The sequence below is a fragment of the Runella sp. MFBS21 genome, from assembly GCF_029433105.1.
Classification (GTDB): domain Bacteria; phylum Bacteroidota; class Bacteroidia; order Cytophagales; family Spirosomataceae; genus Runella.
In genome coordinates, this window is sequence record NZ_JARNTW010000016.1 from 57,672 (window position 1) to 115,342 (window position 57,671).

General features: G+C 43.0%; 42 protein-coding genes and 1 tRNA gene (2 of these 43 cut by a window edge). 17 read left to right on the forward strand and 26 right to left on the reverse strand.

Translation table 11 applies throughout. The features are described 5' to 3' along the window. The 6 genes from P1X15_RS23825 to P1X15_RS23850 all read right to left on the reverse strand — a co-directional run. Positions 1–401, reverse strand: the start of a protein-coding gene (locus tag P1X15_RS23825; RefSeq protein ID WP_277340644.1) for an MFS transporter. It extends 994 nt beyond the left edge of the window; 401 of the gene's 1,395 nt are visible here — the first part of the coding sequence; its start codon is at positions 399–401; its stop codon lies off the left edge, out of view. 89 nt (positions 402–490) lie between these two features. Next, a complete protein-coding gene (locus tag P1X15_RS23830; protein WP_013930257.1) occupies positions 491–1,354 on the reverse strand; it encodes an RNA polymerase sigma factor RpoD/SigA in 864 nt (287 codons plus the stop codon). Between the two features lie 102 nt (positions 1,355–1,456). After that, entirely contained in the window at positions 1,457–3,682 is a 2,226-nt protein-coding gene (gene pnp, locus P1X15_RS23835) for a polyribonucleotide nucleotidyltransferase (RefSeq protein ID WP_277340645.1), read from the reverse strand. 225 nt (positions 3,683–3,907) lie between these two features. Next, complete coding sequence (gene rpsO / locus P1X15_RS23840) at positions 3,908–4,177, reverse strand: 30S ribosomal protein S15 (protein ID WP_028667722.1); 270 nt, start codon at positions 4,175–4,177, stop codon at positions 3,908–3,910. 61 nt (positions 4,178–4,238) lie between these two features. Further along, complete coding sequence (locus tag P1X15_RS23845) at positions 4,239–5,747, reverse strand: LptF/LptG family permease (RefSeq protein WP_277340646.1); 1,509 nt, start codon at positions 5,745–5,747, stop codon at positions 4,239–4,241. A gap of 97 nt (positions 5,748–5,844) precedes the next feature. After that, positions 5,845–6,237, reverse strand: a complete 393-nt coding sequence (locus P1X15_RS23850; RefSeq protein WP_277340647.1) for an START-like domain-containing protein — start codon at positions 6,235–6,237, stop codon at positions 5,845–5,847. A gap of 181 nt (positions 6,238–6,418) precedes the next feature. Here P1X15_RS23850 and P1X15_RS23855 point away from each other — a divergent pair. Continuing rightward, positions 6,419–6,492: transfer RNA gene (locus P1X15_RS23855), tRNA-Met, on the forward strand. Positions 6,493–7,083: 591 nt separating this feature from the next. Here the strand turns inward: P1X15_RS23855 and P1X15_RS23860 are convergent. From P1X15_RS23860 to P1X15_RS23900, 9 genes are all read right to left on the reverse strand, one after another. Beyond that, entirely contained in the window at positions 7,084–8,466 is a 1,383-nt protein-coding gene (locus P1X15_RS23860) for an FAD-dependent oxidoreductase (RefSeq protein ID WP_277340648.1), read from the reverse strand. 12 nt (positions 8,467–8,478) lie between these two features. Then, entirely contained in the window at positions 8,479–9,768 is a 1,290-nt protein-coding gene (locus tag P1X15_RS23865) for a glycoside hydrolase family 28 protein (protein ID WP_277340649.1), read from the reverse strand. Between the two features lie 115 nt (positions 9,769–9,883). After that, entirely contained in the window at positions 9,884–11,992 is a 2,109-nt protein-coding gene (locus P1X15_RS23870; RefSeq protein ID WP_277340650.1) for a S9 family peptidase, read from the reverse strand. A gap of 208 nt (positions 11,993–12,200) precedes the next feature. Beyond that, positions 12,201–14,162: a heparinase II/III family protein gene (locus P1X15_RS23875; protein ID WP_277340651.1), complete on the reverse strand. Its 1,962-nt coding sequence runs from the start codon at positions 14,160–14,162 to the stop codon at positions 12,201–12,203. A gap of 20 nt (positions 14,163–14,182) precedes the next feature. Then, the gene (locus P1X15_RS23880) at positions 14,183–16,369 is read right to left on the reverse strand and encodes a S9 family peptidase (RefSeq protein ID WP_277340652.1); all 2,187 of its coding nucleotides are present in this window, start codon (positions 16,367–16,369) and stop codon (positions 14,183–14,185) included. 212 nt (positions 16,370–16,581) lie between these two features. Further along, a complete protein-coding gene (locus P1X15_RS23885) occupies positions 16,582–18,288 on the reverse strand; it encodes a RagB/SusD family nutrient uptake outer membrane protein (protein WP_277340653.1) in 1,707 nt (568 codons plus the stop codon). Between the two features lie 18 nt (positions 18,289–18,306). Then, positions 18,307–21,849 carry a TonB-dependent receptor gene (locus tag P1X15_RS23890; RefSeq protein ID WP_277340654.1) on the reverse strand — a complete coding sequence of 1,181 codons (3,543 nt, stop codon included), beginning with the start codon at positions 21,847–21,849 and terminating at the stop codon, positions 18,307–18,309. Beyond that, on the reverse strand, positions 21,846–22,856 hold the full coding sequence (locus P1X15_RS23895; RefSeq protein WP_277340655.1) for a FecR family protein: 1,011 nt from the start codon (positions 22,854–22,856) through the stop codon (positions 21,846–21,848). Before P1X15_RS23895 ends, P1X15_RS23890 begins: the two co-directional genes overlap by 4 nt. Positions 22,857–22,914: 58 nt before the next feature. Beyond that, a complete protein-coding gene (locus tag P1X15_RS23900) occupies positions 22,915–23,565 on the reverse strand; it encodes an RNA polymerase sigma-70 factor (RefSeq protein ID WP_277340656.1) in 651 nt (216 codons plus the stop codon). A 293-nt stretch (positions 23,566–23,858) separates the two neighbouring features. On the opposite strand from P1X15_RS23900, the gene P1X15_RS23905 reads away from it, so the two are divergent. From P1X15_RS23905 to P1X15_RS23930, 6 genes are read left to right on the forward strand one after another with little or no spacing between them, the layout of a single operon-like run. After that, positions 23,859–24,254: an AraC family transcriptional regulator gene (locus tag P1X15_RS23905; protein ID WP_277340657.1), complete on the forward strand. Its 396-nt coding sequence runs from the start codon at positions 23,859–23,861 to the stop codon at positions 24,252–24,254. A gap of 46 nt (positions 24,255–24,300) precedes the next feature. Further along, on the forward strand, positions 24,301–24,651 hold the full coding sequence (locus tag P1X15_RS23910) for a DoxX family protein (RefSeq protein ID WP_277340658.1): 351 nt from the start codon (positions 24,301–24,303) through the stop codon (positions 24,649–24,651). A gap of 47 nt (positions 24,652–24,698) precedes the next feature. Next, the gene (locus tag P1X15_RS23915; RefSeq protein ID WP_277340659.1) at positions 24,699–25,091 is read left to right on the forward strand and encodes a hypothetical protein; all 393 of its coding nucleotides are present in this window, start codon (positions 24,699–24,701) and stop codon (positions 25,089–25,091) included. 13 nt (positions 25,092–25,104) lie between these two features. Next, on the forward strand, positions 25,105–26,712 hold the full coding sequence (locus P1X15_RS23920) for a Na+/H+ antiporter (protein WP_277340660.1): 1,608 nt from the start codon (positions 25,105–25,107) through the stop codon (positions 26,710–26,712). An 11-nt stretch (positions 26,713–26,723) separates the two neighbouring features. After that, positions 26,724–27,740, forward strand: a complete 1,017-nt coding sequence (locus P1X15_RS23925; protein ID WP_277340661.1) for a bestrophin family protein — start codon at positions 26,724–26,726, stop codon at positions 27,738–27,740. A gap of 7 nt (positions 27,741–27,747) precedes the next feature. Further along, the gene (locus tag P1X15_RS23930) at positions 27,748–28,491 is read left to right on the forward strand and encodes a hypothetical protein (protein ID WP_277340662.1); all 744 of its coding nucleotides are present in this window, start codon (positions 27,748–27,750) and stop codon (positions 28,489–28,491) included. A gap of 7 nt (positions 28,492–28,498) precedes the next feature. Here the strand turns inward: P1X15_RS23930 and P1X15_RS23935 are convergent, their stop codons facing one another. From P1X15_RS23935 to P1X15_RS23970, 8 genes are all read right to left on the reverse strand, one after another. Beyond that, positions 28,499–29,389 carry an alpha/beta hydrolase gene (locus P1X15_RS23935; protein ID WP_277340663.1) on the reverse strand — a complete coding sequence of 297 codons (891 nt, stop codon included), beginning with the start codon at positions 29,387–29,389 and terminating at the stop codon, positions 28,499–28,501. Between the two features lie 78 nt (positions 29,390–29,467). After that, the gene (locus P1X15_RS23940) at positions 29,468–30,919 is read right to left on the reverse strand and encodes a sulfatase (protein WP_277340664.1); all 1,452 of its coding nucleotides are present in this window, start codon (positions 30,917–30,919) and stop codon (positions 29,468–29,470) included. Positions 30,920–30,968: 49 nt separating this feature from the next. Next, a complete protein-coding gene (locus tag P1X15_RS23945; protein WP_277340665.1) occupies positions 30,969–33,077 on the reverse strand; it encodes a pyrroloquinoline quinone-dependent dehydrogenase in 2,109 nt (702 codons plus the stop codon). Positions 33,078–33,402: 325 nt separating this feature from the next. Further along, positions 33,403–35,853 (reverse strand): outer membrane beta-barrel family protein, encoded by a 2,451-nt coding sequence (locus P1X15_RS23950; protein ID WP_277340666.1) that lies wholly within the window; start codon positions 35,851–35,853, stop codon positions 33,403–33,405. A gap of 375 nt (positions 35,854–36,228) precedes the next feature. Further along, on the reverse strand, positions 36,229–36,423 hold the full coding sequence (locus P1X15_RS23955) for a hypothetical protein (protein WP_277340667.1): 195 nt from the start codon (positions 36,421–36,423) through the stop codon (positions 36,229–36,231). Beyond that, a complete protein-coding gene (locus tag P1X15_RS23960; protein WP_277340668.1) occupies positions 36,416–37,624 on the reverse strand; it encodes a PepSY domain-containing protein in 1,209 nt (402 codons plus the stop codon). The genes P1X15_RS23955 and P1X15_RS23960 overlap by 8 nt, the downstream gene beginning before the upstream one ends. A gap of 92 nt (positions 37,625–37,716) precedes the next feature. Continuing rightward, the gene (locus P1X15_RS23965; RefSeq protein ID WP_277340669.1) at positions 37,717–38,916 is read right to left on the reverse strand and encodes a hypothetical protein; all 1,200 of its coding nucleotides are present in this window, start codon (positions 38,914–38,916) and stop codon (positions 37,717–37,719) included. Positions 38,917–38,928: 12 nt separating this feature from the next. Beyond that, the gene (locus P1X15_RS23970; protein WP_277340670.1) at positions 38,929–41,298 is read right to left on the reverse strand and encodes a carboxypeptidase-like regulatory domain-containing protein; all 2,370 of its coding nucleotides are present in this window, start codon (positions 41,296–41,298) and stop codon (positions 38,929–38,931) included. 119 nt (positions 41,299–41,417) lie between these two features. Here P1X15_RS23970 and P1X15_RS23975 point away from each other — a divergent pair, with 119 nt between their 5' ends. The 6 genes from P1X15_RS23975 to P1X15_RS24000 all read left to right on the forward strand — a co-directional run bounded on the left by P1X15_RS23975 (position 41,418) and on the right by P1X15_RS24000 (position 49,488). After that, on the forward strand, positions 41,418–42,434 hold the full coding sequence (locus P1X15_RS23975; RefSeq protein WP_277340671.1) for an AraC family transcriptional regulator: 1,017 nt from the start codon (positions 41,418–41,420) through the stop codon (positions 42,432–42,434). A gap of 179 nt (positions 42,435–42,613) precedes the next feature. Next, positions 42,614–44,056 carry an SDR family NAD(P)-dependent oxidoreductase gene (locus P1X15_RS23980; protein WP_277340672.1) on the forward strand — a complete coding sequence of 481 codons (1,443 nt, stop codon included), beginning with the start codon at positions 42,614–42,616 and terminating at the stop codon, positions 44,054–44,056. 7 nt (positions 44,057–44,063) lie between these two features. Then, positions 44,064–45,035: an alpha/beta hydrolase gene (locus tag P1X15_RS23985; RefSeq protein ID WP_277340673.1), complete on the forward strand. Its 972-nt coding sequence runs from the start codon at positions 44,064–44,066 to the stop codon at positions 45,033–45,035. Positions 45,036–45,044: 9 nt separating this feature from the next. After that, entirely contained in the window at positions 45,045–46,316 is a 1,272-nt protein-coding gene (locus P1X15_RS23990; protein ID WP_277340674.1) for a metallophosphoesterase, read from the forward strand. Between the two features lie 13 nt (positions 46,317–46,329). After that, on the forward strand, positions 46,330–47,151 hold the full coding sequence (locus P1X15_RS23995; RefSeq protein WP_277340675.1) for an AraC family transcriptional regulator: 822 nt from the start codon (positions 46,330–46,332) through the stop codon (positions 47,149–47,151). Between the two features lie 126 nt (positions 47,152–47,277). Further along, positions 47,278–49,488: a carbohydrate binding family 9 domain-containing protein gene (locus P1X15_RS24000; RefSeq protein WP_277340676.1), complete on the forward strand. Its 2,211-nt coding sequence runs from the start codon at positions 47,278–47,280 to the stop codon at positions 49,486–49,488. Between the two features lie 2 nt (positions 49,489–49,490). Here the strand turns inward: P1X15_RS24000 and P1X15_RS24005 are convergent, their stop codons facing one another. Further along, on the reverse strand, positions 49,491–50,330 hold the full coding sequence (locus tag P1X15_RS24005) for a hypothetical protein (protein WP_277340677.1): 840 nt from the start codon (positions 50,328–50,330) through the stop codon (positions 49,491–49,493). Positions 50,331–50,422: 92 nt separating this feature from the next. On the opposite strand from P1X15_RS24005, the gene P1X15_RS24010 reads away from it, so the two are divergent. The 3 genes from P1X15_RS24010 (at position 50,423) to P1X15_RS24020 (ending at position 55,377) form a co-directional block, all read left to right on the forward strand. Continuing rightward, complete coding sequence (locus P1X15_RS24010) at positions 50,423–50,725, forward strand: hypothetical protein (protein WP_277340678.1); 303 nt, start codon at positions 50,423–50,425, stop codon at positions 50,723–50,725. Positions 50,726–50,755: 30 nt separating this feature from the next. Further along, the gene (locus P1X15_RS24015) at positions 50,756–54,616 is read left to right on the forward strand and encodes an SNF2-related protein (RefSeq protein WP_277340679.1); all 3,861 of its coding nucleotides are present in this window, start codon (positions 50,756–50,758) and stop codon (positions 54,614–54,616) included. Between the two features lie 83 nt (positions 54,617–54,699). Beyond that, positions 54,700–55,377, forward strand: coding sequence for an SGNH/GDSL hydrolase family protein (locus P1X15_RS24020; RefSeq protein WP_277340680.1), 678 nt, complete (start codon positions 54,700–54,702; stop codon positions 55,375–55,377). Positions 55,378–55,463: 86 nt separating this feature from the next. On the opposite strand, the gene P1X15_RS24025 is transcribed toward P1X15_RS24020, so the two are convergent. Further along, positions 55,464–56,681 carry a pyridoxal phosphate-dependent aminotransferase gene (locus tag P1X15_RS24025; protein ID WP_277340681.1) on the reverse strand — a complete coding sequence of 406 codons (1,218 nt, stop codon included), beginning with the start codon at positions 56,679–56,681 and terminating at the stop codon, positions 55,464–55,466. 88 nt (positions 56,682–56,769) lie between these two features. Here P1X15_RS24025 and P1X15_RS24030 point away from each other — a divergent pair, with 88 nt between their 5' ends. Continuing rightward, positions 56,770–57,246: a methylated-DNA--[protein]-cysteine S-methyltransferase gene (locus tag P1X15_RS24030; protein WP_277340682.1), complete on the forward strand. Its 477-nt coding sequence runs from the start codon at positions 56,770–56,772 to the stop codon at positions 57,244–57,246. 125 nt (positions 57,247–57,371) lie between these two features. On the opposite strand, the gene P1X15_RS24035 is transcribed toward P1X15_RS24030, so the two are convergent. Then, a protein-coding gene (locus P1X15_RS24035; RefSeq protein WP_277340683.1) for a fasciclin domain-containing protein crosses the window boundary here: on the reverse strand, positions 57,372–57,671 show its 3' portion. 255 nt of this gene lie beyond the right edge of the window; the window shows 300 of its 555 coding nt (coding positions 256–555); the start codon falls outside the window, past its right edge; its stop codon occupies positions 57,372–57,374.

The following is a 57,671-nucleotide window of genomic DNA, read 5'->3' on the forward strand; positions in this document are numbered from 1 at the left end:
TTTTTGTGAAATGTCTTAATAAGTGCCAATTTCCCCACTGGTGTCATCAGGCTTCCCCCTATTCCTTGTATCACCCTTGCGATGACCAAATGGGTTAAGTTTTGAGAAAGTGAACAAAAAAATGAACCAATGCTAAAAAATAATAAGGCAAGAATAAATATCTTTTTGGTTCCAAACTTATCCGCCAAAAAACCACTCACTGGCATAAATACCGCTAAAGTAAGTACATAACTCACAATCGCATTTTGCATATGTAGGGGCGACTCGTGCAATGAATTGGCAATCGAAGGTAAAGAAGTATTAAGAATGGTAGAGTCCAACATCTGCATAAAAATAGACGTGGCCAACACTATAGGCAGGACTCTCTTCGTCATTTGTATATCATCTATGGTGTTATTCATTGGCTGAATGTATTTAGTTTTCAATTCCTTAAAAAGCAAGAAGGGGTTGTCTTTGCGAGACAACCCCTTCTTGCTTTTTACCGAAAAATCTACCCTAAATAAGTTTTGAGGGCTTTGCTACGTGAGGTATGACGCAAACGACGAATCGCTTTTTCTTTGATTTGGCGTACCCTTTCACGAGTAAGATTAAATTTTTCCCCTATTTCTTCTAGGGTCATTGGGTGCTCACCGTTTAAGCCAAAATATAAGGCAATGACATCTGATTCACGTTGAGTAAGCGTAGAAAGCGCACGCGCTACTTCTTTTCGTAGCGAATCATTGATAAGCCCTTGATCTGGTTTCTCCTCCATGTCGTTTTCGAGTACATCGAGAAGGCTATTTTCTTCACCTTGTACGAAAGGAGCATCCATGGAGACGTGACGTCCAGAGATTTTGAGAGTATCTACGACCTCATTGGCAGAAATATCAAGTACTTCGGCCAATTCCTCGGGCGAAGGCTCACGTTCAAATTTCTGCTCAAGATCCGAAAATGTCTTTGAGATTTTATTAAGAGATCCTACACGGTTGAGTGGAAGACGCACGATACGGGACTGCTCGGCCAAAGCCTGCAAGATGGATTGACGAATCCACCATACTGCGTACGAAATGAATTTAAAACCACGGGTTTCGTCAAAACGCTGTGCCGCTTTGATAAGACCTAAGTTTCCTTCATTGATTAAATCACCAAGCGACAAACCTTGGTTTTGGTATTGTTTTGCAACTGATACCACAAAACGCAAGTTTGCTTTTGTCAATCTCTCCAATGCTTGCTGATCACCTTCCCGAATTCGTTGCGCCAAAGTTACCTCCTCATCGGGGGTGAGCAAATCTACCTTACCAATTTCCTGTAAATACTTATCGAGTGATTGGCTTTCACGGTTGGTAATCTGCTTGCTGATTTTAAGCTGTCTCATTTATTTATACTTTGGTGCTGTTTACTTCTATTTGGTAACGAAAAAAGAGGACTAAAAGTTAAAAAACGCTCGGATTTTTAAGTTAAAAAACCAAAAATCTACTTACCGTGGGCGGCGGTTATCATCCTTACGGCGTTCTCCTCTATCTCCACGGTCGTTGCGGTCTCCTCTATCCTCACGAGGAGGTCGTTCTACGTAGCCTTCTGGCTTGGGCAAGAGCACTTTTCTTGACAGGCGGAATTTACCCGTTTTTTTATCGTGTTCTACCAATTTCACTTGTACTTCTTCACCTACTTGAAGTACCCCGTCCATATTTTCGAGGCGTTCCCACGTAATTTCAGAAATATGCAATAACCCGTCTTTGCCCGGCATAAACTCTACAAATGCACCAAATGGCTGAATGGTCTTCACGATTCCGGTGTACACTTCGCCTACCTCTGGAATAGCAACAATCCCTTTGATACGCTTCACAGCGATATCCATGCTTTGCCCATTGGTTGCAAATATGCTCACAAAGCCCGCATTGTCGCGCTCTTCGATGGTCACTGTAGCACCAGATACACGCTGAATCTCCTGCACAATCTTACCACCTGGCCCGATTACGGCACCGATTTGGTCTTGAGCAATCTGAATCACTACTGCACGAGGAGCATGAGGTTTGAGTTCTTCACGCGGCTCAGTGATGGCTTTCTTCATTTCACCTAAAATATGCAAACGACCACGGCGAGCTTGAGCCAATGCTTCGGTCAATACTTCATACGAAAGTCCATTGACTTTCAAGTCCATCTGACAAGCCGTGATTCCATTTTCGGTACCAGTTACCTTAAAATCCATATCACCTAAGTGATCTTCATCCCCAAGGATATCCGACAAAATGGCGTATTTACCAGCCTCATCCGTAATCAATCCCATTGCAATTCCGGCCACTGGTGCTTTTATTTTCACACCCGCATCCATAAGCGCAAGCGTACCAGCACATACAGTAGCCATTGAGGAGGAACCATTTGATTCTAATATATCAGAAACTATACGAATTGTGTATGGATTTTCTTCATCGGGAGGCAATACTTTTTTCAATGCACGATGCGCCAAGTTGCCGTGCCCTACTTCACGGCGACCAGGTCCACGGTTAGGTTTTACCTCTCCTGTAGAAAACCCTGGAAAATTGTAATGCAACAAAAAACGTCCGTATCCATAAGCCATCGCTGTATCGATGATTTGTTCGTCCATTTTAGTGCCCAAGGTCACAGTAGTGAGCGATTGGGTTTCACCGCGGGTAAAAAGCGCCGATCCGTGCGGAGCAGGTAAAAAATCTACCTCACTCTCAATCGGCCGAATCTGCTCCAAGGCTCTTCCGTCGAGGCGTTTTCTTTCATCGAGCACAAGTCTACGTGAAGCTTCCCATTCTAAGTCGTGGTAATAACGCTTTATGAGGGGAAGTTTTTCTTCGTATGTTTCTGGATTTTCTTCTTTGAATTTTTCGAGGTATTCCGTAATGACAGCCTTAAATCCCTCTTTACGAACTTGTTTGTTGGCCGAGCCTTGTTGAGCTACAGCATAAATTTTGTCATAACAGGCCTCTCTTACTTTTTGACGCAACTCTTCATCGTGCGTCACATATTCAAAAGGGCGTTTTTCGGTTTTGCCAGCCGCTGCTTCAAATTCTTTTTGCGCTGCACATTGAATCTTAATCACCTCATGGGCAGCTTTGAGGGCTTCTACCACTTCTTCTTCAGAAGCCTCGCTCATTTCACCTTCCACCATACAAATATCTTTTGCAGAGGCAGCTACAATGAGGTCGAGGGTTGCATTTTTGAGTTGAGAAGTAGGAGGATTGATGATATACTGCCCGTCTATTTTGGCTACCCTTACTTCAGAAATAGGGCCATTAAACGGAATATCTGTAATCATTAAAGCTGATGACGCTGCCAAAGCAGCTAAGGCATCTGGTAATACTTCGGCGTCGGCCGAAATCAAAAATACATTTACTTGTGTATCTGCATAAAAGTCGTCTGGAAACATCGGACGGAGTGCTCGGTCTACCAAACGGCTCACCAATACTTCGTGGTCAGAGAGCTTACCTTCTCTTTTTTGGAAGCTTCCAGGGATTCGACCCGCCGAGGCAAATTTCTCTTGGTAATCGACCGACAATGGTAGAAAATCAGTACCGGGTCTGGCTTCTGGATTGGACACAACCGTTGCCAGCAGCATCGTATTGCCCATACGTACAACTACCGAGCCGTTGGCTTGTCTGGCTAACTTTCCAGTTTCAATTGTGATAGTACGACCATCCGGAAGCGTAATGGTCTTAGTGATGATGTTAAACATGAAAGAAGAATTAATAAACCGCTTTTTGCCCCCTTTGGGCTATTGATATTATCATTTAAGTGCATAAGTCATTTATAGCTTATTGCTACTTTACTTTTAGCTCTTCCTAAATGATTTTTTGTAAAATATTTTTTGGATAAAATAAACTAGCGTAGTTCGTTCTATCAAGGAAGAAAATGACAAACAGGGAATCCAACTGTTTGGAATTCCCTGTTTGAGTATCGCTTATTTTCTGATGTTCAATTCAGCGATGATAGAGCGATAACGACTGATGTCATTTTTTTGAAGATAATTTAATAATCTTCTGCGCTTTCCTACCAATTTCAAAAGACCAAGACGGGTAGCATTGTCATGCTTGTGCTGCTTCAAATGCTCTGTCAAGTGGTTGATACGGTGGGTAAATAAAGCAATTTGTGATTCGGGTGAGCCAGTGTCGCTCTCAGACTTGCCATATTTTTGAAACAAGTCTTTTTTCACTTCCGATGTTAAATACATAATTGTAACCTCAGATTAAAAGAAAAAACATAATTATAAAAACGGCTGCAAAGATACTAAATTAATTTGAATAAATTGTTTTATCTTTTCGCCATTTTTTTAATACGGCCCCATTGTCCCATTTTTTCTTTATTTTCTCCAACCAAATCACGTAAATGTCTTTGTCGAATAGTCTAGAATCCTTCATAGCCCTATCTGCAAAGTAAAATCCAACCAGTAATAATATAGCGTTTGAAAACCAAGCTCCTATCGGTACCACTACCAAGCCATCTTTCGCCCATTTATCACCTTGTAAAGTCAATACATAAGACAAGATAAAAAATAATACCGATACCAAAACCGGAATTCCAAAGCCTCCTTTTTTGATAATAGCTCCCAAAGGTGCTCCCAATAAAAACATTACAAAGCACGAAACCGCTTGGGTATATTTATGGTGCATTTCCAAATCATACCGATACCATGCTTTGCCTTTTTCGCTAATGTAGGTTTTGTTACTTTCGGCATAAGATTTTACGTTTTGGGCTTGGTTTAGGGCAGTAGCTACAATCTGCTCCTTCTCTGAAGCACTTATAATAGGCTTTTTCTTCAACAAAGAATCCACCCACTTTCCATACTTTGGGGCTGTTTGCTTAGGTAAAGTCTCTGCTCTGAAGGCATAGCTAAAGTACTGTTTTGATTGGGTAAAAAGCCCATCCCTTGATTTTTTATACTCTTTTTTGAGCGAATCGGCTACTCTTCTCAATTCTACGGCGTCTTTCATGTATTCATGGTACTGAAACTGTGTCTCATCGGTACGTTTTAGTCCAAAAGACTCCAAACTCACCACCATTTTATAATGCCCAAAATGAGAACGGGTAAATTGACGATTATCAGCTGAGGAATAAGCACCACCCGATTGCGCACTTTCGCTGTATTGATTGCCATTATAAAGCTCAAAAACGAGGTAGGCTTTGTCATGAATGGTATACATCAATCCTGAATCCGCCAAAATCACCTCTCGGTTGCCCGCATTGTAGTCGTTGGTAGGGTGCCGATAAATGACCAGCCCCTTGAGGCTTCGTTCGTTGGGCGCTGGAAATTTTTTATCTACTTTGATATTGTAGCCTGGCAAGTCGTTATAAAAAATCCCCTCTTTGATATTGAGGGTTGCTTTGGCGGTTTTGATATCATAAAGTAAGCTATACCCTTTAAGGTTAGCCCAAGGAGCGACTTCATTATTATACCAAAAAGAAAAAAGCGTAATACACATCACTACAACCATCACAGAGCGCATAGCACGCCAAGTAGAAATCCCTGCGCTTTTGATGGCGGTCAGTTCAAAAAACTCCCCTAGATTTCCGAAGGTCATCAACGACGAAAGCAAAACTGCCAAGGGCAGTGCAATAGGGATGGTAATTAGGCTAAAATAAGTTAATAATTTAACATAATTTATGAAATCAATGTCTTTTCCTACAAGTTCGTTGAGATACTGAGAAATAAGACGCATCAAGAAAATGAAGACAACAATACACAGCGTCAACACAAACGGCCCTAAAAACGACCGTAAAACTAACTTATCAATCTTTTTCATGCATTCGACTTGGGCTGCTAATAGTCAGGCGTTAATGATTAATGAAATTTAATAAATAATTTGTTTCATCAATCAACTCATGACTTCTACCCCTTCTTCAGCTTCCGACAATTTCCTTCAGACTTTCTATTAAACCACCCCAAAGGTCTTTTAGTTCTTCAGCATCAGCATTGAGTGAATAATCCGTAATGCGTAAATAGGTAGAGCCTGTCAAATCACTAACATCTATTTTAAACTCGATGTAATTGTTGTCGCGATTACTCTCACTCGTATTAAGAAACTCAAATTTCACGCTTTTATTGAGTCGCAACGACGTTTGCTCTGCAATATGACTTTCCTTATCCCATACAAAGTCAAAGGTATGGTCAGGCCTAATATTGACTTTATCACAAAACCATTGTGACAACCCCGATGCCGTACTCACATACGGAAATAGCATCTTAGGAGAAGCTCTAAGCTCGTATTCGTCGGTGTATTTGAATTTTTGCATAGTATTTGGGTTTGGTTAATGGTTAGTATTATAGACTAGGGATAAAAACGTACAAATCAGTATCTTTACTTCATCCTTTCATCGCTCTTACGATAGCGGCAAAATAGAAACTTCCTTTTATTATTCAAAATCTGTTTGCATAATAAAATTATTTATTCTACTTTTGCACCACCAAAACGATGGCGGGGTAGCTCAGCTGGTTAGAGCGTAGGATTCATAACCCTAAGGTCGGCAGTTCGATCCTGCTCCCCGCTACACTGATTAATAGGCCGTTACGAAGACTTTTCGTAGCGGCTTTTTTATTTGCTACAACATAAGTACAAACAAAGGCTCAAGAGAATATCCCTTTTTGTCTACTTTTGCCTTGTTAAACTATCTAAAAAATTTTAGGTTTTCTTCGCTTTCATTACTACCGCCAAGCAATTATTTATGCAACTGATAGGCTATTTTATCAGGCTTAACCACTTATCTATTAAAAGTTCGGAGTCCAATTAAAGATTTTTTAGAGAATGTAAATGGCAGAATCTTGGGCTTTGGAAACAGACACTTAGAAATTGACTCCTCTCCCTATTCGTTCTTTCCTTATTTTAATCAATTTGAGAACATCTAAAATATTAATCCAGGCAAGACAAATACTCAAACTATTGTAAAACAAACACTTAACAACAAAAAGCAGTTACAACTTCTAGTCGTAACTGCTTTTTGTTGAAAATGGCGATGTACGAAATCAACTGAAGGTACAAAGACTCTCTCTTTTCTTTCTGTCACTATCTTCGATCATACGTTATCTTTTTTTAGCAATCACGTCTATTGTGACCTAATTCTCACCCAAAGTTGTATTGTTTATCACTCCACCGACCACTTTACCTCCGCCCATTTTACGTCTTGAGGTAGTATATTTTTTTGAGCAGCTAATGCCGCTACTCGCCCTGCGCCTTGTCCCATAATGGCGGCATTGCCCGTAACTCGGTAGCTCGAATGCGCCACAAAGTCGCCACTGATACATCTGCCTGCCATCATCAATCCCTGCACATCTTTGGCAATCAACGCCCGAATCGGAATATCATAGGGTTTGATGTTGGTACCTCTGTTGTAAGCTCCCGCTTCGTCTTCTTTTTTCACCGAATGAACATCCACTCCGAACGTGACTCGACAAACGGCATCTTCGAAACGTGCGCCTTTTATCAAATCCAAGCGCGAAACGGTATATAAACCATGAATACGGCGGCTTTCCCGAACCCCAATCTGAGCACCTGTAGCAACCACTTTCAGATTGGTCCACGGTCCCCCGAGTGACTGCAAACTATGAATAATCTTGTGGACTTCGGCTCGTCCTTTCAATGTGGCCTCGGTTACCTGACGAGCATCGGTTCCCAAATAACCGTATTCGTGGTTGGCCATGAGCATATGTAAATCCTCATAAATAGGAAACAAACTGGGACGTGTATAGGAAGGCTTATGACCACCTTTAATAATTGCCTCCTCTAACCGTTTTTTGGAACGTGAGCCTATTTTACTGTCTTCTTCATCTCGGATAAACTCCTTTATTTCAGCATAATGAACACCCGTAATCAGACAAAGCATACTCATGGGTTGACCTTGCCCTGCGCTATCGCCATAGTCAAAATTGCAACCCGCACGGGCAGCCAAATCGCCGTCGCCTGTACAGTCAATAAAAACTTTTCCTGCCCATGCTTCACGGCCTGATTTAGATTCGGTAACGACGTGCGTTAATCTCCCGTTTTTTTGTGACGTAGCTACAATTCGGGTAAAAAGCCGTATCGTAACCCCTGCCTGTAGGCACAATTCTTCCAATAGGATTTTCATCTGTTCGGCATCAAACGAAAACGAATTACCCGTGGGAATGGTCGCACTACCTTTGCGCTCACGAAGTTTATCTTTGATTTCAGCGACCAGCCCACCTTTGTTTTTGTTGTCGATAATCCACGTCAAACAGCCTGATGTCCAGACTCCTCCCAAACAACCATGCACTTCCAACAGCAAGGTTTTGGCCCCCGTACGCCCTGCTTCAATGGCTGCTGCTACTCCCGCAGGTCCTGCCCCACACACAATGACATCGTAGCTATCGACCACGGGTATATCGCGGGCGGGCTCACTCAAACTGCCTGCCATTACATTCGGTGCGGTCGTCTGACCCAATGCCGTCAAAGGAAGTGAGGCCGAAGCAGCCCCCGCTAATGTTGCTGATAAAAAATCTCTTCTTTGCATAACTCAAGACATTTAATCGTTCGTTTTTAGATTGACAAATTCAGCCTTGTTTCCCTTACCTATGTAATCAAATTTAATATTACGAATTTGCACAAATCCAATAGGTTTAGCAGGTACGCCCACTAACCACCACCCATAATCACGGGCAGAATGAACTTGAATATTTTCGAGTGTAATCTGGTCAAAATCAGGCGGAAAATTGCCACCCCGATAACTGTGATAATCCATTTGCATTCGAATCGCGGCCTGACGACAGCTATCAATCATGATATTTCGTACCCACAGTTTACGGACAAATCCTCCTCGGTCGAGATTAGCTTTGAGCGTAAGACCCAAGTTGGCTGTTGGAATCCTACAGTCATCGACCCAGACATTCTCGACCCCTCCCGACATCTCCGACCCGATGCAAAATCCGTTGGCAATACGCGACCGAAGGGTACATTTCCGGACCACTATATTGCGCGAACCTTTCCGACTCCAGGCATCCTGGTCGCGTCCTGCTTTGATAGAAATAGGGTCGTCGTCGGTGTTTATATCGCAATTTTCAATCAGTACGTCCTCGCACGAATCTGGGTCGATGCCATCGTCGTTGGTAGTGCCGTGATGAATGGTCAGGTTACGAATCGTGATGTTTTTGGAGAAAACAGGGTGAATCGTCCAGAAGGGGCTTTGCTGTGCCGTAAATCCTTCCAACAAAATTCCTTCACAATCGTAAAACTCCAGCAACGTAGGCCGTAATTTGTACCCTTCCCCAAATACACGTTGTGATTCTGGAACACCCGTTTCGCCCATTTTTCGCAAAATGGTTTTAGCCTTTTCCTGGTCATCGCCGTTGGGTTGTTTTTTCCAGACAAACCAGAATTTGTCGGCTTGCCCGTCGAAGATTCCCTTGCCCGTAATGGCCAGATTTTTTTGTCCATTGGCATAAACCAACGGCGAATAGTTATAACAAACGGTGCCTTCCCAACGTACTTTGACAAGAGGCAGGTAATCGGCAGGATTGGTGCCAAAACGAATAATTGCTTCCTCCGAAAGATGCAGATTGACGTTTGACAGCATCCTGATAGGGCCGTTGCAAACATACTCTCCTTTGGAAACAGTCACCCGTCCTCCGCCCGTTTTGTGGCAGGCTTCAATGGTTTGATTGACCGCCTGCTGGAAAGAGTGGCCTTGTTTAACCTGTACTTTAAATTCCTTCTTGGGAAAAATGGGTGGCTTAATGTGGGACAAAACAGCTGCTATCTGCTGATTAAACAAATCAGAATTACGGGAAAACTCCTGAGCATGTAGGGGTATAGGCACAGGAAATAATTCTGACAACCAAAATGTTACCACAAAATAAATCAATGATATATTCAAGTAAGTAAGAATAAAGATTACATGTGATTTAGCACTTATTCAAAAAACATCTCTCTTTTCAGTTATCCTGCTTAATCCACTCCAGCAAAATTTCGTTGTTAGGAGATAAACGTAGATGCTTGGCTCCAGAAGGATACCCTTTTTCCTGCTCCGACGCGGTAAGCGGTTGACCCGCCCCATTTAGCACCCCCGAAATCAATACCTGACGAGGCGAAAGAGCCGCTACCAAATCGGGCAAATCGTAGGTTGAAATGGCTCCCGAAACGACAGAAGGTATGTAGCGAGGCAAATATTGTTCATGCTCGGTCAATGAGCGATAGGTACCTAAACCATTCACCAACGCAACTCGACTCAACGAAGGTATCATCATAGCAGCATGAAGTAAATCAGGGACAAATGTCCCAACTCCAACGCCTGACATTCTGGTATTTGGTACTTTTGTCTTGATAAACTCCGTTATCAGTTGAATCTCCTCCATGCGAATAGCAACCAGACTTTTTTTGGTCAAAATCCCCATATACCACAAATTCAGCGATGTGCTGTCGATGTACGAATCTCCTCCCGACAAATAGCCATTGGCAAGTTCTCCTGCACCACTCAAATCAGGTACTACTACGTGATAACCTGCTTGAGCAAGTTGCTCGCCTTGGCCGTTCTTTTTAGCAATGTCGGCTTTGCCTTTTGAAGAAATATACAACACCGTTTTATTTGATTGGGCGTGGGGTCGAAGCCATAAAACCGGCAAATAGTAAGCACCAGGCCCTTTCACGAGGTACTTTTCAAGGTCGTAACCTTCTTTCGGAAATTTTCCCGAAAAAACAACTTCCTCCAACATAGGTGCCGTATAGCCCGTTAATAAAATGAGCTGCTGACTTAAATTCTTCGGATTGATTTTTGGTTTACTGTCATTTACCCTTTTTTGTGTCAAAGTAAACAGCGTTTCTCCTTTCAGGGACGTGTATACGTTGCCAGTAGGCGTTATTTTCAGTTCTTCTTCAGTAAATGGCACAATCTTTTCATCGATGTGTGAACCAGGGTTTTGAAGGTGTTTTTGGAAAAAAGCATAGGTTGCTTCTCGGTTTTTGGGCGTGGAAGCGTGGGGAGCATCATCTTCAACTTTATCAAGATTGACTTCTGCCCCAAAGGCTTTGAAAGACTTTTTGGCTTCGTCATACAACTCTCTCGCACCGTCAATGCTGAACATATCACGCGTAGTTGTCACCATTAAAGTAGGACGAGGAGCACGAACCTCCACTAAATCTCCCAAATCCAACCCTTTGGCCAGCATACCTGCCAGTATTTGTTCGGCATCTTGTGGGCCATTGGATTTCAGCAGCTTATCATACGTAGTTAAGTAGCATTCAGGTGCTGCAACCGCAATACGTGAATCCATAGCCGCGATATACGCACTTTGTGTCCCCCCTCCCGAACGTCCTGTAATACCAATGCGTTTGGCATCAATTTCGGGACGCGTCAACAGATAATCCACTGCCCGAATACCGTCCCAAATAAAATACATCGCGGGAGATATTCCCGCCACAAACGATTGCGCTCCAGGATACGAATGTTCTAAAGTTGGTTTGAGATTACCAAATCGTTTTGGCTCATTCGTTTTGGCATATTGAATACGTTCTCCCTGTCCAATGGGGTCAAATGCAAGTACAGCAAAGCCTTTTTGGACGTAATTGAGTATCATTTGTTGATAAACACTAGTCCGAAAAGCAGTAGCTCCGTGTCCGCTACAGAAAACAATAGCAGGGAGATTTTTACGTTCACGAGCGGGTAAAAACAAAGCCGCCGTTACAAAATAATTGGGCATAGACTCAAAATAGAACTTTTCGACGGTGATGCCATTTCGTTCTATTTTTCCCGTAATGACAGGATTGAGGGGCGTTTTTTCGGGGAACGCCCCCACCGCTTCCTGTAATTTCTGACGAACAAAAGCCTGTCTTTTTTGCCAATCCTGAGGGTTTTTTAGTGCTTGCACGGCCTTTTTTCGTTGATTCAACTGCGCAAAAGCTTGGTCACACAAATGATGGTACAACGCCATCGGTTGAGCACCATAGTACTTCCAATAAGGGAGTACGGCCAATTCATCTTGGGCTTGCGATACCGTTGTCAGGAACAGAAGAATACCCGTTAGAATAGTAAAAGACTTCAATTTCATACTTCATAATTCGTTTATAATCAAATTCTTATTCTACTTTTTTGATTGGCCACCTATCGGTTCTAAACGGCAAAAGCGGCAATTCTTTAAGTGCATTGGCCACTCGTACAACCCCTTTATTCCCTTTTAGCTTTACAGATTAAAAGTACACATTGTACGAATTAAGTCTCTCGTTTTCAGACCGTTTTTTAGCATCATAAAGGCAAACTTATTTTTTAACCTCCGTAATTTCAATGGAGTTAATTCCGTTCAGGGCGGTTGATTTCAGTTCCAAAACGATGCGATATACAACTTTCCCAATTGCTTTTTCCAGTTTCGGGTCGTCTGTCGCTTTCTTCTCCACAGTAATCATCGTTATTTTGGGGTCATACCGCATCAGGAGGTCGAAGTTATCACCGTTGAGGAGTAATTCTCCCTCCTTGGGTTGTTGACTGGGCAAGGTTGTCATGAAGTGCAGGCGAGTTTCGCCCGTTTTTGCTGCTAACTGATACGTATCCTGTATGAAAAATCGCTTTCCACGTTCCAACTGATACGCTCGCTCCCAACTTTTCACCTGTGCTTCTTTTGGGTAGGCCCCGCTGATGTCGGTCGAAAAACGAACGCCGTTTTTGGTATCGGTAAAGGTGGATTTTTGAGCCGCAAAATTGCGCCCCTGACGCTGCGCAACGCCGTTGATGAGTGGTACATTGTGGTAGTTGGACTGCATCGTCCAAATAGTATATCGTTCTTTACTGAAGGTTTCACGCGTGTAAGTTCCTACGCCCACATCTAGCAGCACTGGTATCCCATTGTAAAACAAAATGAACGACCCTACATCGTTGTGGTTGTGCTGTTCGTTGTTATGACCGCCCTTGGCCGCAAAATAAAATCCTTGGTCAGTGCCTTCCTTGTCACGGGCTACTGCCACATCCAGATTGGGCAAATAATATTGTTTTAAAAGTGGCTCTGTTTTCGGAACGTTCTGCCAGTCTTCAGGACTGAACAACGTTTCCAGATTACTTCCCAATCGTCCGCCAGTCATCCTTTCAGTTCCATTGGATTTGCCTGACAGATACGCGCCAAATTGCTGCATGACAGGCTCTTGAATTGCTTTCCCAAAGCGATAAATCAGCCCGCCATTGTGATGAAGTTTTGCCTGCGCATCGGCAAAATTGACGTAATACTCTCCCTTGCTGACATAGACGCGATAAATGTACCGACCCATGTTTCGGATGAGCTCGTTACTAAAAATGTCAATTTTCCCTTGGCTGGCTTTTTGCAATAAGGTAAGGTAACTAAACAACCGACCGCTGGCAGCACCCCAGTAGCCCGGGCCTTCGCTACAGCCGCCGTCTTCGGGATAAGAATTGATAAAATGGTCAATGGCACCCATTGTTTTGTAGATGCCATCTTCTCGTTTTTGGGGGTCGGTTTCCAATAATAAAACACAAGTCAACACATTATAACTGCACCAAGGCGTCCAGTTGTTGACCCGACCTTCTCCCCAACCCGTAATCCACCAATAATCGTTTCTTTGGTAAAACGGGTCGAGTACTTTGGCGTATAGTTCTTGTTGCAACCGCTGCGAAATGACGGGGCTGACTTTATCAAATTCAGTATGAAAGAAATACCAAATCCAAGCCAAATCAGCGGCAGTATCACCCGTTACTAAATCAATGATTGGGTTATTTTTATCGGGCAATAAAGTCGTAATGTTACCAAGGGAGCCTTCGTAGCCGTACATGTAAAAATGGGCAGGAGAACTCCATACTGTTTGTTCGCAATAGGCAAATACCCCATTAATCAAATCATCCAAAAATCGCCCTTTCCCTTCTATTAATTCTGCCAATGCCAAGGCACGTAACGCATTCAGTTTTTCCCGATTACTATTATCGGCTGCCTCCCTATTGCCCGTTCGGCTGTAGGTCAGGTATAAGGTAGCGGTGGTAAGTGGCCAACCATATCCAAGGTATTTTTCGCCTTCTTTGATTGCATTTGTTTTTACTGATTCGGGGAGTTTGGCCCATGCCTCTCGGTCAGAATAGGAAGGATAGGTGACCCATTCTTGGCCTTTCACAACAACAGAACTGACCAGTTTTCGGGAAAAGTTATCCAAAAGCAGGTTTCGTTTTTCCTGACCTACGGATATTTTCCAAAAAAGTAACAACAAAAAAGCAATCGTATATTTCATCTTTATTTATTCACCGGTTGTTATTTTATCCAATCCGAAAAAAAATCAATTAGGGGCTTCTCTTTACTGTTATTCCTATCTAAAGTTAAATTCTCTTTCTTGCCTACTTGTTGATAAATGGACTCTACAAAGTACAACTCCTTTTGAATTACATTCTGAGGCTCAGTTGACCTTTTGCTGTCTTGGGGTCTGACTATCGTCTCACCTGTATCCACATTACCCATTGCATCAGTTACATATGTCATCAACAACTTACGGGGCGCCAAACTTGCCGCCAAATCGGGGAGATCATAGGCCGTAAGTGAAGAAGGGACTGCCCCCTCTATAAAATCAAGGGTGTAATACTGATGCCTTGTTAAGGAATGATAGGAAACGTATGGATTGATGAGTGCTACCCGCGAGATAAATGGATCAAAAGCAGCGGCATGCAACAACACTGGTGAAAGTTCTCTGACTGCAACGCCCCCCACTTCTGACATACCGTTCGTTCTTAGTAGATGCACTAATTTGACCACATCTCCCGCTCTTATTCCAACCAAACTTCTGCCTATTAATACCAATCCATACCACAAATCATAGCCTAACCCTTCCATTTTGAAGTGCTGAAAATAATTACTTCCAGCCCATTGCCCCGGTCCGGTTTCGCCCGTTCCAATCAGGTCGGGAATGAGTACATGGCATCCGCCATTGACCAAAGCTAATACCTCTTCACTTTCGGCAAGTTTGGTTTTCCCTTTTGGTGAGAAATATAAAACAGCTTTACCGTTGGCTTTTGATGGAATAAAAAGCAAATACGGAATAACATAATCGCCTTCTCCCTTGATATAATACTTTTCAATCTGAAACCCTTTTTTGGGAATAACCCCCACAAAAACAGGCTTATCAGTTTGAGAGGGTGGGATATAACCGGAAAGTTTCTTAGCTTGTAGAACCACAATAGGCAAATGAACGCTTGGATTTTTTCGAGCAATCTCTAAATCGGCTACGAGTTTATCAGCGTGGCGGGCATTGAGGCTAAAAATCGTTTCTGTTTTTTGGGAAGTTGACAGTTGCCCCGTAGCCGTTACACGTATTTCGTCTGCTGTCAGGTATTCAACGGAATCTTCTTTTGAATTACCGGGATTCGTAAGGGTTTTCTGAAAAAAAGCGTACATCGCTTCACGGTTTTTACGGGTCGATGCGTGCGGAGCGATGTCTTCAACCATGCCAAAATTCTCCGATTTGCCGTACGATTTATAGATACGCGACACTTCCGTATAGGTATCGCGAGAACCCTGATGATTGAAATAATCATTCAACGTCGTAATCATTAACGTAGGTTTGGGCGCACGGGCAATGAGAAAGTCAGGCTCGTCAAACTCTTTTCCTATGATATTCGGCAAATTCTGTTCAGCATCGGGCGGGCCAAGTGCCTGTAGCAATCGGGTAAAATTAGTGATGTAACATTCAGGGGCAGTAGCCAATATTCGGTCGTCCAGTGCTCCGATGAAAGCTGTTTGAGTGCCTCCCCCCGACCGCCCCGTCATACCGATGCGAGCAGGGTCAACTTCGGGACGACTCAGAAGGTAATCCACCGCCCTGATTCCATCCCACATCATGTAGCGAGCCTGACTGCTGCCCGTTATAAACGTTTGTGGGCCCGGCATATCGTGTTCACGTGTAGGACTACCTACCTTTGACTTTCCCGTTTGTTCATCCAAATACTCTAAACGCTCTCCCTGTCCAACAGGGTCGAATGCTAGGACGATAAAACCTTTTTGAACCAGATTTAACAATACCTGTTGGTAAGGGGCAGCTTTATAGCCCGTAGGTGAATGGCCGCTGCAATACACAATGCCTGGTGCTTTACCTGTCAGGGGTTCAGGGATAAAAAGTGTAGAAGTAACATAAAATCCGGGCTGAGATTCAAACAAAATGTGTTCCACTCGGTATCCCATTTTATGAATTACCCGAAGCGTTTTGGCATTTAATGGGGTTCGCTCGGGGAATGGGCCGATGGCCTCAAGGAGTGTTTTTTTCGCCCATTGCTGTCTTTTTTTCCAGTCGTTGAGGGTATTGATTTGGGCGATGGTCTTGGTGCGTTTTTCAAGATAATTCGTAGATTGTTGGAGCAGATGTCGAAAAAGCCCATTATCATCTGAGCGCAACAAAAACCAATTTTGCAAAACATTGTATTCTTTTTGAGCCTCTGCCTTTTCTGTTGACATAAAGAAAAAAATACACCCCCATAATAAGAGTTGGCATAAAACAACAGGACGGTTTATAGATTTCATCGAGCTTGATTTATCTGTTTGATGTAAATCCAATAATATAGAGTAAGGTAATAAAAAACTGACAGTGCTATTTTAAGGGAAAGCCGGAAAAGATTTCCGGCTTTCCTAATTCACTTACTTAATTCACCTATGGATTAGAACTGCTATCACCAGCCCGGATTTTGGGTAAGTGCCGAATTCATCTCTATTTCAGTACGGGGAATGGGCCATAAGTAATCACGATCTGTAAACTTGCGGATAAAATGGGTTTCACCAAACAGATTGCGAATCACGGTACCGTCGAGCTGTGCTTTGGCAATACCCCAGCGTCGAACATCCGCAAACTGGTGCCCTTCACAGGTTAATTCTACTTTACGCTCGTGTACAATTCGATCAAACATCTGGGCTTTGGTTGTCACCTGCAACCAAGCCGCTCCACTGTTTAGACCAGGCATTCCGACGCGAGCCCGTACTTTGTTGAGTTCTGTAATGGCTTTAGCGAGTTGGCCGTCTTCGTTATAGGCTTCTGAAAGCATCAATAACACATCGGCAAAACGAATCAAAGGGAAGTTGAAAGGTGTATGTTCACGAACACTCATGGCACCGTTTTCGTTGCCTTCAGGCACAAATTTACGCCATAGGTAGGTGTACCACCCTGAATTGTTGCGACATTGCCCGAAATTTTCGCTCACCCCCGCTGCCACCACAAATTGCAATGTCCGAACGTTGTTAGCCACAAAACCAATGTGATACGAATAAGGCACAATCAATGCCGCATTTAGGCGTGGGTCTCGACCACGGTAGATTTTGCCCAATAGTGCCGTATCTGGAATCGACGTAAGCTTTCCATTGGTATGCGTTGCCCAAAAAGCTTTTCGCTTTACGGCATTGTCTTCATTAAATTTAGGAATATAATCATTCCAATTAAACTTCGATCCGTCCTTATTCTCATAGCTATCTACCAGTTCGGTGGTAGGAATACTAAAATTTCCGCCTCCAAAAGAGCCTCTAAAACCGAGATAGTAGGCAAACGGAATACCGTACTCTAAGCCCACCCCGGCAAGGGTCTGAATCGCAAAAATCATTTCATTACTTTTATGACCCGCCAGTTTAAAAATATCAGCGTATTTAGGATACAGAGCATAGCCATAATTGTTTGATTTATTGTAAACAATTTCCTCAAAATCAGCAATGGCATTTTTCCAATTCTTGGCATACAAATGTACTTTACCTCGTAGTGCATAGGCTGCTCCTTTAGTGACTCGTCCGTAGTCGGCTTGGGGCCAGGCTATAGGTAGGTCTTTAATGGCAGCCTCCAAATCTTTTAGAATAAAGGCCCGTACTTCTTCAGGCGTACTACGAGGATTTTTTAGATTATTGAAATCAGCATTCAAATCGACCGATTCGTCATATAATGGAACTCCCCCAAAATAGCTCAACAATTCGGCATAATGAAATGCTCTCAAAAACTTGGCCTCTGCCACAATAGGGTTTTTAATGGTTTCCGCAATATCCATTTGAGGCACCTGACGAATGACCTGATTGGCCCGTTGAACTTCATCGTACATCGTCCGCCAGTAATTGCTGATAAAAGTAGTTTGTTCTGTAGAAGTTCCTACCATGTAACTCAAATAGCCACTTTCTTGCCAGCCAAATGCCAAGCCGCCCATGTTATCATGTAGGCATTTTTTTCCAAAGGCATCGTCGCGCCTTAACCCGCCATAGACACCCATGATAGCCTGTTTGGCGTGTTCGGGGGTTTTCCAAAACGTTTCAGAACTGATACGGTCGTAGGGAGTAGTATCTAATTTGATACAACCGTTGAGCAGAGTCAATGGTAAGATAAAGAATAAAAATTTGGTATATTTTTTCATGTTGATTTCGGTTAATACTTAAAAATCAATACTTAAGCCGACAGTCGATTGTTTCATGGTAGGGTAGTTGAAACTATCAATCCCCGAATTCCCTCCCCGAATTTCTGGGTCAAACCCTTTGTAGTTGGTAAACGTCAGGATGTTTTCCAAACTACAATAGACCCGAATTCCTTCAATAGACATTTTTTGGGTAATGGCTTTCGGAAGTCTATATCCCAACTGCACGTTTTTGACCCGCAGATACGACTTATCTACAATCCAAAAATCACTAAGGGCTTTATTAATTGTAGCTGTTGAGGTTAGAAGCCGAGGATAAGTAGCATCGGTTCGGCCTAATACCCAACGGCCATCGGCTACCTCCTTGTTGATTAAAAATTGAGTAGCTGGGGTAGGTGTTCGCCAATCATCAAGCCAATAGTCTTTAAACCCTCCCGTGCCCTGAAGCAGACACGCAAAATCAAACCCTTTCCATTGCAGATTGAGATTGATGCCATAGATAAGGCGAGGGGAGGTACCATGACCCACTACGTATTTGTCGTCGTTGTTGATAAGGCCGTCACCATTCAAATCTTTATAAAGCAAGTCGCCCAATTGCGGTGTACCAAAAGCAGCAAAGGGATTTTGTTTCTGTCCAGCGGCATTTACAGGTGCATTGTCAATAATTTGCTGCACTACTTCCATATCAGCGGGTGTTTGTAGAATCCGATCAGTAGCCAATACAAAAAGGACATTAGCAGGCAACCCTTCCTGCAACAGGTTTTCGTTGGAAATGGTCCGTTCGTCTCCTTTGAACTTCGTGACTTTGTTGTCCACAAAAGCCATATTTCCCCCGATTTGGTATTTCAACTCTCCTACTCGGTTGCTCCATGCGAGGTTCAATTCAACTCCCTGATTACGCACACGAGCGGCGTTTTGCTGGGGCAAAGAGGCGGTTCCGCGTACGTTGGGGGCTGGCAACCCAATCAAAATGTTGCGCGTGTCTTTATTGAACAATTCCAACGAACCACTCAAACGATTGCGAAGTATGCCAAAATCAATCCCAATATTACTCACATACGTACTTTCCCACGTGATGATAGAGTTGGCGATAGCAGTTTGAGCAAAACCCGTTTGTAAGGTTCCATTCAAGATATAGTTGGAAGAATTGTAGAGTGCCTGATAATCGTAATTGCCAATGCTATTATTACCCAAAGCTCCATACGACGCCCGAAGTTTGAGATTGTCCAACCAGCCCATTCCTTTCATAAAACTCTCCTCTGTGATACGCCATCCTGCTGAAATAGAAGGAAAAAGCCCCCAGCGCGTATCCCCTGCTCTAAACCGTGATGAGCCGTCGTAGCGGAGATTTCCTTCTAGTAAGTATTTATCTTTCCAACCTAAGTTTAGGCGTCCAAAGTAAGAGTTCATAGCCCAATCAGAAGCATTTCCAGAGGCATCAGCATCGATAGTAGCAGCGTTTATAACGGTCAAAGAAGGGTCTGTCAAATCATATTTCTGAGCTTCAAACCACGATGACTTATAATATTCCTGACTGACTCCTACCATGGCATGTACATTGAAAGTATTGGCAAAGGTGTTTTGATACCGCATAATTCCGTCCATGTACTTGCGCAATGTTCGCTCACTCCGGTTCAGCACATAGGTTCTTCCAGTACCTGCCACTACAATGCTGTTGGTACGGAAACTCCAGCGGTCTAAAAATACGGGTTGTTGTTCTTTTAGATAGCCCGTTTGTTCGTAGTTGTAAGAGCCTTCAATGGTGAGTCCTTTAACGGGGTTGAAAATTCCGAAAAACCGAGTTGCCAGCCGATTCTGACTAATATCCCCTTTACGAGAATTGACGATAGCCAAAGCGTTATTCGTCACGCCGCTCCCGTCGGGGCTGTTTGAGGCTCCATACCGTCCATCAGGCGAACGATACACCATGGCAGGTGACGTGGAAGCACTCCAGCGAAAAGCATTATTATTATCAAGTGCATCAGTCCCAATATCGGTGCTTGAATTGGTACCGCTGGCCAATACGCCGAGCGTCAGATAAGGTTTTACTTTGGCTTCCAGATTTACGCGACCTGAATAGCGGCGAAAACCTGTATTTTCTAAAATACCAGGGTTGTTCAAATAGCCAAACGAACTGAAAAACTTGATTTTGTCGGTACCACCGTTTATAGATAAATTATGGTTTTGTGAAATCACGTTTTGTCCAAACAAATCACGCCAATCAGTGTTAGGGTACATCAGTGGGTTTTGACCCGCATCGTTTTTCCACATATCAATCGACGATTGCGGAAACGGCATGGCTACCCCAGGGGTAGTATTACGCACCGACTCATTATAAAGCTCCATATGAGTAACGTAATCACTGATTGTTTCCACCAAACGTGTCGCTTTTTGAGCGGCCACGTAGCCGTTATAATTAACTTTCATTGTTCCCTCTTTGCCTTTTTTGGTCGTAATCAGAATCACGCCATTGGCCGCTCGCGAACCGTAAATAGCCGCTGAGGCCGCATCTTTTAGTACCGAAATGGTTTCCACATCCTGCGGGTTGAGGTTGTTCATATTTGACTCCACCCCATCGACAATCACCAGTGGGCTGGCGTTGTTGAGTGTGCCTGCACCTCGAATCAACAAGGTGGCTCCGTCGCCCCCTGGGCGAGCATTTCCTTGGTTGACCGACAAACCAGGTGCTAATCCATACAAACTTGAGGATAAGGAAGTGATAGGACGACTTTCGGCCACTTTGGCCATGTCAATGGTGGCTACAGCTCCTGTCAGATTTACTTTTTTTTGTGTGCCATACCCTACCACCACAACCTCTTCGAGTGCTTTGGTGTCTATTTGCATTGACACATTGATTTGGGTTTGTTTCCCTACCATTATTTCTTTGGACAAATACCCCACAAACGAGAATACCAAGACTGATTTTTCATCCATCACACTGAGGGTATATTTGCCGTTGCCATCAGTACTCGTACCGCGTTGAGTTCCTTTCACAATCACACTCACTCCCGGCAACCCTTCTCCTTTTTCGTCAATGACTCTGCCCGAAATGGAAACATCAGCGACTTGTTTGGTCTGTAAAATGGCAGGGTTGGGGACTGTCATTGACGTAAGAGTCGGGATTTGCAGCTCTTTTTCGTCCCGTAACTCAAGCGAAGTTTTAGTTTCTAGCAGCAACTCATTAGCACTACTTTTCTGTTTTTTTTCTAATTTTATAGGAAAGACAACATACTGTGATTGACCGATTTTTTTATAATTGAGTCCAAAAGGTTTTAATAAATCTTCAAGCTGATGCTCAAGTTTGCGTTTTTGAGGGGGAACTACATCAACTGTGATACCTTGTATAACCGATTCCTCAAACAAAATACTGACTTTGTATGCGCGACTTAATTCATTTAACAAATCTTTGAGACGTTTAGGTGCTTGATGATTCGCCGAGAAGTCCACCTGCAACACCGACTTGTTTTCTGCAAAAGCCATTACTTGTGCTCTCCCTGTCAAGCCAAGATGACACACAAGTACTAAAAAGACATACCTGCATTTTAGGGTATAGTTGTTCTTCATAAATTTTTTGTTGAAGGGTTATGAATGATTATCTTTTGTCCGTTTTGTTCAATAGAAATAGTAAGCAGAAGTGATATTGTCTCGGCAACATCTTTGGGCGTATCAGCTTTAAAATACCCCGACAAACGACGCTGATTAAGGCTACTATCCGTCAAAACCACCTCCACCCCAAAGTGTTCTTCTATCACTTGTGCGACTTCCCAAAGAGGCGTATTATCAAAATAAAACTGGTGGTTTTTCCAAGCATTATGCGGTTGAGTACCCTGGGTTTTGAGAAGCTCAGGGTGGTTATTTTGGGTAGTGTAGGTAACTATATCACCAGGTTTCATGGCCAATTGCTTCCCTGCTTCATAGTGTACTTTTACACTCCCTTTATTGAGAACTACTTTTTTTCCTCGTTTACGTGAAAACATGACAAACTCAGTACCAAGTACCTCTACATTGAAGTCGTCGTTGGTTTGAACGATAAAACGTTTATTGTCAGAGGTATGCGAAACTACAAATTCGGCTTCTCCCTCCAATACCACCTGACGGTGGGTTTTGGCGAAACCCCAACGTGGGACAAACAAGCTCGAATTGGCATTTAAGGTTACTACCGTACCGTCCGACAGTCGAAGCGTTTGGGTTTTGGCATTGCCCGTTTGGAAATGTTCGTAACGTATGTCGCGTTGAAAAAAAACCACACTAATGCCTAGCAGTAGAAGTATAGAAGCCGCAAGAATCCATTTTTTCCAAAGCACTTTAGGTTCGTTATATTCTACTTCCAAAGAGAGAGGGCGTATTGCTGGTGGTGTAGCATCGTCCAGCAAAATTTTAAAATCTTGCAACGCCCGTTCTGTATTGGGCATATACTGAGGATGTTGGCTTTCCCACTCATTAAGCCACTGAAAAAACAACACTTCATTTTGAGGATTACCCAACCACTCTTCTATCATTTTGCGTTGCATAGTGGTGGCTCTCCCTTCAAAGAAGTCAAATAATACGCTTTTAGGAATCGACGAATTCATTTTCATCTCAAAGTTTTTTCATTAGACAAACAAAACATGAGTTACCTCACCCTACGGCTTAGTAAAACGGGAAGAGATTTACCAAAAAAATAACTAGCCATTCTCCTTTTAAACCTTGACGTAGCTTGGCCAATGCTCGACTGATGAGTCGCTCGACAGCACTGACCGAAATATCTAATTCTTCGGCTATCTCAACGTATTTTTTCCCTTCTAAGCGATTAAGTTGGAAAGCCTTACGAGATTGAGGAGGCAATTGCTGTATCAAATCATCTACCTTATTTGCCAACTCATTATAGTGTAGCTGAGCATCTGGCGGCAGGCTTTGTTCGGTAAAATGACTAGCCGATTCCAGTTCAGTCGATCGGTTCAGTTCATACTTAAGGTAGTTGTAGGCACGATAACGAACCGCCTTATAGAGGTATCCTTCGTAAGAAATCGTGATATTTTCAAAGATTTTTTTCTGCCAAAAGTTAGCAAATACCTCCGCGACGATTTCCTCTGCGATGTCTTTGGCATACACAAACCGTATGGCATGATTGCAAAGGTTGGCGTAATAACATCTAAACAAATGCTCACATCCTTTTCGAGGATCTTGCTCAAAAAGCTTTCGAAGAAACTCCTCTTGATTAATCACAGTCGTATCATCATCAGAAGAAAGTTGTATTCCGGGAACTGTCTCTTTTGGATTTGGAGTAAAAGGTCGTGTCATAACACTATCTCAAGCTATTATTGAACAACACCAAGACAAAATTGTATTATTATACCCCACACTCTAAAAATATATTTTTATTGGGTTTCACAAATTAAGTGCCTACGCAACGTTAATTGTGATTCGTCAACTGTTAATCGCACTGGCAAACATTTTGCTAATTTCCTAATTACCAACAAATTGCTAACCAACGCACAACAGCCAATAGTGCGTAAGTACTCAATGGCTAAAGCACCATTAATTTTCATATCAGATAATTTTATATTTTACACCTGCAACCTACTTCGATTATTATGAAAAATACTGAAAACGAAACCCTAAAAAGAAGTGACCAGTTAGTGACGCACTATTTCTTTTTGTTGGATTCTCACCTAAATGACCTGATCAGTGGCAAAACAAATGATATGTTTGAATTAAATGATATTGCAAACATCCTGTGCGTATCTCAGAAGCATCTCATCAAAATCATACAGAAAGCAAAAGGTAATCATCCTTGCCATTTTTATATGGAAAAAATCTTAGAACAGTCCAAACTGCTGCTCTCCGATACCGATTGGAGCATTGCCGAAATAGCTCACCGACTTACCTACGACCCTTCTAATTTTACCAAATTTTTCAAAAAATATGAAGGAAAAACACCCTCTGAATATCGAATGGAAGTAAAAAAAGCGAAAAGTTCACCATTATAAAGCCGTTTGTTATACAGATTTTTGTCCCACTTAACCATTCATTTTTATGATACTCAAAATCGTCAACTCCATTCTTATACTTGTTGCCGTTTTTATGGGCTTTAAGCAGGGCTACGCTATGTTCTCTGCAAAACCTGAAATGCTGGATATGTTTGGCAAATGGGGTTTTAATAAGTCAGGTCTGATGATAAACGGCGCTGTCACTATTATCGCGGCCTTGTTGATTTTATACCCAAAAACATTCGTTTGGGGTAATTTTTTAATGGCCGCAGGGATACTACTGATTATCTGTTTTCATCTCTTTGATAAGGATATCAAGGGCGTAGCCATAGAACTTCCCTTTCTATTTCTTAATCTAATCATTATCTATTTACAACATCCTTTGAATAAGGGGTGAAGGTAAAGCCTCCCACAGTTATTGAAATGAAATATACGTCAATCCTAATGGCACTAGTACTTAGCCTGTATAGTGCAAGCTACGCACAACCTAAAAATCAATTCCCAAAATCGACCACCATGGATTTATCAAAAATCACCAACCAAACAGTAAAACAGGCCATAGAAGCATTGCAATCGGGCGATAAAGCTTGGTACGACTTCTTTTCCGACAAAGTGGTTATGACCGATGACGGCAACAAAATGGACTTCAAAAGCTTCTTTGCCAAAGCACTAGGAAAAGAGAAGTTTCTAACAATCGACAAAGTAGAAAATGACGGAAAAGACATCTACGGAAATTTTCAAGCGGGACAATGGGGCACGTTTAAAGTTTTCTTCAAATTTCATCAAAATGCGGAAGGTAAGTTTGACCGACTTGATATAGGGCAAGCGACATATTAATTTACAACTATAAATGCATCACACTTTACTCCTCATTTTAAGTTTATTGTTTGTCATAATGCTACTAGTATTGTTGGCAAAAAAAATAAAAGTGGCCTATCCTATTTTCCTTGTTATTGCAGGGTTAGGCATAAGTTTTATTCCTCAGATACCACATTTACATCTTGATCCCGAATTAATTTTTTTGATTTTCCTCCCCCCTCTTTTGTACGAAGCAGCGTGGTATACCTCATGGAATGACTTCTGGAAATGGAAACGACCGATTGCCTTATTGGCATTCGGTTTAGTATTTTTTACTTCTACGGTCATTGCCTATGCCTCTTCTTCCTTTATTCCAGGCTTTACATTGGCTTTAGGTTTTTTATTGGGCGGAATCATATCACCGCCAGACGCGGTCGCCGCCGCTACGGTGCTTAAAGGCATGAGCGTCCCCAAAAGGGTTTTGACCATACTCGAAGGCGAAAGTTTGGTCAATGATGCTTCTTCGCTCATTGTGTTCAAATTTGCTTTGACAGCGGTTTTGACTGGTACTTTTTCGATGCAGGAAGCCACAGGGCAATTTTTCCTTGTAGCTGGCATGGGAATTGTTGTCGGGCTGGCGGGTGCCCATATCATGTACGCCGTACATCGTTTTTTGCCTACGACACCCGCCATTGATGCGGCCCTCACCGTAATGACACCTTACATCTTGTTTTTGGTAGCCGAGCAGTTTCATTTTTCGGGAGTTATGGCCGTAGTAAGCGGTGGACTGTTTATGTCATATCGCTCACATGAAGTATTCCAAACGGGCAGTACGCGGATAAATATGCTCGGAGTATGGACCACGATGATATTCGTCATGAACGCTTTGGTATTTATACTGATAGGGCTGGCGCTCCCCGAAATTATCAACGGACTAGGCAACTACTCCATTGCAGAAGGTATCAAATATGGGTTGATTATCAGTGTCATTACCATTGCGTTACGCTTCCTTTGGGTATATCCAGCGGCTCATATTCCTCGTTGGCTGAGTGCCAAAGCAAGGCAAGACCCTTCGCCTGGTTGGAAAGGCCCTTTGGTAATTAGCTGGGCTGGAATGCGCGGTGTGGTATCGTTGGCCACGGCACTTTCTATTCCTCTAGTGATGAGCAATGGTACCCCATTTCCGCATCGGAACCTCATTGTGTTCATCACGTTCGTTGTCATTTTTGTGACACTAGTGTTTCAGGGATTGACTTTACCTTTCATCATCAAAGGCATTAAACTGCAAGAAATTGATCTCATTCTCCCCGAAGAACAACAGCAGGAGGGCATTCGGCTACGACTGGATACGATTGCCTTGAAATTATTGAATGACAAATACGCTTCTTCCCTCAAAGAAAATGAATTAGTCAGTTTTCTAAAAGACAATTTAGAAAGCGAAATTAGCAGTACAAAACACCGTCTGGAATCGTTGGAATGCCGCGAAACTGACCACCAAGAAATTGAGCATTACCATAACGTCTTACTAGAAATCTACGCATTGCAGCGCAAAGAACTCTTCCAAGTTCGAAAAGAAAAGTTCTTTAGCGATGAGGAAATTCGAAAAGCCGAGTTGCAATTAGATTTGAATGAATTAAAAATAACAGGGCACAGCCACTAATCAACTTCTCCATGAATATTTCGACCCATTACAAATTAATCCATTTCTTACCGTGGTCGAGGCACCATGTGTACAAAATGCTCTTGATTAGCACCTTACCAACGTTATTGTTTTATTTTACAGGTTGGAAGTGGTTGGCTATTCCGTGGGTTCCAGTGGCTTTATTAGGAACAGCAACCGCTTTTATTTCTGGTTTTAAAAATACACAGACTTACAATCGCACCTGGGAAGCAAGGCAAATTTACGGAGCTATTATCAATTGCAGTCGTAGTTTCGGCATTATGATAAAGGATTTTGTACGTACCAAAGAGAAAGAAAAAGAAGCTGCCCTACACCAAGAACTAATGTATCGACACTTCGCTTGGCTCACAGCGTTGCGTTTTCAGTTAAGAGAAACAAAAAGTTGGGAAAACGTAAAAACCAAAAGTTATAATCGTGAGTATCTCAATTACTATAAGGTGCCCGAATGGGAAAAAACACTTGCCGAAGAACTCATCCCTTTCTTATCTGAAGATGAAAGACAGTATATACTGGCCACCAAAAACAGAGCTACACAACTACTAGCTACTCAATCGTCGCAGCTCCGAGAACTCAACGAACAAGGCTTGATAACAGACTATAACTACGTAGCTCTTGAGAGTCAGTTAAAAGAACTGTATGACCAACAAGGAAAATGCGAGCGCATCAAAAACTTCCCCTACCCAAGGCAGTTTTCGAGCATTAACTTGTACTTTACGCAAGCACTTTGCTACATCATTCCATTTGGGTTTTTAGGCGAATTTTCAAAATTAATGGAGAAATCAGGTGACTGGGTTATCTGGTTCACAATTCCATTCAGCGTATTGATAGGTTGGGTCTTCCTTGTGCTGGAGCAGGTAGGAGAAAGTACCGAAAATCCATTTGAAGGAAGTGCCAATGACATTCCGATTACTCAAATCAGCCGAAACATTGAAATCGACTTGCGGGAAATGTTAGGTGAAAAAGACCTACCTCCCGCCATTCAACCCATTAACAACATCATTTTGTAAGAAAAACATGAATAATCCGCATTTAGATACCGTAAGAAAATGGTACCCTACCGCCTTAAGCTCCATTGACACCGTCAACCGGCTTTTAGATACCATTGAGCGCCAATTAAATCTAAACCCCCATCAATTGATGCACGCCGATAGTATGTGCTGTGACGATGTAAATGCTATCCAATATCCCCCCAGAGCACTGGAAATGCTGGGCCCTTTTCACATGGGAGGATTGAATGGCTTTCCGTTTGCGGGCATTACGGGGATGAATGCCTTTGCGCACCACGTACCAGAAGACGGAGCCGTGATTATCTTCTATGCACCTCACATTGGTATTACCAAAGACGGAAAAATCGGCGAAATAGGGAGAATCGGTCAAAGTACCAACTCGGCCTGTTGTGGTGCTGCTAAAGGTGCCTTAGGGAAATTGGCAGCCGGACAAATAATCGAAGGCAACATAAGCTCACTGGACTTTCAGATGAATACCATTGAGCAGATTTTTTTACATCAGAAAAACCGTATTCTGAATGCTGAAAACCAGATTTATGAAGCGACCGAGGTGATGTACGAAGCGATTGATAACCGCATAGAAGTATTAGTAAAAGAGACTCACTATCTGTGCAAATATGTGTTGTTGGTGGGAGCTATTTTTATCAATGGCGACAAGGACATGGGTTCATTTTGCCAATACAAAAAGTTTGACTGCCTCAATCTCGAAACAGGAGCACGTAAAAGCTTGATGAAAGAGTATTACGAGTAGTTTCTATTTATGGTTTCAAATACCCGTATTTTATCAAAAATTGTTCTATACGGGTATTTATTTCTTTATAAATAAAGGAATCTTTGGGCAAAGAATTGAAAAAACCGTGCTTTTGTCCTGCAAAACGATACAACTCGCAATCATTGCCTAACGAGTGCATCTTCTGACAAAACTCTTCTACATTCGTAATCGGCACTGTAGTATCAGCTTCACCATGAAAAATAATAGTCGGCGGAACCCCCTTCTGAAGATGCGCAACGGGGGAAAGCGCTCCGGCGTTTTCAGCCAACCATTCATGCCCATACCCACCAAGAGTAGTTTTTACGACGGGATTGAACAAAACAAGAGCATTCGGTTTTTCACTTAGGCTAGTATCTTCGCTAGGTTCGTTGAAGCCACTTAAAACTGCCGCCGCCAATGCCAAATGCCCCCCCGCCGATCCCCCGAAAGCTACAATACTATCGGGCTGAATGTGAAGTCTTGCTGCATTTTTGCGCACCCAACGCATGGCCGATTTGGCATCTTGCAGCGATTGTATAGGGGTACTTTTGTGACGTGTACTTACCCGATAATCAACCGCTAAGGTCACCATGCCCCGCTCCGCTAAAACATGACACCAATCCTCAAATTGCTTGACGCTACCTCGCCGCCAACCACCCCCAAAGAAAAATATAGCCGCTGGATATGCGTTCTTTTTGAGATGAGCAGGCGGAGAGAATATACTTATACGAAGCTGGCTTTCTCCCACCTGCTTGTATATCTCTACCTGCGCCCCTGGCAATACACGTTGGGATAACTGTAGAGTATCTGATAGTTGTGCCACAACAACGTAGCTGCTTGGGAATAAAAACCCACTTAAAAGTAAACATTTCAAAAGAAGTTTCATGCGATAGTTCATTGTGTTTACAGTTTTATTGAGCCGCACTATTGCCTTTGAGGCAAGCTACTAAAAGTATCCGAAAACAATGCCTGATAGCTATTTTTTTTCGGTGTTATTAGGAATATAATTTGGATTTGGAAGAGGCATTTGTGCCTTTAGTTGCAAGCGCCAATCGGCCAGCAACTGCCGCATTTTCTGTGTTTTTTCGGGCATTTGGAGTGCCAAATTCTTTTCCTCCGAAATATCGTTCCGAAGATTAAACAATTCAAAGGTATTGGTTTCATAAAGTTCCACTAGCTTATAATCCCCTACACGTACGGCTCCTGCTGGACGCCCCATCTGGTTGGAAAAATGAGGGTAATGCCAAAAAATCGGACGCTCAGATGAGAATGCTTTTTGCGGTTCTAGGAATAAAGAACGTTGGCTAATGCCGTCAATATCAGCGGGCAATTCTGTAATCCCTGTCAATTCACATAAGGTAGGCAAGTAATCTATACTGCTGTAATACACATCGGAAGTAATGCCTTTGGGTATTTTTCCTTCCCAACTCATAATGGCCGGGACGCGAGTTCCCCCTTCATACACATGACCTTTCCATTTGCGCAATGGTTCGTTGGTAGTAGGGGCAGGCCCTAGTTCTTCCATTCCCAATCCTCCATTGTCGGAGGTAAAAACAATGAGCGTATTTTCTAAAACCCCTTGCTCTTTTAAAGCTTGAACTAGCCGCCCGACCCCGTCATCGAGACTTTCCAACATCGCCCCGTAATTAGGATTATATTTACCTTTAAATTTTTCATATTTCTGCATGTATTTACTCAGTTTGTCGGCACGCGGAATCATCATAACATGCGGCGCCGAGTATGCCATATACAGAAAAAAGGGGCGATTCGAAGCGCGAGTATCCGACGCTCGTTGGGCATTTTGTTGAATAAACTCCACACCGTAGTCGGTCAGCTTATCAGTTAAGTAGGTCGTTCCTTTGTCTTCATAATCAGTCTGGTTAGGGGCATCTTTGAGAATGCTATAATTGTAATAATCCAGTCCATTTTTACCAATCATACGGCTATAGTCAAACCCTTGATTCCATGGCCCCTGACTCTGAAGTTTTCCTGCTTCTTTGGAATGCAAATGCCATTTGCCTACCATGCCTGTGGTATATCCCTTGTTTTTTAGCAATTCCGCCAAGGTCGTTTCGTCCGAACTTAGTTCTGCCTCCCATTTCGGCGGGATAACGGACGAGGATTTATCTACTCTATTACCTGCGATATAATTCGTCAGGCGTAATCGTGCGGGATATTTACCAGTCATGATTGAGGCTCGCGTTGGCGAACACACAGGACAAGCCGCGTACGCTTGCGTAAAACGCACACCATTTTGGGCGAGTTTATCCAAATTGGGAGTTTCGTTAAACGGATTACCATAACAACTTAAATCCTTCCATCCCAAATCATCAGCCAGAATAAAAACAATGTTGAATTGCGAATTTTGCTGTGTGTATCCTAATTCAATAATGCTCACTAAGAAAACAACCAACCATACCTTTTTCATAAGATGTTCAGATTAAAGAGTATATACTTTTAAAATTAATATTTCTTTATCATGGCAGCGCAAAAGTGACGTATTTATCCCCCGATTTGGTTTTGAGTTTTCCTCCACCACAGGCAATGACGACGTACTGTTTCCCATTCACAGCATACGTACTCGGCGAGGCATAGCCCCCCGCAGGTAGCGGATGTTCCCAGAGGATTTTGCCCGTGTCTTTGTCAAGCACTCGAAACTTCTCATCGCGACTTGCTGCAATGAATATCAAGCCACTTGCTGTCACCAACGGCCCTCCATAATTGTCAGTGCCCGTAGGAACGATACCTCTTTTAGTCAGTTCGGGATACTCGCCCAGCGGTACCTGCCAGCGGTGTTTGCCCGTATTTAGGTCAATGGCCGTCAGGGTTCCCCACGGTGGTGTGCTAACGGTATACCCCTCACTATCATACCAGCGATTATAGCCTGTATGTTGGTAAGGTATAACCTCTTTCTGAGTCGTAGCTACTTGTTTATCGGTAGTATTGTTATACAAAAACGCAATAATAGAGTTGCGTTCAGCAACTGAAATATGCGAAAAAGAAGGCATCATACCTCGACCTGTCATCAATAGCTTATTTACCTGTGCTTTAGACAAACGCTTTTCTAATTGCAACAAAGAAGGATACGAACCATCGTGGTTGCCTTTGCGATCTAATCCATGACAAGCCGAGCAGTACAACCGATAAGAATTGTTGCTTTCTTTTGTATTTTTTGTTTCTTTATTTCGCCGAATCAACGTCATATGAACGGGATTTTCTTTGGCAGGAACATACAAGATTCCTTCAGGGTCAGCAGCAGCACCACCCCACTGCGCCCCTCCGTCGGTACCAGGAAAAAAAACAGTCATTTTTTCAGTCAACGGAATATAAGGCGTTCCGGTACGGGCTTTACGAATCATTACTTTCAAAGAATCGCGGTTGGAAGCCCACGGATTGATGTCTTTTTCGGTGAATGACTGACGCGTGAAAGGCACAGGCAATTGCGGAATCGGTTGGGTATGGCTTGGTTGCTCGCCCACCGCCGCTTCCTGCGGAAAAGGAGTTTCTTTGATTGGAAAAATGGGTTTCCCTGTTACTCGGTCAAAAACAAACGTAAAGCCTTGCTTAGTAACCTGAGCTACTACGTCTATTTTTTGAGGCCGACCGCCAGGACCTTGGCGCGTAATAGTTAGTAAATTAGGAGGAGCGGGTGGATCACGATCCCAAATATCATGATGTACAAGCTGATAATGCCAAAGTCGTTTGCCAGTAGCAGCATCCAACGCCAACAAACAATTAGCATAAAGATTATTTCCTTTTCGATTTGCTCCATAAAAATCATGAGCTGCCGACCCCGTCGGAGCGTACAAGATGCCTCTTTCTCGGTCGATAGCCATGCCCATCCAGTTATTAGCTCCTCCGATTCGCTGCCTTGGATTCTGGGGAGACCAAGTTTCATGACCGGGTTCGCCTTTTTGGGGAATGGTATGAAAAGTCCAAACCAACTTACCCGTTCGAGTATCATAAGCGCGGATATCTCCTAATAATGCCGTTTCACTCTCCGACACGCGTGTACCCGTAATGAGCAGGTTTTTGTAGATGGTATTAGGCGTATTTGACACCACGTAATTGTCGGCTCCGGGGCGCTCAATGCCTATTTTAAGATCAATTTTGCCATTATTGCCAAAGCTCTCAATAAGTTTTCCGGTATTGGCCTCCAACGCGTAAAGCCATTTTCCTGCGCCAAAAAAAATTCGTTTGTCCAAACCGTCTGCCCAATACGTAACCCCTCGGCTCGTAGTACCGCCATTGTCAGTAAAATCAGTTTTCCAACGTTGCTTCCCCGTGGCGGCATCTATCGCAAAAGCCTGTGTATTGGCCGAAACGCCGTAGAGAATCCCGTCGATAATAATCGGATTGCATTGCATTTGGGTGCGGTTTTGGAGGGTATCGGCTCCTCCCGATGCATAACTCCAAGCTACTTTCAGGTGCGCTACATTGGCTTTATTGATTTGGGTCAAAGGAGAATAATGATTTCGAGCGCCGTCACCATTGTATTCGGGCCAATCGCTGTGATCATCTAATGTTTGAAACCCCCAAACAATAAGCAAGAAAGCAACCAGACAAAGATTCGATATTTTGAACATATTATAGCGACAATAAAACCTGCAAGTGCCCCAGTTCCAAAAGATTTTCGCTGATTCGAAACTCTCTACGGTTTGGGGACTCTCAGCTTTCTGACAAGCAAAGGCACAGCTACCCCACCTTCATGAATTTTATTTTTTTGGAAGGGTACAGTACATGTTGCGCTATTTACCTTGATCAATATACGTTAAAATAATTACCAACCATAGGCAGTTAGTTTACCGATTATAGGTTTTTAGGTATGTAAGAAGAAAAAATTCCAACGAAAGCCTTCTCGCATGGCTATGCTTAAATCCATATAAGGGTTTGATGCCCTTGCAAAAGAGATTACCCACCTGTTACTCGTCCCTGAATATCCTCACTACCCGATTTGCGTTTACGAGCAGGCGTCATATCTTTACCAAAACGATAAGAAAATGAGAAAGTTACCATCCGGCTATCAAAGCGTATATGCCCATTCATATCTAGATTTTCATAACGGGCCGTCTGGCGCCTCTGACGGGTTTGAAATACATCATTTACTACTATTTTGAGCGTTCCCTTTTTATTAAATAGATTTTTCTGTGCTCCTACCGACACTGCATAAAACCCCTTTGTCACAAAAACGCCGTATACCGATTTTGAATTATAATATCCACTCAGCTCGGCAGAATAGCCTTTCCCAAGTTGGAAGGTGTTTTGGATATTCAACGAAAAAGTCCAAATTCCGTTATTTAAGTTACCGCCTTTTTGGTCTCCGCGATATTCGTTTCGAAATACGTTGGCAAAACTATTTAAACTCCACCAATGAGTAGGCTGTACTGAGGCTGTAAAGCTGATACCATAGTTGATAAAACTCCGTAAATTTTGGGGACTCTGGAAAGTTGTATTCAACGAATCTACCTGCCCCATCATCCAATTCATCACATCGGAAGTATAGCTGTAGTTAAGCGTTGTCGTCCATTGCCCTTTGTAAATGTGGCTTACTTCGACCGAATGCGTCAATTCGGGTCGTAAAAAAGGATTCCCTTCATAGTACAAAAATGGGTCTCTAAAAAAGCGAAACGGATTTAAGTCAGCGTAATCGGGGCGTTCAATACGGCGACTGTAGGATAACTGCGCGCTATGGACATCATTAAACGTATTTGATACAAATAAACTCGGAAATAGCTGAAAATAAGAACGTTTCACTACCGAATCGGTCGTTACCTGAGCCCCAATCGTTTGGGTCTTCTCCCCACGTAAACCGACCTGAACGTTTAACTTACCAAACGATTTTTGATAATTGATATAACCAGCGTGAATAGTTTCTTGGTACTTAAAATGATTGCTCCAAGAAGGGTCAGGAATCCATTGCTCATTTTTTAATGTATCGTATTTCAGGTTGTTGTCTACCTCCACATAACTGCTTTTCCAACCCATCTCCAGTTTTGATTTTTCATCAAAAGGATGTACATAATCCACTTTGCCGACATACACATAAGTAAGCGAAGGGGCATTCCCTCGCCTTAGCGAATATACTCCACTTGAAGTATTTTCTTGCGTCAAATAACGTGTATCCATCGTCAATGCTGAGCGATTGTGATTGACGGAATAGTTCAAATCCATTGACAGTTCACTATTTTTTCGAGTAGGTTTGTGTACATAATTGAAATTAAAAGCAGCACTATTCCACTGCTCTCGGTTATAATTGTAAGTTTGAGGCAGACTTAACAACTGCCCCGACGCCGAAACAAGGCGATTGGTGGTCATATTATCGTTAATGTATGTTCCAAAACTACCATTTATCAGGAGCCCAAAGATATTTTTCTCATTGGCAGCGAAATCAACTCCTGCTTTGTAGTTGTTTGTGTAAAGGGGTTCGTTGGTAGTGGTATTTTGGTAAGATGTTCGGAGTGGGACATTACCGCTTTTACCATCGTGAAAACGCCGCGTATAACTCACATATTCTACCTCTCCTCTAAAGGCATGGTCATAACTCCCATATATATTAAAACCCCCGTTTCGATAATTAAGATTTATCCCAGTTCCGTATCTATTTGCCCGGCTGCGCGCCAGATTGGCATATATACTACCATTAGCCCCGACTTTATCACTTTTTTTCAACACAATGTTGATCATTCCGGCATTGCCAGCAGCATCGTACTTGGCCGAGGGATTGGCAATAATCTCAATTTTAGAAACCGCCCCCGAAGGCGTACCACGCAGAAGAGTAGTTAGCTCTCGTTGCGACAGATAGGTTAGCTTTCCGTTTAGCATAACAGCCACCCCTGTTCGGCCTTTTAGTGCAATATTACCATCATCATCCAACGTAACCCCTGGCGCTTTTTCCAGCAATTCCAGAGCGGTATTTCCTTCTGCCAAAATACTGTTTTCGATATTTAGCACCGTACGGTCAATCTGCTGTTCTACGAGTGGCTTTTTAGCCGTAACCGTCACTGTTTCAATCATCTGCGCTTCTGATTCAAGAGTAATAACGGGCAGTATCTGAGTTTTTTCCGAGACAATTATATTCCGCACTATCATTGATTTGTATCCTATAATGCTTGCTGTCAGGTAATATTTTCCTTCGACGATTTTTTCAAAAATAAAAACCCCCGACGTATCACTTAATGTCCCTTTTACCAACGAAGAATCTCGTTCCCGAAACAAAGCGACGGTAGCAAATTCAATAGGCTTACTAGTTTCAACTGCTTTCAAATGTCCCCGCAATTGACCCACTTGTTGAGCCGATGTCGGGCCAATTCCCCAGCCAAACATCATCACGAACCCCAATGCAATGTATTTGTAGTTTTTCATTATAACTGATTTTTAAACATAGCTCTAGCATAGCAATACTGACGGAGCATCGCTTCTTAATATTCACCGTTCGAAATGATTCAGAACTAGCCTTCTATCGCTCTGATGCAACAATTCTCTGCTAAACCCCTTGATTTGGCATGAATTCCCTATACAACAAACTCGACTACTATTGATAGATGAAATCATCTTACACTCTCACAACCGATAGGAATTGTTTAATAATCACCCACGTATTACGTCTTTTGAGAGTAGTGGCTTAGTTAAGATGATTTACAAAGAAAGTCGTTATTTATAATTATTCCAAATAAATGCCAAAAAACAAATCCCACACAATGCAGGTACTGTGTGGGATTCAAAATAATAAGCTTACAGTTAATTTCCCTGATTATGTTTTTTTAGTGCTACAGGTGAAGTATATTTTCCAATAACAACCAGTGGAATGCTCAAAGCAATCCACGACATCACATCCCAAAGAAAGTCGCCTACCAACGCGGAAATAAGCCCTCCTAAACTTAGGGTTCCCAACAAAACAGGATGCTTCCAAATATGCCAAAATGAATTATTCATGAGAGATTTCTTTTTGCGCTGTAAGTGTTAAAATTTCTGATTCTTCCAACTGCTGAGTGGGGCGCTGTTGGCTCTTTTCTATCCTTTTCAATTGTGCTTTGATAGCTTTGTTGCGAGCAAACCACAAGTAAAGACCGCTTCCCAAAACAACAATGGTAATAATATCAAATAGAGCCCATATGATTTTCAAAGGTAGTCCACCATAATCACCGAAATGTAGGGGTTGCGAAAGAAACAAGGTATTAACATACCAAGGCATATCACGCATATCGGTCAGTTTTCCAGTTTGGGCATCAATGAGTGCTGGTTTGATGAGGCGTTTTGTAAGGGGGGTGTTACCATGAACAAAAACTGCATAGTGATGCTTACTACTAAATATAGTACCTGGAAAAGCGATAATTTGGGGTTCCATTTCGAGAGCTGCCTTTTGAGTTGTTTGCATTGCTTCATCTAAAGAGCTTAACCTACCTTTGAGGGGAGCTACATTTTTATACGGAGCCGTCATCTCGGCCAATTGCCCCATTTGCCACAGTCCCAACACAATCTCTGAGAGGGTATTAATCACTCCTGTAAAACCCACTATGGTGGCCCAAGTTAGGGTCACGATTCCTAACAAATTATGCAAATCTAACCATTTTAGACGAGACGATTTTTCGGTACGCACCGTGCCAAAATCAAAACGTTTCATGATAGGACCATACAGCATCACACCTGATACAATCGCCGCCACAAACAGCAGCCCCATAATACCCAGAAAAAGCTTACCGCCAATCCCCATAAACATATCGATATGCAACTGTAGCATGATATACATAAACCCTTCTTGAATTTTGGGTTCGTCGAGAATCTCGGCGGTGTGATCGTCTAGAATGATATTTTTAAAATTATCTGGTGGAGCAGACAACGAATCTGACAAACTAAATGTAGTGGTGTTGGGTTCGTGTTCATCCCAAAAAACGTATCGAATTACTTTTTGAGGGTATGCTTTCAGTACCACCTCTGCCATTTTATCAAGGCTCGTCTTAGGAGTACCCTCCCGAGCTTGCTTTGCCAACTTAGGTTTTCCCTCCAATTCTTCGATTTCTTCGTGAAAAATCAGGGGTAGGCCAGTAAGGCACAACATCAGCAGAAAAGCCGTGCAAATCAGGCTCGTCCATTTATGAACCTGAAACCATACTTTAACTTGTTTGGTGGTACTCATAAGAAGTGATGTTAAAATAAAAAATGAGATACGTAAAAACCATACTTCCTTTTCTAAACATGATAGGCTTACAAAAGGAAGTAACCCAACGGCTATTGTAACTTAGCAAATCCCCAACTAAACCCATCATGATTGACATTGAAGACCTGCTTAGCCGCTGTCCCTTCCAGCACATAATACCCGTCCACTTTTTGTTCTTTGTTGCGCACCCAGAAATAGATTTTTCCGTCGATTTCTGTAATAGCCTGCTCGTTGCAATAAGCATAATGGTGCTGTGGCATACCGCCAATTTTTGTTTTTTGCCCCGTTGCCAAATCAATGACGTAGTAATCGAAAATGATAGAAGTCAGGTTAGAAAAATCAGCCAACAAAGGCGTAGAAGGAATTTCAACGTACATTTTACCTTCTTTTATCACACTGGTACAAATTGAGCTTCCCGCCTGAATATCAGTAGCCTTAAATATCCAATTGCGGTCAAAATCCGTCTCACCTTTCTTAATACGTATCACGGCAGACTTGGCAAATCCTGTACCAAGCCCTGTACTATAAAGGTACAACGCCCCGTCGTCTCCCAACGTCCACATTTTATTGGCAGACGACCCCCACCCGATGCCTTTCACACCGTCGTACTTGATTGTTTTTTCCAGCTTATCGGTAGCCATGTCGATTACTGCCAACTCCACATAATCGTACAGATCATCCCCGTATCCAGCCGCTGCTTTAGTGCCATAAGAGATACCTGCGTACAATTTCCCTTCTTTTGAAGCTAAGGTATGCTTACCAATTGCCTGATATTCAACGCCTGTTTTTTGAAGTGAAGATAGGTCTATCTCCCCCGTACGTTGCATAGTAGTTGGGTTAAATTTTTGCAGTTTAAGCGTTCCACGGGTTTCATCCAGATAATAGCCCGCAGTTTCGCTTACTACCAAAAATTGAGAAGCTCCCACAATAAACCCTTCATCTTTGAGTGCCCCCTCGTCCGAAACTGTATATTTTTGAAGGCCAGCATCTCCTGCCACATTTTGCCTCAAAAAGAGCCATTTACCAAATGTCCGAAAACCAAAAGCCGATTTGATTTGCAATGATTTTGGAGCTATATCTGTGATAGTTCCAGAAGGCATACTGCCAAAGGCAGTCAAATACCCGGGAGCTTGAAATTGCACTACATCAGTCATCAGCACATATTTACCGGTTTCGGTAGGTGTAGGGTCTGAAGTTGATGATTCAGAACAGCTGCCTAGTAGTATAATTACTAGCAAAGAAGCGAAAATTTTTAAGGTGGTATTTTTCATAAAACTTAACGGTTACTTGAGTGTATAATTTAACTTCAGATGTAGGCTACGGCCCGCATTTTGAACTCGAAAATGGTCATACTGTGCCGTGTCGAAGAGGTTCTTGATTTGAAAACCAAGAGTCAGGCGGCTGATTTTGGGTCGGTATGTAACTCCTATTACATGAATGTGCTGATTTGGGATAATATTGGGAGCGTCAAATTGGGCTTTGCCCCATAGTCCCAACACCCCGCTTGGTTCAAGCGATTTTGGGACATAGTCCAAATAATACTCCCTCACAAAGGTGTAGAAGTAATAAAGCTGTAGTTTGTCTTGACTTAAGAATACGTCTTGAAAAGAAGTATTGATACCAACATTGGCAAAGAAATAAGGTGTATTGCGAAGGCGCGACCCCTCCAAAACGCGATTTCCTGTATCAAAAAGGCGAAAATCCTGATACGTAAAATTAGCATTGACTTTCAGCCAGTGTGTTAGGGGAAGCATGGCATCTGCTTCTATCCCCCACCCTTTTACATTATTTACATTCTGATTTTGGGTAAAAAAGATATTGACTGGTACCTTTAAAATTAAATCTCGGGTGAGGCGATAAAATGCATTAATTTCTACACTATAATTTCCGGGCTTATCGGTCCGAAAACCCAAATTGAGATTAGTGCTTCGCTCAGGACGCAACTCAAAATTAGATAAGTGAAAATTTCCGTCCCCAAACAACTCATCTTGCTCGGGTAAGCGTGTGGCCGCTTCGGCCGAAAAGCGTAAAAATGCTCCCTTATTCAAATCCATTTTGAGAGCCTCTGCTATACCCCAACGTGTCGAAACAAACGAACGAGGAAATTCATTACCCACCCAATCGGCATCCAAGGCATTGGTTTTATAATAAAAAACCTTAGCAATCAAGTGATTGGAGAATCGACTGAATATATCTTTTGATGCTAATCCTACTGCTGCTATAAACTTGTAGTAATGAGCCGGAACCGTAAGCAAGTCTCTCCCACTCTTCGAACGCAACGCTAAGGTATCTTGACCAACACGACCTGATTTGGCCGAAATCATATTAAATTCCAAGGTATGGTTTTCTTGAAAATCGTAGGACACATGCGTACGTGAGGTAAAATACGAGAAATCAATATCAGCCAATGATCCCCTTACCGAAATTTCCCCTAAGCGCGAAGGACTCGGGATAAAATTACCATACCAATCATACGTTCCTTTGGTGGTATCGGTCTGTTGGGTGTGTATAGTACTCACTGTCAAAAATTGGTCGATATTTACCGCACCTAGCCTCTTACGAAATCGTAAGGTTGGAATGATTGAATATTGGCGACTGACCGACGCCCCAAAAGGCTGCGACATACTTGCTCCATACTGATTTTGGCGGTGGATATAAAAGCCCGTAATACCCACACGAAGCTCATCAGCCCAACCCACATTGCTAATACCGCCATACACTTCTGTATAATAATTGGTAAAATGGTTGTGAAAAAGGCGTACCATAGCTGGTCTCTGAGTGGCCGTTTCTTGGTCAATCACATTGACTCTCACGTTGTAGTTATTGTCCGAACTATTGACAAAGGCATCTGCACCTACAAAAAACTTACGCGTCGTATCGGTATAGAGAGCATTGAGCGACAAGCGATGCGTATTAAAAGATGCTACCTCATACGATACATCTGCATAGCGGTAGAGTGCTTTTTTAGTGACCATATTGACAGCTCCTCCCAAAGCATCTGCTCCCAAACTCGTCGGCAGAACGCCTTTATATACCTCTACCCTCTCCAACATATTGACAGGTACCAATGCAATATTATAAGCGGCCCCTAAGTAATCCATTGGAATGCCGTCTTTGAAATTCTTAATAGCTCTTCCTTGGAATCCATTCATCATCAGACCCGCATCTGATCCAAGCCCACCTGTTTGTCTGATTCTAATGCCTGCCGAACGATTCATCAGCTCCACCAACGTAGCCGGTTGCTCCTGAACTACTTTGGTATTGATAATCTCGGCCTTAATCGGCTGAAGCTTGGCTTGTTGAGTTTCAGATTTGCCCATCACCTTTACTTCCGATAGCAATCCTTCCACTTGCTGCAATGTTAGCACGATTTCAAAAAGTGGTTCCTTTAATGTCACTTCTTGAACCAATGGCTTATAACCAATGTGAGATACTTCCAAAAGATACCGGCCTTCAGAAAGTGGTCCTATTAAAAACCGCCCGCTGCTATCAGCCACTGCATATTTTTTTATTTTGTCAATTCTAATAATCGCCCCTGGTAAAGACTCCCCGTTTGCATCTTTTATTTTTCCTTCCCAAATTTTTCCTTTGGACTGAGCGTATACTCCGTACGAAACAAGAAGCATTCCCAAAAAGAGTATGCGTACTATCATTATTTTTGTAATTTTGTTTATTAAGACTAATTCTTAACAAAGGCACAAAATTAAAAGATACAATTGCAGTAAGAGTACCGCATGATGCAGTATTAATGCCGCCAAAAACATAGTTTAGGATGAAAATCATATTTCGCTCTGATGATATAAAAGAGCACAACCACGTACGCACTTACGACAACGGATATACCGTCAGTAATCCAGTGGGTTTGACCGAAATACAAACAGAATTTCTTTACGAAGGAGCATATAGGATACAATCTAAAGCGCTCCGTATCTATATTGATGGGGTAGCTGCCTCTTTTTTTGATATTGCAAGCCATGGTGATACTTTTACGTATGAGCTAGAAAGCGATTTTCCTTATCTCCAAATGCACTTTGAACTTACCAGTACAGGATGTATTTATCAACCTAGTGCATGCTTTGAACCTGAAACAACCATTGGATATGGGCATCATTCACTGCTATTTTATCCTTTTTTGAATGGCAAACTCTCATACCTGAAAACAAGTCAAGCCAAAAGCGTTGAAATCGAATTGTCATTGGATTTTTTACGCCGTCTTTTTAATGGAGATTTGGAGCAGCTCGGATATTTTGGTAACAGTATCGAAACTAACCGCCCCGCCATTTTGGGCCATAAAAGCTACCCTGTCACTCCTCTTATGAATCATATTTTATCGGAGCTTGCCCATTGCCAGTATATCGGTAGCTTGAAAAGAATATTTGTAGAAGCCAAAGTCATTGAGCTTCTTTGTTTACAAATCGCTCAAATACAAACACTCGAAAATCCTCCTAAAAACACCCTAAAACAAAGGGATTTAGATAAATTTTATGAGGCGAAAGAGTTACTATTGGAGCGACTCGAACAACCCTATTCTATCGAAGAACTTGCCAAAATGGTAGGTTTGAATCGTACCAAGTTACAAGCAGGATTTAAGGAAATATTTGGCAATACTATATTTGGATACATCACAGATATACGTATGGAACAGGCAAAAGAAATGATTTTGGCAGGACAATTTGATACCATTGCAGAAATAGCCTCCTTGATAGGTTACAAAAATGCCCAACATTTTACGGCTGCCTTTAAAAGAAAGTACGGAACATTGCCCAAGCACTTTCGAGACCGATTCTAAAAATACGCCTCAAAATGTTTTCTTTAGATATTCGTTTCTTTCTCCCCAAGTAACTAGCACCTACTTTAATCCGTACACTGCCTCTACAACGGCCTTTTAAACAAAGCATATTCGGTCTTTTAAACAAAGTCTCCCAAAAATCACTGCCCTACCTTTGTCCCAACAAAAACAACAAAAAAATGGGACACAACAATTATCAAGGAGCGTTACAGAAACCGATAGGTTCAGGATTTGACGCCGCATCTACAACCAATGATGTCATCAAAGGAATTGACCTTACGGGAAAAATTGCCATTGTGACGGGGGGAAACACGGGCATCGGCTTAGAAACGGTCAAAACACTCGCTGCCGCAGGTGCCACTGTCATCGTACCCGCAAGAGACGTAACAAAGGCAAAACGAAATTTAGCAGGCATCCCCCATGTCGAATTAGAAACAATGGATTTGATAGACCCTGAGTCCATTGATGCTTTTGCCAAAAAATTCGTCGCGTCGGGTCGCCCCCTTCATCTACTCATCCACAATGCAGGTATTATGTGGGTGCCACTTCGCAGAGACAGTCGGGGTGTTGAATCTCAACTAGCGACCAATTATCTGGCGCAGTTTCAGCTTACGGCAAGGCTATGGCCTGCGCTGGTAGCCGCCCGTGGGGCAAGGGTCATCAATGTATCGTCCGACGGACATCGGTTTGCCCCCTTTCACTTTGATGACCCCAATTTTCTCCACCGCGATTATGAAACCCTCCAAGGCTATGGTCAATCCAAAACGGCCAGTAATCTTTTTGCCCTTGAGTTAGATCATCGTGGCAAATCGTCTAAGGTACGTGCATACTCCCTCCACCCAGGCTCTATCCATGGCACAGAATTGGGCAGAGAAGCCCCCATAGAGTTGTTTCAACAAATGGGTTTTTGCGATGCAGAAGGAAATTTATTTCCCGAAATAGTCGCCTCGCTAAAGACCATTCCCCAAGGAGCCGCCACCACGGTTTGGTGCGCTACCAGTCCGATGCTCAACGATATTGGTGGCGTGTATTGCGAAGATGCAGACATTGCCCATGTATCACATGAGCCATCCATGCCCAGCGGCGTTCAGCATTACTCATTAGACGAGACCAATGCCAAACGCCTTTGGGAATTAAGCGAGACGTTAACAGGCATTAAATTTCAAATCGACGATACAGTCATGGAGAATCAAGAGTTAAAATCAGCCTCCGACTTATTGAAAGGCTATTTAGAAAGTGTTGGCTTAGGCAACCCCAAGGCTACAGCTTCTTTTTTCGCTGAAAACGGATACATCGATGCCCCTTATATAGCATCGTTAGGAATGCCGTCAAAAATCATGGGGGCAACCGCCATAGAAGCTACCATGCAAGGACTATTGCAAAATGCCCCTAATTTCCATTTTACAAGTATCAAAATTCTGATGGAAACACCTACTGAGGCCATTGCCGAATATGAGAGCGAGGCTGTTTTGGCAAATGGAAGGAGCTACAAACAATTATACATGGGGCACATCACTTCCAAAGACGGCAAGATTATTTGTCACAAGGAGTTTCTGAACACTATCTCGTTTGTAGAAGCATTTTTCCCTAACGGTTTAAAAGATTTAATCACCACAAATTAATACAACCATGCGAGTAACGAAAGAAATGCACCATAAAGAACTGCAATCTAATTATGCAGTTATGAAATTATCTTCGCGATTGCTAATGAACCGCGTTGGGGTTCGCTTATTGAATGCAAACAGTGCTAGGTCAAAGGGTAAAAATATAGAAGGACTTCAAGGAGAAGAACATTATATCCCAAGTAGGAACGGCGGCCCAAAAATACGGGTAAGACTCTTTAAGCCTTTAAATCACCACACGGCCCTCCCAGGTATGCTTTACATCCACGGAGGTGGGCTGGTACTGGGCAATCCTGAAGATTATTTAGCCATAATCAAAAACTACATACATGCCAAACCGTGTGTCATTGTAGCGCCCGATTATCGCAAGGCATTTGATGCCCCCTATCCAGCAGCCTTCAATGACTGCTATGATACGCTACTGTGGATGAATGAAAACGCCAATGCTTTGGGCATTATTCCTGACAAATTGATTGTGGCAGGGCATAGTGCAGGAGGAGGAATTGCTACGGCTGTTACGCTAAAAGCCACTGATACCCAAGACGTAAAAATCGCGTTTCAGATTCCTATTTATCCCATGCTAGACGACAGGCAGAATTCTGAATCAGCCAAAGATAACAACTCTGCGGGGTGGAATTCCCATTCCAACAAAATGGGCTGGACAGCATATTTGCGAGACCTTCATGTACAACACAAGGAAATTCCTGTCTATGCCGCACCCGCCAGAGCCACTATTTTTTCTAAACTACCACCAACCATTACGTTTGTTGGAGACTTAGAACCATTCCGAGACGAAACCATTGCTTATGTCGAAAACCTGAAAAAGGCGAATATCCCCGTCACTTTCAGGTTATTTGAAGGTTGCTACCATGCTTTTGAAGTGATTTTCCCCACTTTAGAAATAAGTAAAGAAGCCTGGGCATTTTTGCTGACAGCGTACAGTAATTATATGGATAAATACATACACCCAAATTCCTGATTTTTAACCATGACTGCCAGCAAATACATCGTTATCCCTATTCTTACCTGCCTATTACTACTCATTGATTGGTACGTATGGCAAGCCGTAAAAATAGTTTTTCAACACAACACAGCCCAAGTACAGCAGTTTGTTAAATGGGCTTTTTGGAGCCTTACTGCAATCATTATTTTCGGTTTATGGCTCTATAATTTTGCCCCTCCCGACGCCTTGGGACGCCGCTTGCGAACCGCGATTTTATTCAGTTTGTTTGCCGTTTATGGTTCCAAACTGCTATCCGTTACCCTCATTTTTTTAGGAGATACCGCTCGTTTTTTTACTTGGGCAAAAGGGCAGTTCTTCCCAAACAATGAACTGCCACAGGCACTCTCCGAAAGTCCTGACACAATCACTCGTTCGGAGTTTTTGATGAAGACAGCCTTGGTTGCGGCCTCCGTTCCTGCCGCAGCCCTGACGTGGGGTATTTTGTCAGGGGCGCACGACTACCGTGTTCGTCGGGTAAAATTAGCCATCAAAAACCTGCCTCGGTCGTTTGAAGGCATGACGATAGGGCAAATCTCAGACATTCATTCAGGGTCTTTTTTTAACAAAATCGCTGTAAAAGGAGGCATAGAGCTACTGCTCAAAGAAAAGCCCGATATGGTATTTTTTACGGGGGATTTAGTAAACGACCGCGCCACGGAAGTAAACGATTATGTACATCTCTTTGATAAAATAAAAGCCCCGCTGGGTGTTTACAGCACGCTTGGCAACCATGACTACGGAGCTTATGCTGGCTGGTCAAGCCCTCAAGCCAAAAAACAAAACCTAGACGACGTCAAGAAAGCTCATAAAGTACTTGGCTACGACTTGCTAACAGACGACCGTCGAACCATCCAGCTAGGGGGTGAAAAGTTAGCCATCATTGGAGTAGAAAACATTTCGGCCAACGAGTCAATTTTCCCAAATAATGGTAACTTACAACGCGCAATTGTAGGCACAGAAGAGGCTTCGGTCAAGCTCTTACTGAGCCACGACCCTACCCACTGGGACATGGAAGTAAACACCCAATACCCCGATATTGATGTCATGTTTAGCGGCCATACGCATGGGCTGCAATTGGGTGTAACGATTGGCGATAAGACCTATTCGCCCGCCCAGTGGCAATACAAACAGTGGGGAGGTTTATACCAAAAGGGCAATCAGCAGTTGTATGTCAATCGTGGATTTGGGTATTTAGGCTTTCCTGGGCGAGTCGGGATGCCTCCCGAAATCACACTCTTTGAATTAGTAAGCGCATAAACCCAATCGAGCAATGGAACACGTATCGAAACATTTAACCCCCGAAATAAAACTCTCGTGTTACGAGGACAAATTTTTTAAGTCTGAAATTGTCTTTGACCAACACATGCTGGTGTGGTTTATTTCGGGAGAAACCAAGATTGTGCAGGCCGAAGCCACACATCGCTTTCAAACGGGAGATATTTTTCTCATTCCGAGAAATAAACCCGCCACCATTATCAACTACCCCAAAGACGGCTTGCCCCACAAAACGGTTGTGATGCTTTTGACTACTCAAATTCTAAGGGATTTTTACAAACACATTGACGTAAAAACCAAAATAACGGCCGTCCCCAAAATTCGCAGTTTTACGCATCATCCTTTGTTGGAAAGCTGTCTGGCGTCATTGATTCCTTACTTTGAGATGAAAGAGCCCTTTCCCGACTATCTGGCGTCGTTGAAACTGACCGAAGCCATCAGTATTTTAAGAACCCTTGACCCAGAAGTAGATAGCATACTCGCCAATTTTGACGACCCGTATAAAGTCGATTTGATTGGTTTTATGGAAAAAAACTACATGTTCAACATGCCCATTGAGAAATTTGGCTACCTCACAGGCAGAAGTTTAACGACTTTCAAACGCGATTTTAAGCGAGCGTTCAACACTACTCCCCAAAAATGGCTCACGCAAAAACGACTAGAATTGGCCCATTTTCAAATTGCCGAACGAAAATTAAAGCCGCTTGAAGCCTGTTACGAAACGGGGTTTGAAAACCTCTCGCATTTTTCGTTTGCCTTTAAAAAACACTTTGGCTACGCTCCGACTGACGCCTTCAAGTCATATAAGACTGGTTAAGGGATTTTTATCTAACCAAATTTTAGCACACCATTTATCCCCCCTCATAATCTTCTACTGTTTGTCACCTGTGGTCTTTGATTATTTTTATAAATTTGCACCACTTATTGATAGACAGCCATTTATATGATTCGTTTTTTACTTTCTTTGTTGATTCTCTATCCTAATTTTTTGTGGGCGCAAGACGCCGAAATTTTCAAACCTGATTCGGCCAAAAGAACCATTGAAGCACGGCAAATCTCCACTTCTTTACGCCTAGACGGACACTTGTCAGAGGCAGAGTGGCAAGGCAGTTTCGCTTCTCCTTCCTTTACCCAAATCGAACCTTTTCAAGGAAAAGAACCTACGCAGCATACCGAAGTAAAAGCCCTTTACAATCGACAATATCTCTATTTTGCCATTTTTTCTCGTGATAGTCTAGGCAAAAAAGCCCTGCGAGCGACGGATTTTAAGCGTGATTTCAACTCGCGTCAACATGATTTTGCAGGTTTGGTTTTCGACGGTTTCAATGATAAGCGCAACGCCATGGCGCTTATCACCAACCCGTACGGAGTGCAGCGCGATTTGTTGTCGTTTGATGATCTCTTTTATGATATTGATTGGGATGGCCTTTGGCGCGTGCGAACTTCCCGCTCAGATTCGGGTTGGGTGGCCGAAATCGCGATTCCGTGGTCTACCTTACGCTATCCCAAAACGACCTCTACCGTTCAGGATTGGGGTTTCAATGTATTCCGAAGTCGTCGCTTGACCAATGAGCAATCTTCCTTATCGCCTTATCCGCGTTCGTTTTCGGCCATGCGGATGGAGTATGCAGGTATTTTGAAAAACTTGCAACCTCCCCCACCCAAACCCAACATCAGAGTTCAACCTTATTTGCTGGCTTCCTACGACCATTATCGCAATTTTGACCCCAGCATAAAGCCCAAAGACACCAATTATAAACTCGGAGGTGAACTCAAATGGGCGATTAACCCCAATACGGTGTTAGATTTGACGGCCAATACAGATTTTGCCCAAGCCGACGCCGACCGGCAAGTCAACAATGTTACGCGGTTTTCGGTCTTTTTTCCAGAAAGACGTCAGTTTTTCTTAGAAAACGCTTCCCTCTTTGGCGCGGGTGTGGGGCCTAATGATGATTTGTCGGGCGGTAACATGCGGGTTCAGCCTTTTTTTAGTCGTCGTATCGGCCTCGACGACAGCGGCAACCCTATCCCGATTGACTTTGGCGGAAGGTTTGTGTATCGCTCCCTCAAACGAAATTATGGTGCTTTGCTGATGCGACAAAGAGGCGTGGGAGATACGCCAGCTACTCATTTTTTTGTGGGACGTTTTTCTGAAAATTTCGGCAAACAAAACCGAATCGGGGGAATTTTTACGCTCAAAAATCGACCCGATGGTACCAATATGACCAGTACTATCGACGGTTTTTTCAGACTCAGTGAATCGCATTCACTCAATACCATGCTGGTTCATTCTACGACCACTTCCACTGGTCAGCAAGGATTCGCTGGTTTTGCGCAGTATTACTATACCACAAACCAATACAAAATCTGGTGGACTCAATCAATCGTGACCAAAGACTTTAATCCCGAAATGGGATTTGTGTCACGTACTGATGTGATTGGTACCACTCCCGGAATTTTCTTTTATAACCGAGGCAAGTGGCTTCCTTTCAAAAAACTCATTCGCGCCTTTGAGCCAGGGCTTATGACTGAGTTTTACCATCAAGCATCTACTGGAAAGCTTATCGAGCGTCAAATCAACATCAACCCTATCTGGCTCAACTTTCAGCGCGGGGGATTTTTTGGGTACCTTATCAATCCCACTTTCCAGCGGCTCACTGAGCCCTTCCAGCCCTTGGGAGTTAAAATCGGGCTTGGTGATTACCACTATGTGCGTCATCAAATTTATATCGGCACCGACCAATCTAAGATTCTAAATTTCAGTGCCGACTATAATTGGGGCAGTTATTTTGATGGTAAACTCAATAACCTTGATGCAAAACTACAATTTGCCCCACTTCCTCATTTGTCTATTACTGGGCGATTTAACCGTAATCATTTTGATAAAGTAGGAGAAAATCAAACCACTACCAACGTAGATTTGTACAGTGTAGAAGGGCGTTTTGCACTCAATCCCCGCTTACAACTGATAGGTTTTTACCAAAAAAATTCAGAAAATAACTCCCAAAACTACAACATTAGGCTCTCGTGGGAATACCAGCCTCTTTCTTATATTTATGTAGTATTTAATCACCGAGGGTTTGATACTATCACCAACCTCAAACGCACCGAAGACCATGTGATTGCCAAAATAAGCTATTTAAAACAGTTTTGAGGTCATAAATCATAATTGCTACGGTAAGTATCACGCACAAATAAGTACCTAAGCGCTACCCCAAACTGATAACTCTTAGGCTGTAGGCTCAAGACTGATTTGTTTTCTTCCACGCCGTTGACAAACAGCTGCGTTGTAGATTCCAAGGCGGCTGATTTGGCATATAACATACGACCATACGCCACTATCTCAAATTTTTTTCCAATACGCCCCACAAACTCTACCCCGCCTTCGAGTTCGACTTTGGCACGTCCTGTCGTGTACGATTCATTTTCAACGATCAGGGTATCGACGCCATTATGAGCTCCGGAGCGCGATAATCCATAAAGCTGAAATTGTTTGAGTGTCTGTAATTTACGGGTAGGCGTCCATACCATCCCACCCGACACATAAATCCCCGAGCGTTTTTGAACAAATCCTAATTTTACGACCCGCCATTTGAAACGTAAAGGGATAGAATGCTGTAAGTCCGTTATTCGGTACCGAAACGACGGCGAGGCCCTTACCCCCATCAGGGCATTGGAGGGATTTCGGGTGTATCCCAATTCAAGTGCCCACTTAAGATTGTGTAAATAGCCCACATAGGCTCCTGCATAGCTATCTGTGTATCCTTTTTGAGGAGAAAGCAAGCCTAGCAAATTGTTGGTTGCTGACGCGCCATTCCATTTACCTCCTCCCTCGATTCCCATGTACCAATGGTTTTTGCTCAATACTAAATCTGGATGGGTCACAAGGACGGGGGTTATGTATCGTTTTTGAGGGCGATAATAATCTTCTATTTGAGCGAAAGCGACTACTCCCAAATTACTTAACAATAACCCCAATAGTACAAATCGAATCATGAATTTCAGCGTTCTTGTTTCATTTTCAATATACGACTAAGACGCATTTACCGTTGCAAAGGTGGGTAGTTTTGTCGTAATTCGCGCACATTATGATATTATCCTTTCCATATTCCGAAATCAAGTCGCCTTTTCAAGTCGGCGACCGCGTACAAGTCGATATACTTACCCTCTATCGCAAGCCACCCTACGAGTTTGTGGAGGGAGTGGTATACCAAGTACGCGTAGATTTCCCTCTACTTTCAACCACCAAACGGGGCTTTTCGTTTACGCTTTCAGAAGTTAAATTTAGATACGGTATTCAGCCCGACACTGTCAAATTCCCTAAAATGAAAGAAGTCGAAAATGAACTTTATGATGTTCCGGAAGAGTATTTAAGAGAAAGCGTATCATAAAATTCATCGACATCCTGACAAAACCTACCTATGGCTTATTATAAAGGCTTAATTTTAGAAAGTTTGGCCGCTCTCAAAAAAGAAGCTTCGAGCGCAGTTCGCCAGCGCGCCCATGAAATATACCGAAATGGCGGCGTAAAGATTGTGAGTTTTGACGGGGAGTTCTACGGCGCCAAGTTCAAAGTAACTAGCCAATCTAGCTCCGAAAAATACGAAGTAGAATTCTCCAGCATGGACGACCCCGAAGCCATAGAGTGCTATTGTGATTGTCCTTCCGAAAACTATCCTTGCAAGCATGGTGTAGCCGCCGCGATAGCCTTAGAAGAGCATATCAATCGTGATTTTGGTCAAGCCAAATCTAGTACAGTACAAGACCTCAAAAAAATCATCATCGATATATCGGAAGCCTCACGCCAAGCACCCAAGAAAAAAATTGAGTTTCTAAAACCCACCCTTTTTCAAATGAAAGCATCGACGATGGTACTTAGAAACATCGAAGATAGCCAAATTCAACCTCAGGTTCCGATAAGCTTTTGGCCTAGTCGCCGGCATTATCTCAATATAAGCTCCCTAGAGCAGCGTGCAAGCTATGAAAAGTTTGAGCTATCTCTCAAAAAAAGTGGTGCCTACCAGATAGCTATCCAACGGCTCGAAAAACACAAATACCAGTTTTCGTGCACCTGCCACCAAGAGCTCACTTCCCCACTCTGCGAACACATGATGGGCGTGCTAGTTTGGCTCCAAAAACAACGCGGCCCCTTCGCACTAGAGCTGCTCAAAGATTGGACATTAGAAAAAAATGCTCTTTTGGCAAAATACGGTTATTCCACCAACGACAACCTATCGGGAAAATTTGATTTCAAACTCTCTCCGTATGGGCAGCTCGAACTCATTGTGGTAGACAAAAGTATTCAGCCAATTACGGGTATCAAATGGGAAAATATTCTCAAAAGTACCCTACCTATTAAGTCCCCACATCCATTTGTACCCATTGAGAATCATCCTGGGACACAGGTCTTTGTTTATTTATTTGAACAATTTAGCACCCAACAACTCCCCTTTTTTGAAATAGAACTGGCTCAAGGACATCTCAATAGCAAAACAGGAAAAATCACCAATATCCAGCGTATTGGATGGAATGATAAGGATCGCCCCGTAGGAGACGCCATCGACGCCGAAATCCTCAAAACTAGTCGATTATTGACTCAAACGTTTTTGCATGACACCCTTCGGCAGCGTGGCCACAAAATCTCAAACTCCTCATGGAACCTCAAATACAGTAGTGAAGCGATGGATGATGCTATCGAAATCACGGGGAAAGTTCTCGAAAAGCTTTTTCCTTTGATGGTGGGACGAGCGATTCGTATCAATACAAAAACAGATTCTTATGGCACTGCTGGTACAAATGTCGAAATCCACGAAGCACCCCTTGACCTACATTTCAAACTCAATCGAAATGAGCAAGAAACAACTTTAGAGGCTTTTGTAAGACGCCAAAACGATGACCTTATCCCTTTTCAGGAGTTAAAAGATGTAGGTACGTATTGGCTCTGCATTTTACCCAATCAACAGTTGTGCCGCTTTCGTTCGGCAGCGGCGGCAAAAGTAGCGCGACATTTTTTTGAACTAGGAGGTGCAGTTAAGCTACGTACCGTGCGTGATGATGCGTTTTTTAACGGGTTTGTCATCCCACTAGCCGATCAGTTTTCGCTCGATTTTGGCCCCAACCAAGCCATTGTCAAAACCGAGCTTGAATGGAAAGAAGGCCGAGTGTATCTAAAAGAGGCCGACGACAATTTGATGATTGTGCCAGTATTTGCCTACAACAGCGACGACAACGACGAAGTAGAACTCTCTCGTGATTTTAGAAAAGCCCGCGTCAACGCCCTCAACGATACCGTACAAATTCAATACCGTGACCACGACGCCGAAGAAAATTTTGTGCAGTTTCTGCAAAAACAACATCCGCTTTTTGCCCACCAAACCGACGAATATTTCTATCTACCTTCCGAAAAAGTGTTGGAAAACAATTGGTTGTTTCAATTTTACGAGGCTTTGCACCAAAACGAAACCAAACTTTTTGGCTTTAACAACCTCAAGAAGTTTCGGTACAACCCCAACAAAGTAAGTTTCAAAATCCGAAACTCTTCGGGCATCGACTGGTTTGACTTACAGATTGAAATTACTTTTGGGGACCAATCTGTTTCGTTGGCGGATGTGCGCAAAGCTGTTCTCAAAAAACAAAATTACATCGAACTCAAAGACGGTTCTTTTGGGCTATTGCCTGAAGAATGGCTCGCGCAGTACGCCCAGCTGTTTAGATTTAGTAAAGTAGACGACAAAAAAGGCGTATTACGGCTTTCTAAACAACACTTTACGATTTTGGAACGCTACAAAGAGTACATCGAAAATCCTAAGTTACTCAGAGAGTTGGATGAAAAACGCGAAAAACTGCTCAATTTTACCGAAATCAAGAAGATTAAACTCCCCAAAAACATTGATGCCAAACTAAGACCTTACCAAGAAGAAGGCTATAAATGGCTGCATTTTTTAGATGAATTTGGCTGGGGTGGCTGTCTTGCTGATGATATGGGATTAGGAAAAACCTTGCAAATGCTTACTTTTTTGCAAGAACAAAAAAACCGCAACCCCAAAGGCGTCCACTTAATAGTCGTTCCCAAAACCCTGATTTTCAATTGGCAAGCAGAAGCTGCCAAGTTTTGTCCAGATTTGAAATTATACGTCCATACTGGCCCCCAACGCAGCCGCACGACTCATATTTTCAATGCCTACGACCTCATTATCACCACTTATGGCTCGGTGAGGTCAGATATTGAGATGCTCCAAAAGTTTCGGTTTCACTACGTGGTACTCGACGAAGCGCAAGCCATCAAAAACCCTGATTCGATGATTGCCAAGGCAGTGAAACTGCTCAACGCCCAAAATCGTCTGACCATGACAGGTACCCCTGTCGAAAACAATACTTTTGACCTGTATTCTCAGTTTGATTTCTTAAACCCTGGCTTTTTGGGAAACGAAGATTTTTTCCGTACCGAATACGCCACGCTTATCGACAAATACCAAGACAAAGGTCGCGCTACGGAGCTTCGTCGTTTGATTTATCCTTTTATGCTCAAACGCACCAAGGAAGAAGTAGCCAAAGACTTACCCGAAAAAACCGAAACGGTGCTCTATTGCGAAATGGACAAACGTCAACGTAAAGTTTATAATGCTTTTCGGGACAAATACCGTGATATGATTGCGGGAAAAATGGACGAAGTGGGCCGCGAACAAGCCTCTTTTTTGATATTAGAAGGACTGCTCAAACTACGCCAAATCTGCGACTCCCCTGCCCTGCTTTCGGACGACGAAGATTATGGACACGAATCGGTCAAACTAGAAGAAATAGTGCGTGAAATCGAAGAAAATGCTTCTCACCACAAAATTGTGATTTTCAGTCAGTTTCTCAAAATGCTTGACCTCATCAAAGTCAAACTTGAACGAGACCGCATCCCCTACGAATACCTCGACGGCCAAACCCAAGACCGCGCCGAACGCGTCAACCGTTTTCAGGGAGATGACCAATGTAGGGTGTTTTTGATGAGCCTTAAAGCAGGGGGCGTAGGTCTCAATCTCACGGAGGCTGATTATGTCTATCTTGTCGACCCGTGGTGGAACCCCGCCGTAGAGCAGCAAGCCATCGACCGCGTACACCGCATAGGTCAGACAAAACGCGTTTTTGCCTATCGAATGATTTGTAAAGACACGGTCGAAGAAAAAATCATTCAACTCCAAAATCGCAAACGTGCCCTTGCCGACGACCTCATTTCGACCGAAGCAGGTTTTCTCAAAAAACTCACCAAAGACGATATCCTGGGGCTTTTTAGTTAAGCTCTGTAGCTGTTAGAATTGAGTTCATTTGGTCTTTTGTCTTTAAAATAAATACTTACTTATCCATTTTTCCGATGTCGATCATGAAAAAATTCCTTCGCTATCTCAAACTTAGCTTTTTTACACTTCCGCTTTTGGCTGCCCAACAAGACAACCCTATCCGAATCATTTTCTTTGGCGACTCTATCACCCAAGCAGGGGTAAGACCCGGCGGCTACATCGTCAAAATGGGCGAAATGCTCGAAAAACAAGGCCTTAAAAACAAATATGAGCTGATAGGGGCAGGTATCGGCGGCAACAAAGTGTATGACCTTTATCTGCGGATGGAAGAAGATGTACTCGCCAAAAAACCCAACATTGTTCTTATTTATATAGGCGTCAACGACGTATGGCACAAGGCCTCTCACGGCACCGGCACCGACCCCGACAAATTCCTGAAATTTTATGAAGCTATCTTGAAAAAACTCCAAGCGGCCAATATCAAAGTAGCCCTATGCACTCCTGCCGCGATTGGCGAACGTACCGATTTTTCTAACCAACAAGACGGCGACCTCAATCAATATTCCCAGATGATTCGAAATCTTGCCAAAAAGCACAACTTACCTTTGGTAGATTTGCGTAAAGCATTTTTGGATTATAATCTCAAAAACAACCCCAACAACGACGAGAAAAATATCCTCACCACCGACCGCGTTCACCTCAACGACGCCGGCAATCAGCTTGTAGCTGATGAAATGTGGAATGTGCTGAAAGGAATGTAAAATTTTCAACCATCTTGTTCCCATACAAAAGGGCTGTCTCAATTGATTGAAACAGCCCTTTTGATTTTTGGGTCAACCACAAACTACTACTGCAATTTTGCAACCGCTTCTTTGATGCGGCGACATGCTTCTACGAGATTTTCGTCAGAAGCAGCGGTAGAGATTCGCATACAGTTTGGGGCGCCAAAACCCGAACCTGCTACCGTAGCAACAAAAGCTTCGTTGAGCAACCACATGCAAAAATCGTCCGAATTGTTGATAGCCGTTTTGCCATCATTTTTACCAAAATAATAGCTAATATCTGGGAAGGCATAGAAAGCACCTTGGGGCATGTTTACTTTAAAACCAGGAATTTCTTTCAACAGCCCTACCACCAACCCACGACGACGCTCGTAGGCTTCGCACATTTCTTTGGCAGCATCTTTAGGGCCTGTTATCGCGGCAAGCGCGGCACGTTGCGAAATCGAACCCGTACCCGAAGTGACTTGGCCTTGCAATTTTTCTACGCCATCTGCAATCCACTTAGCCGCACCGATGTAGCCAATCCGCCAGCCTGTCATGGCATAGCCTTTTGCTACTCCATTGACTGTAATCACGCGGTCATGAATCTCAGGAATAGACCCAATACTAAAGTGACCTTGGGGTGTAAAATTGATGTACTCGTAGATTTCGTCGGCCAATACAAAAATATTATCATACTTTTCGATGACTTTGGCCAATGCCCGTAGCTCGGCTTCCGAATATACCGAACCGGTAGGATTATTGGGCGAAGCAAACATCACTACACGTGTACGCTCAGTGATGGCATCTTGAAGCTGGTCAGGAGTTACTTTGAAATCATTGTCAAAGCTACCTTCCACAATCACCGATTTGCCTTCAGCAAGCTTCACCATTTCAGAATAGCTCACCCAGTAAGGCGACAAGATAACCACTTCATCGCCGGGATTTACCAATACCTGAATCACATTGGCCAATGAGTGTTTTGCTCCCGTAGATACAACGATGTTTTCAGGCTTCCAATTTATATTATTTTCATTCTTAAACTTATCAGCAATTGCCTTACGCAAATCAGCATAACCAGCCACGGGCGAGTATCCGTGGTATCCTTCATCAATCGCTTGCTTCGCAGCTTCACAGATGTGCTTCGGGGTCTTGAAATCGGGTTCACCGACACTCAAGCTAATCACTTTATGACCTTGTGCGGCCAATTCGCGTGCTTTTTTGGTCATCCCCAACGTAGAAGATTCCTCAAGCGCGTTAATGCGGTCGGCCAATAAACTGGCCGTTTCGACGACAGCAGACATATTTAGTTGTTTTAAAAAATTTGCCCGCAAAATTACAATTCCATGCAAGAGTTTCCTACTTTTATTTTAATTTTATCAAACTACCCCTATGTCTGTTGCATATTTGCAAACACCCCTTGGAGTAACTTACATTGAAGGTGATGCCGACGGTATTAGAGAAGTCAGTATTCTAGATGCCTCTCCTGAGCTTTTGACGAATATGATTCCGCCCGAATTACGGCAAGCCCATCAGCAGCTAAGCGAATATTTCAGAGGAGAGCGCAATACCTTTGACCTACAGCTCAATCCTCAAGGTACCGATTTTCAGAAAAGAGTTTGGGAAGAATTACTAAAAATTCCTTTTGGCCGTACTATTTCCTACTTAGAGTTAGCGCGTCGTTTGGGGGACGAAAAATCGATTCGGGCAGCCGCTGCTGCCAATGGAAAAAATCCTATTTGGTTGATAGTGCCCTGCCACCGCGTCATTGGCTCAGATGGCAGTCTTACGGGCTATGCTGGGGGACTTTGGCGCAAAAAATGGCTCATTGAATACGAAAAAGGCGGCCTTCAAGGAAGTTTGTTTTGAAACCACCTACTCTCTCCCAACCACACCTAGCTCTTCATATATACAAAATAGCGGCAGAAAATGACCAAGTCACCTCTACCGCTATTTGACCTCACATTGCTCACTTCACGATTGTTCTACATACATTACGAACCCGCTCCTGGCATTACTACCGTATCAATCACATGAATTACGCCATTGCTTTGATATACGTCTTTGATAGTGACGGTCGCCATACCACCCTTCTCATCAGATAGCACCAATTTTTTACCTTTCATCATGGCCTTAAGCGTACCCCCTTGTACAGTCTTGAAAGTGGCGGTCCCTCCTCCTGCTTTGATCGCCGCTGCGATAGCCTTTGAATCCATTTTGCCCGCTACTACGTGATAGGTCAAAATGGTGGTCAATGTTTTTTTGTTTTCGGGTTTTACCAGTGATTCTACCGT

Bases quoted from the DNA above. Each gene is read 5' to 3' on its own strand.
- P1X15_RS23915 (WP_277340659.1), top strand. From the start codon at position 24,699: ATGGCACTAGTACTTAGCCTGTATAGTGCAAGCTACGCACAACCTAAA.
- P1X15_RS23900 (WP_277340656.1), bottom strand. From the start codon at position 23,565: ATGACACGACCTTTTACTCCAAATCCAAAAGAGACAGTTCCCGGAATA.
- P1X15_RS23870 (WP_277340650.1), bottom strand. From the start codon at position 11,992: ATGAAATTGAAGTCTTTTACTATTCTAACGGGTATTCTTCTGTTCCTG.
- P1X15_RS23985 (WP_277340673.1), top strand. From the start codon at position 44,064: ATGCGAGTAACGAAAGAAATGCACCATAAAGAACTGCAATCTAATTAT.
- P1X15_RS24015 (WP_277340679.1), top strand. From the start codon at position 50,756: ATGGCTTATTATAAAGGCTTAATTTTAGAAAGTTTGGCCGCTCTCAAA.
- P1X15_RS23955 (WP_277340667.1), bottom strand. From the start codon at position 36,423: ATGAATAATTCATTTTGGCATATTTGGAAGCATCCTGTTTTGTTGGGA.
- P1X15_RS23860 (WP_277340648.1), bottom strand. From the start codon at position 8,466: ATGCAAAGAAGAGATTTTTTATCAGCAACATTAGCGGGGGCTGCTTCG.
- P1X15_RS23975 (WP_277340671.1), top strand. From the start codon at position 41,418: ATGAAAATCATATTTCGCTCTGATGATATAAAAGAGCACAACCACGTA.
- P1X15_RS23995 (WP_277340675.1), top strand. From the start codon at position 46,330: ATGGAACACGTATCGAAACATTTAACCCCCGAAATAAAACTCTCGTGT.
- P1X15_RS23965 (WP_277340669.1), bottom strand. From the start codon at position 38,916: ATGAAAAATACCACCTTAAAAATTTTCGCTTCTTTGCTAGTAATTATA.
- P1X15_RS23895 (WP_277340655.1), bottom strand. From the start codon at position 22,856: ATGAATTCGTCGATTCCTAAAAGCGTATTATTTGACTTCTTTGAAGGG.
- P1X15_RS23845 (WP_277340646.1), bottom strand. From the start codon at position 5,747: ATGAAAAAGATTGATAAGTTAGTTTTACGGTCGTTTTTAGGGCCGTTT.
- P1X15_RS23890 (WP_277340654.1), bottom strand. From the start codon at position 21,849: ATGAAGAACAACTATACCCTAAAATGCAGGTATGTCTTTTTAGTACTT.
- P1X15_RS23935 (WP_277340663.1), bottom strand. From the start codon at position 29,389: ATGAACTATCGCATGAAACTTCTTTTGAAATGTTTACTTTTAAGTGGG.
- P1X15_RS24000 (WP_277340676.1), top strand. From the start codon at position 47,278: ATGATTCGTTTTTTACTTTCTTTGTTGATTCTCTATCCTAATTTTTTG.
- P1X15_RS23850 (WP_277340647.1), bottom strand. From the start codon at position 6,237: ATGCAAAAATTCAAATACACCGACGAATACGAGCTTAGAGCTTCTCCT.
- P1X15_RS23920 (WP_277340660.1), top strand. From the start codon at position 25,105: ATGCATCACACTTTACTCCTCATTTTAAGTTTATTGTTTGTCATAATG.
- P1X15_RS23885 (WP_277340653.1), bottom strand. From the start codon at position 18,288: ATGAAAAAATATACCAAATTTTTATTCTTTATCTTACCATTGACTCTG.
- P1X15_RS23960 (WP_277340668.1), bottom strand. From the start codon at position 37,624: ATGAGTACCACCAAACAAGTTAAAGTATGGTTTCAGGTTCATAAATGG.
- P1X15_RS23905 (WP_277340657.1), top strand. From the start codon at position 23,859: ATGAAAAATACTGAAAACGAAACCCTAAAAAGAAGTGACCAGTTAGTG.
- P1X15_RS23940 (WP_277340664.1), bottom strand. From the start codon at position 30,919: ATGAAAAAGGTATGGTTGGTTGTTTTCTTAGTGAGCATTATTGAATTA.
- P1X15_RS23910 (WP_277340658.1), top strand. From the start codon at position 24,301: ATGATACTCAAAATCGTCAACTCCATTCTTATACTTGTTGCCGTTTTT.
- P1X15_RS24020 (WP_277340680.1), top strand. From the start codon at position 54,700: ATGAAAAAATTCCTTCGCTATCTCAAACTTAGCTTTTTTACACTTCCG.
- pnp (WP_277340645.1), bottom strand. From the start codon at position 3,682: ATGTTTAACATCATCACTAAGACCATTACGCTTCCGGATGGTCGTACT.
- P1X15_RS23990 (WP_277340674.1), top strand. From the start codon at position 45,045: ATGACTGCCAGCAAATACATCGTTATCCCTATTCTTACCTGCCTATTA.
- P1X15_RS24010 (WP_277340678.1), top strand. From the start codon at position 50,423: ATGATATTATCCTTTCCATATTCCGAAATCAAGTCGCCTTTTCAAGTC.
- P1X15_RS24030 (WP_277340682.1), top strand. From the start codon at position 56,770: ATGTCTGTTGCATATTTGCAAACACCCCTTGGAGTAACTTACATTGAA.
- P1X15_RS24025 (WP_277340681.1), bottom strand. From the start codon at position 56,681: ATGTCTGCTGTCGTCGAAACGGCCAGTTTATTGGCCGACCGCATTAAC.
- P1X15_RS24005 (WP_277340677.1), bottom strand. From the start codon at position 50,330: ATGATTCGATTTGTACTATTGGGGTTATTGTTAAGTAATTTGGGAGTA.
- P1X15_RS23950 (WP_277340666.1), bottom strand. From the start codon at position 35,853: ATGAAAAACTACAAATACATTGCATTGGGGTTCGTGATGATGTTTGGC.
- P1X15_RS23925 (WP_277340661.1), top strand. From the start codon at position 26,724: ATGAATATTTCGACCCATTACAAATTAATCCATTTCTTACCGTGGTCG.
- P1X15_RS23875 (WP_277340651.1), bottom strand. From the start codon at position 14,162: ATGAAATATACGATTGCTTTTTTGTTGTTACTTTTTTGGAAAATATCC.
- P1X15_RS23945 (WP_277340665.1), bottom strand. From the start codon at position 33,077: ATGTTCAAAATATCGAATCTTTGTCTGGTTGCTTTCTTGCTTATTGTT.
- P1X15_RS23880 (WP_277340652.1), bottom strand. From the start codon at position 16,369: ATGTCAACAGAAAAGGCAGAGGCTCAAAAAGAATACAATGTTTTGCAA.
- P1X15_RS23830 (WP_013930257.1), bottom strand. From the start codon at position 1,354: ATGAGACAGCTTAAAATCAGCAAGCAGATTACCAACCGTGAAAGCCAA.
- P1X15_RS23930 (WP_277340662.1), top strand. From the start codon at position 27,748: ATGAATAATCCGCATTTAGATACCGTAAGAAAATGGTACCCTACCGCC.
- P1X15_RS23980 (WP_277340672.1), top strand. From the start codon at position 42,614: ATGGGACACAACAATTATCAAGGAGCGTTACAGAAACCGATAGGTTCA.
- rpsO (WP_028667722.1), bottom strand. From the start codon at position 4,177: ATGTATTTAACATCGGAAGTGAAAAAAGACTTGTTTCAAAAATATGGC.
- P1X15_RS23970 (WP_277340670.1), bottom strand. From the start codon at position 41,298: ATGATAGTACGCATACTCTTTTTGGGAATGCTTCTTGTTTCGTACGGA.